This is a genomic window from Paenibacillus sp. B46(2026) (assembly GCF_056786355.1).
Map to the genome: position 1 here is coordinate 3,402,620 of NZ_CM165907.1, position 57,671 is coordinate 3,460,290.

Genomic DNA, 57,671 nt, shown 5'->3' on the forward strand with positions numbered 1-57,671 from the left:
AAGGAGCGGGATGTGCCTTTATTTCAATCCGGCGAATACCAGAAGGGCGCTCTTATGCAAGAGGAAGTCGCCGACTATTACGGCATTCCTTCGATTCATCTGGGCGTAGCGGTCAGTCAATTGGTTTCGGATGGAAAGCTTATTTTTACTTCAAGGGCAGACGTGTCCATCCCCGGAGCCGTTATTTTCACGCATGATTCGATCCATCCGACGATTCCCGAAGGACATCAGATCTACACAGATACCATCATTCGGTCGTTTGAGAAAATGAGCAAACTTCGAGATCACGTGGGAAAAGTCGAACATCACTTGCCGCAGGACCCCTTGGTCCCGTCCAATCCTTGGGAGTATGCAACCATGCTGCCACTGGATCGTCTTAGTCATTTTTCGGCAGGATGGTCTTACATGACTCCCGATGATTTTGCCTTAGTAAGCCAGTATGATTGGTTGTTCCCCGGTTTATGGCGAGCAGTTGATCCCGGAGAGGCGATCACAGTGGAGTTTGAGGGAACCCACATCGGCTTATTTGATATCGGGGGGCCGGATTCTGGCCGATTGAAGGTGTCGGTGGATGGAGAGGAACCCTTCCTTATTGATCGATTCACACCCTATAACGATCATAATCGAAATCAATATGTTTTCTTGCCGGAGCTACCCAATGGGAAGCATACAGTTCGCTTCGAGATCGATCACGAGAAAACTGACAAAGCGGCCGTGTTTGAGGCAAGTGGCAATGAACGAAGTATGGAACATGTTCGGCAGCATCCTGCTTGGTATGATCAAACGGTCATTCAGCTTGGAAAGTTGTTATTGGTGCAGCCGCCATTATAATTGATTGGATCACTCGGAACACCTATATTCTATCTGACTGCAACTGAGCAATCAATTAGGATGTGGGTTTCTTTTTTTACTTAAAATCGTATAAGAAATTCTTAAAATGAAAGAAATTTTACGGTGATGTGACTGCTAAGATAAAAACAACAGAGCGGGATTAGGCAGATGGCTAAGGCTAAGGGTAATTGCTTTTTTACGATCATTCGAGCAAAAGGCAATGCATTTTTGGAAGCGTTATTATTTTAAGGAGAGGCTGTGAATTGTATGGTCAAAAGGAAGCTGTTTTTCTTCATCGTTTTCATGTTGACGATCGTAGTTCCTTTCAGCCTGATCGGAATAAGGGCCGCTTACGCGGAGACCTTACCTTATCAGACGATTATCATCGATGACGGGAGTATCAAGATCAATGATGTTGTGACACCTGATGCGGATAACGAGAACAATGGGTATTCGGCTCCAAATTGGGCCACAAGCACAGGGGTGAAGGGGTATGATCTTTCCAGCACCAAATATACGAGTACAGCAGGCAGAACGATAACATGGAATCCACGCTTGGAAGCAGGAACGGCGAAAATTTCGTTCTATAAGCTGGATTGGGCGGATAAGGCAGATAGTAATGTAAAAATCGAAATTGTTCATAATGGAACGACGGATGTAGTCTTTATGGATCTAAGACCTTCATCTGGTGATCCAGCGGGATGGGTTGATTTAGGAGAGTACTATTTTTCCGGAGTTGGTGAAGAATTCGTTCGATTGACTCGGTCTACCAGCACGACGAACACGATCCTTACGCGCGCGGATGCGGTCAAGTTCGAAGGGAATATTCAACAGAAAGAGCCGCATAAGACGATCATCATTGATGATGGAAGCCTCACAATTGATAATGTCGTCACTGTTGATGCAGGTAATGCCAATAACGGATTCTCTGCTCCTTATTGGACCACAAGCGCAGGAGTAAAGGGATACAATAATTCGAGTTCCAAATATACAGACGCTGTAGGTAGAAGCATCACATGGAATCCGCGCTTGGAAGCAGGGACGGCGAGAATATCGTTCTATAAGCTGGATTGGGCGGATAAAGCAGATAGTAATGTGAAAATTGAGATTGTTCATAACGGGATTACGGATGTTAAGTTTATGGATCTTAGACCTTCGTCAGGTCCATCGGTTGGATGGGTGGACCTGGGGGAGTATGAGTTTAGTGGTGATGATAGCGAATTTGTCAGGCTGACTCGAACGCAACCTTCTACGGGTACAATTATTACGCGAGCTGATGCAGTCAAGTTCGAGGGGGATATCCGTCAACAAGCACCGCCGCTCCCCCCGCTAAGAAGCCGTACCTTAGCGAATCTCAGTTACACGGAAAAAGGCAGCATCAAAAATGCTAACTATAAGGCAACCTTCTATGAGGCAGCATGGGATGAAGGCAAATCCATCGTTCGTGACATGTTCTACAAAAACACAGAGACGGGGAACTGGGTTCCAATCAATAATGAATCGGAAAGACTTGAGGAGCAATGGGTTTTATTAGATGGGAATGCGGGCAGCCGAACCAATTACTACGATACGATGAACAAACGCTGGATTACATTCGACGGAATTCATTTTCCAGACAGCCAGACGGCGGTATTGACCGATTCCACGCATGGCAGTGATTACGATTTTGAAGTGAACTGGTCCATGGCAGGGGATAAACCAGATGTTTCCTTCGCCTTTACGCCTCGCCGCGACGGCAATTATGTGATTGGATATCAGTCCTTCACAACAGAGGCAGTCTCGGGCATTAATGAAGTGTTAAATGGATTCAGGTCACACGCCAAAATGGTAGGTACAGCAGAATCAACAAGCTTAAGAGAGCTGAGCGCTCCGATGAGCCTGGTTGAGAAGAATGATGGTGCGGGAAATCCATTGACGTATGGCATATTTGTACCTTCGGCAGAGCTTCCGGTTGAATTTGAACCGACGGGAGGCGTTACAAAACAACGGCTTGGCATGAGCCTTGTCAACAACGAAGGTAGCGTGCAGCCAATCCTGTATGCGCCTCAATTAGGGACTTATTCGCAAATGACCGCAGAAAGCACGTATCAATTTCATATGGGGCTAACCGCTCAAAAAAGCAATCTGTATGAGTCTTACGCGGATATTCTTCGCAATGAGTACGGTTATTCAGCATACCGGGAAAATGTTTCAGATCAGTCGCTCACTGACGCGATGTTTAATATGATCGATTTGCTTAAAATTGAGCCGCAAGGGGACGACTCTGTGAATTATGTCCCATCACCCAGCGGGTGGTGGAGCCGTGCCAAGGGCTTTATCGATATCGAAAACGAGGATAGTGTCCGAACAAGCTCGAATGCGGTTCTTTTGGGGGCTTATTATTTGACTGGGGATGACCAGCTATACGATACGAGAGCACTGCCGTCCGTCCAGTATGGCGTATCGCGAAACGGTATCGGTTGGTCGCCAACGCAAAAGAAAGTATATGGTGTGCCTTCCTTATGGAAAATGGCTACTCTGCCGTTTGATGTTTCAAGCGTAGCCGCTGTCAATCAGATGATGGGTACTTCGGCAGGAATTGGGGCACTGGCACAGGAAGAATACCTCGTGCGTGACCCGGATCAGAAAGACCGGGGGCCTGTCATTCAGCCCCTGATGATGTATCGTATGACGGGAGATGCGCAGTATTTGCAGGCTGCGAAGGATGCAGCCGACAGCTATATCACGCAACATATCGATACGCCTGTATCCGTCGATGTGAGTAAAAATGAGTTCATTTATTATTACAGCAAGCTGTGGATGGAGATCTTGGAGCTATATGAGGAAACGCAGGATCCCAAATACTTGAATGCCGCTTATAAGGAAGCCAAACGGTATGCAACCATGTTTGTTGCTCGCCCGGTTCCTGAAGGTAACGTTACGATTCCGCAGCCGGAGACATATAATTACGCGGAGTCGTTCCATTGGCCGGAAAGTGGTAAATTTCAATATCCTAGGCTCAAGCTTCCAGAAGATATAGCCGGAGGTGTTCAAGCGGATCGCTGGCTTGTTTCACCGAGCGGATTGACGTTTGAAGCAGGAAGTACAACCGGCTATTATCGGATGAATGCTCAGGAAGCGCCATTCATGCTGCGATTGTCGCTCTATACAGGGGATACACTGCTGCAGGATATTGCTCATAATGCGGTTATCGGTCGATATTCCAGTTATCCAGGTTATTACTATAAAGGCTTCGCCGTGAGCCAACTTGAACCGGATTTTCCTCTGGAAGGCCCAAGCGGGGCTACATCCATCTATTATCACCATATCCCGGGGCAGCTTGGGCAAACGATGGATTATTTGATCAGTGAACAATCATTGAAATCGAACGGGAGTATTACGTTTCCTTCCGTATTTGAAACGAATTTTTTATGGTTTAAATATCACCTCTATGGGAATAAACCAGGGCAATTTTATGGTAATTCGGACGTCTGGCTTTGGATGCCCAAGGGGATTATTAAGACCAACCATCCTCAATTGAATTGGATAACGGGTGAGAGCGGCGATAAATTCTACATCGGGTTAAGCAACGCATCTTCAGAAGAAGTTCAGACTCCAATTGAATTAAATGAACATATCATTGGATTCAACCCGGCACAAGATTACACCGTAACGATCATCCGCGACAATGGCACACCAGAGCAAACGGTTATGAGTGGTGGAATCATTCAAGCCACGGTTTCAGGCAAGGGAATCACCGCGATCATTGTAGAGGGACTCGATATTGATGTACCGCTGCATCAGGTCAGAACGGCTGATACATCGGATGCAAGCTATTTCTTTGATACCCACAGTCCAATTGATGCGGTTAAAGGCATGCTGCTGGTTAAGCCCGACGAAACGGTTTATGATGCTTATGTGCAGGCAAAAACGACAAAACCAGCGACAATCCATTATTCCCTGGATGGCGGGGCTACGTATACGACCGTCCCAGATACGATCTATCCGATGGAATGGTCGATACGGGTGAATGATTTATCCCAAACCTTTACGTATTACGTGGAATCGGAGGGGAAACAGACCCGTAAGCGGACACTCTATCTGCCGGATCAGGTATCGGAAACGCCAGTCCAACCCGATGGGCAGGATAGTTCATCCATCATTGTGGATAATACGGAGGCGGAGACAGAAGGCGATTGGATAAGGGATACGACGGCTGACAACTATTATTATGATAACTATGTGTATGCCAAATCTACGACCGGCACAGCGACAAGCAAAATGAGATGGCGGCCTGAGCTGCCGGAAAGTGTCACTTACAGTGTGTATTACAAGATTCCGCAAATCACTGCTGCGAGTGAAAATTGGGCAACAAATGCCTCATTTACCGTTTATCATAGCGGAGGCTCCGAGACCGTTACTGTTGATGAGACAACGGCGAATGGTACTTGGGTGCACCTGGGGGATTATCCTTTTGCTGCAGGCGATAGCGGGTACGTGGAACTAACCAATAAGGCCAACAAATCGAGAGTCGTAGCCGATGCGATTATGTGGGTGGACCCAAACAGGGTACCGCAATTGGAGTCTGCTGTGGTCATGTCCGATCGGAATGAACTGCAGATGACTCAACCCGCACAACTGAGTGTAACCGGATATTTGGATAACGGTTTGATCGGTGATTTAACACAGGCCAATGTGCAGTATTTTGTTGATCGCACGGATCTGGCTGAAGTGGATAGCAGTGGGTTGTTGACCCTTCTCAATCTCAATGAGGACACGGATCACATTGAGGTATGGGCCACTGTCACGATTGACGGTATCACCTTAACCACACCGCCTTTGACCATCACGATCAAGGACCTAACGGTTATCGTGGACAGTACAGATACAACTGGGTTATACACGACAGAAGGGTCTTGGAGCCAAAGCAATTTAGCCGGATACAAAATTGGGGTTAAGTCCCGTTACTCTACAGTTCAAGGATCATCAGCAACGTGGAAAGGCCAGTTTCCAGAGGGGAAATATACGGTCTCGATCTACAAGCTCGTTCATACGACGGCCAACGATAATCATGTCAAAGTGGAAGTGAAGCATAAGACGGGTACCGAGCTCACCTATATCGATGCAACTGTCGGCTCATCGGGTTGGGTTAATCTGGGAACGTTCGACTTTACGGGTGACGGTAGCGAGTATGTCAGGTTAACCAGAGTTACGCCTACAACGGTAGACCCGCCAACTCTTCCTGCGGATATGATCTATACGAGGGTTGACGCAGTTATGTTCGAACGGCATTCCGATGATTCGGAGCTGCTTGCAAATGAGGTGCAAGGTGAACCGACACTTTCTGAATAGCGGTGAGTATATGTATGAAAGTGGAACAACGGTAAGTGATGATATACTACTTATTGTAAAATAACCGTAAGAGCTGAGTGGATGAGAATGATCCATTCGGCTTTTTTTGGCGAGGGACAAGAACTTATACTGAGCTGGATTGATTTTATACAATTGATTTCATGGATACAATTGACAATAATAGATTCCATATGTAGCATTTGATTGGTAACCAGGAAACAAAACATAACTAAACGGAGGGATTTTCCATGGCTAATGTAAACGTAGGCGAAGAGAAAGCACAACCCATTCAACTGTATTACGAAGATCATGGTGAGGGACAACCTATCATCCTTATACATGGCTGGCCTTTGAGTGGACGATCCTGGGAGAAGCAAGTACCTGATCTAATCGAAGCTGGTTACCGGGTTATTACGTATGATCGTCGTGGTTTTGGTCAGTCTTCCCAGCCTTGGGATGGTTACGACTATGATACATTTGCTGCAGATTTACATAAATTGATTTTACATCTCGATTTGCGTGATGCTACACTGGTCGGTTTCTCCATGGGAGGCGGCGAAGTGGCCCGCTATATCGGAACATATGGAACGGAACGGGTCTCCAAAGCCGTATTTGCCGGAGCTGTGCCTCCATACCTTTATAAATCCGAAGATAATCCACAGGGAGGATTGGACGATGCAACAATTGAAGAATTCCAAAATGGGGTTAAGGGGGATCGTCTAGCCTTCTTGGATGCATTTACGAATAACTTTTTCGCTGCAGGAGATCGTACAGATCTGGTGAGCGAACCGTTCCGTCTATATAACCGCGATATTGCTGCTCTGGCATCCCCTAAGGGTACACTGGATTGCATTGCTGCCTTTGCTCTTACCGATTTCCGTCAGGATCTGGAGAAATTCAATATTCCAACACTGGTTATTCATGGCGATTCCGATGCCATTGTGCCGCTTGAAGTCAGTGGGCAACGTACACATGAATCCATCCCTGGCAGCCAACTTGTGGTCGTAGAAGGCGGCCCACATGGCTTTAATGCGACACACCCCGAAGTATTTAATGCAGCGTTAATTGAATTTTTGCAATACTAAGCCTGGAATTAAGACGAGCACTGAAAAGGTCGCTATCCAATCAAGGATAAGCGACCTTTTCATTATTTATTCAGATTTTGAGGAATCAAATAGACTTCAACACAGAAAGTGTCGGATACCATCTGTATTCTTGGAGGATCCTGACCATTTGGATTACTGATGCTTTGTAAGAATATCAAATATGATCTTTGCATTATCTGTATTGTCGATCAACCCGGAGAATCGGTGACTTGCCGGGCCGTAGGCATAGACCGGAACATCTTCACCTGTATGTCCACCTGTTGTCCAGCCCGTAAATGAACGGTTATTAATAATCGCTTCAATAGCATTATCAATCTTTGTTACATCCGCACTTTTGGCTGCTGCTTTTACCGATTGAATCTCTTCAGGTTTCAACTCCAGTTTCAGATAACTTTTCAGTGTTTCTTCAACCGAAGCACCTTTTGCAATTTGTGCTGCCATGAAGTCTGGCGTGCGCAGAGCAGCTTTGATCGGGTCCACGAAGAAGTTGTATTCTCCGTCTTTTCCAAGGGTAAGTCCGCCCGTGGAGTGGTCGGCAGTAGCTACGACAAGTGTTTCACCGTCTTTTTTGGCAAAATCAATAGCTGCCTGAAATGCTGCTGCGAAATCTTCCATTTCACTCATCGCGCCAACGATATCATTATCATGTCCTGCCCAGTCGATCTGGCTGCCTTCCACCATTAGAAAGAATCCTTTGTCGTTAGAACTGAGGCGATCAATCGCTGTATTGGTCATCTCAGCCAATGATGGAGTTGCAGCAGTACGATCAATCAACTTGTCCAGACCTCCGTCGGCAAACAGTCCAAGCACTTGTTGATTCTTATCAGCAAGGAGAGAGGAACGATCCGTCACATAGCTGAATCCGGCCTTCTGGAACTCCTTCGTCAGGTCACGACCCTCGCGTACAAAATTGGATTTCCCTCCACCAAGAAGTACATCTACCTTATGCTTGCCATTAATCAACTCATCATAATAATCGTCCGCAATAGCATCCATATTTTTTCGACTGATATCATGGGCACCAAATGCAGCTGGTGTGGCATGAGTGATCTCCGACGTAGCTACGAGTCCGGTGGACTTGCCGTTGTCTTTGGCCTGCTCAAGTACGGTTTTGACTTCCTTCTGCTCAGGGTCAACCGCAATGGCCGCATTGTAGGTTTTTACGCCTGCCGACATGGCTGTTGCTGCGGAAGCGGAATCCGTCACATTTTGCTTATCATCATCCGGATAGGTCATTTGTGCCCCCACAAGATAAGGGTCAAATACAGTTTTGTCCATGCCCTTCGTCGAAGGATCATCCTTCATATGACGGTAGGCGGAAGTATAAGAGGTTCCCATACCGTCCCCAATGAGGAAGATGATGTTCTTGATTTGTTTCTTCTCCACACTTACGGCTTGAACGGCACTTGCTTGTCCGGCTGACAAGAGAGTAGAAGCCGATACAGCCAGAGTCAGCGCTACCACTGGTAGTACTCTTTTAGATAATTTCACAATGATTCCTCCTCGTTATATCTCAAACATGAATGCATGAAGCTATATTCATTTGTCCAACATTAAGAAGATTATCATTTATTTGTAAATGAAAACCAAGAGTTTTGTATTCCTGAGGTAAAACAAAGAAAATAAGGCAATGACTTCAGTTCTTTTAGATGGAACAATGAAATGCAGAGAGATATGAAAATGACACGTGAAGCAAATTCAATAGAATCAACACTAAGCCGCGGTACTTGGTGCCGCAGCTTCATTGTTTGTACAAAAATATACTCATTCCGCAGTTTTTGAAGTATGATACAACATAAGTAGAACGCTTTCATTTTGATATCATGGTTACAAAGTCAATTTCATTTTCAGGAGGCTCTTAAAATTGTTCACAACAAATACAAAATATGATGGGTATCTCTTTGTACATTTTATTGGCGAACAGCCAGACGGTGAGCAAGTTTACTTCTCCTATAGTGAGGATGGCCTTCACTGGAAGGACCTCAATGACGGCATGCCTGTACTGATTTCGAACCTTGGGGAAAAGGGAGTAAGGGACCCATTTCTGATACGTTCCGCCAAGGAAGATAAATTTTATCTGATCGCTACGGATCTCCGCATTGCAAGCGGTAAAGGATGGACTCATGCCGTTCAAGGAGGGAGCCGTGATGTAATGGTGTGGGAATCCAGTAATCTTGTAAACTGGTCTTCTCCTTGGAACGTTACACTCGGTGTTGAGGATGCAGGTTGTGTCTGGGCCCCCGAAGCGGTGTATGACGAAGCAACAGACGAGTTCCTCGTATTCTGGGCTTCTGCGACTCAGGAGCCTCAAGAACCTGAACGAAAGCAAAAAATATATAGCGCTCGTACAAAAGACTTTCGTACGTTTTCCGCATCTGAAAAGTACATTGAGCGGGATAACCATATTATCGACACAACGATTCTCTCATCTGCCAGCAGTTACTATCGATACTCCAAGGATGAAACGACCAAAAACATCCGGGTCGAAAAGGGAGCTTCACTCGACAAAGATGCGTTCGTTCCACTTCACGCTCCAGGGCTCGAAGTTGTGGCAGGTGTTGAGGGACCTCAAATATTTAAATTCAATGATCGCGAGGAATGGTGCCTGATTGTCGATCGTTTTGCAGAGGGTAAAGGTTACCTTCCTCTGGTGACTACAGATCTGGACAGCGGGGAATTCCGTATTGTACCTGATGGGGAATTTGATATGGGAACGACCCAAAAGCGGCATGGGAGCGTCCTGCCAATCACGGCCGAGGAGTGCAACCGGTTGCTGGCGGCTTTCGGAGACAGTCATCAAGTGCTTCCTGGACAATATGCCGATCCTGATATCGCAAAGTTTGAAGATCGTTACTACATGTATCCGACAACAGATGGATTCGAGGGGTGGTCAGGAACACAGTTCAAGGTGTTTTCTTCTGTGGATCTGAAGCATTGGCAAGACGAAGGCGTCATACTCGATCTGGGAACAGACAATGTAGCCTGGTCCAGTGGTAATGCCTGGGCACCGGCGATTGCCAGCCGAAATGGGAAGTTCTATTTTTATTTCTGCGGCAAAATGCTGAACGGCGAGAGCGCAATCGGCGTTGCTGTAGCGAATACACCGATCGGTCCATTCCTTGCCGAACCGCAACCTTTAATCACGATGGAGCAATTAAAACGTCTGGGCATTACGATGGGACAGGCTATTGATCCTTCCATCTATGTCGAAGATGACGGGAGAACGTACCTGTTATTTGGAAACGGACATGCAGCAATTGTTGAACTTGAAGATAATATGACAAGTGTAATAGAGGAAACGATGAGCAATCTGGCAGGCTTGCATGATTTTCGCGAGGCCGTAACTGTTCTAAAGCATGGTGGACGATATCACTTTACGTGGTCCTGTGATGATACGGGCAGTGAGGACTATCATGTAAATTACGGTACGTCAGAGCAGCTATACGGTCCAATCACCTATCAATATCCGATCCTGAGTAAAAATGTCGAGAAGTGTATGCTGGGCACAGGTCATCACTGTATTTTTCTTGAACATGAAACCGGTCAATACCGGATTGCCTATCACCGTTTTGTAACGCCATTGTCCAGATTTTCCTCTGGAAAGGGCTGTCACCGCGAAATATGTATAGATCCGCTATATTTCGGAACGGATGGGCTGTTGCAGCCGGTAATTCTCTGAATTCAGGCCTTCATGTTCATCGATTCTGGAGAAGAAGTAATGGCGAACAAAAGTCGCTAGGAAGGAGGAAGTGATATGGACTCTATTCAGGAAGCAGCAGACAAGCTGGGAGCCAAATGGCCGAAGGCTGGGCCAAGCAGATGAAGAAAAATGGGCCGTATTCCAACGGGTACGTGACCAGATTGGGGAGCGTATTAAAACGTTTGCTGAAACCGGAAAATGATACAAATCCGCCGGAGCAGGACAATTTAATGAATACCGAAAGGATGCCACGATAAGTGGCATTTTTTTGTTCAAAAAAAATGAACGTTTCATTCAAAAACGGTTCTTTGACTTACTCATAACACCAACATAGAGTGATGACAAGAAAGGTAATTGATTTTACCTATGAAAATGAGAAGCATGCACACTCTTGACCTTCCCCTGCACGGGAAACTGTATACTCGCATTATGTTAAAAGATTGGAGATGTATGTTGTTCAAAATCAGTGCGTTTTCCAGGCTAAGTAGGATCTCTTTAAAAACACTGCGTTATTATGACCAGATCGGCATACTTAAGCCGAAAATGGTGGATCGCGATACGGGTTACCGTTACTATTCCGCAGATCAGCTTCTGGAGCTCAACCGAATTTTCATGTATAAAGAATTGGGGTTTACATTGCCACAGATTATGCAGTTGCTACATGAAGATATTACATTGGAGAATATTCAAGGTATGTTTAAGCTGAAAAGAAGCGAAATCCAGCAGATTATCGATACGGAACAAGCCAAACTCGTCCGGATTGAGAAGCGCATGCAGCTTATAGAGGAAGAGGGGCAAGTCGAAACTGGACAAGAGATCCGAATCAAAGCGGAAGGTGCTCAGCAGTTTCTTTTTCAGGTAGGGTGCGGGAGGGAAGAGGATATCCCGAATTTATTTCGTCAGTTTGATCAGTCATTAACAAAAGAAATGCGCCAACTGATCCACGGACCGCAGGTTGTTCTGTGGAAAGAAATCGCCGGACAAGAGGATGAGTTCGAGTTTGAAATTGGTTATTTCTTAACCTGTGAGCTGCGATCACCTCCCGACCCCTTTCAACTGCGGACTCTTCCTGCTGAGCCCATGATGGCCACCATCGCTTACCGTTCCAATGCCACCTTTGCCTGTAAAGCCTGTGTTCATCTAGCTACATGGATTGAGAAAAATAACTATCAGATCAAGGAAAACGAGTCTGGTAGGGAACTATACTTACCTTTATCTCAAGAACAAGATGCACAATTGATAGAAATACAAATCCCAATACTAATTAGATAACTGAAGAAGACGGAGTGGAGTAAATTGAAAAATAAATGGATCATCTATGTCCTCGCACTGGCTGTTTTTCTGATTGGAACCATTGAATACATTATTACAGGAGTCATTGAAATGATCGCCGCAGACTTGAGCGTATCTACTTCCGAAGTGGGTTTACTGGTGACTGTATTTGCTCTGGCAGCGGCCATTATCGCCCCGATTCTCATTGCATTTACAATAAATATGGATCGGAAGAAATTACTGTTGTCCACCCTCAGTGTGTTTATAGCCAGCAACGGACTTATGCTTGTAAACCTTTCTTACGAAACATTACTGTGGGTGCGAATTATGCAAGGGGCAAGCGGAGGAATCGCTACCGTTATAGCTATGGCCGTATCGACACGACTTGTTGAAAAAGAGAAAAGGGGCAATGCCATCGGTATCATTTTGATGGGGCTCAGCAGTTCGCTAGTACTCGGTGTTCCCATGGGCACATTTTTTAGCGAAATGTTTGGATGGAGAGTTCTATTTGTATTCATCGGTTTGTTGAGTGTTCTTCCATTACTTATCATCAACAATAAGGTTCCAGCAATCAAAGAGGAAGAAAAGGTCACGCTGAGAATGCAACTCTCCATTTTAAAAAATCCAACCATTCTCATTGCCTTGCTTATTACTTTATTGTATATTGGCGGTTATTCTACACTGTTCACTTATATTACGCCTTTCTTGCAAGCTACATCCTCTCTTTCCATGACCGAAATTAGCGGTGTTTTATTCCTCGCGGGAATTTGCAGCTTTGTCGGATCAAGAGTAGGTGGGCAATTGGCCGATGCAAAGGGAGCAAAATTCACAATTTGTCTCGGTCTCCTGTTACAAGGGGCGACTCTTCTTTTGTTTGCTCTAGCCGGTGTGAATCTCTTGGTTTTAATCTTGGTTTTAATGATTTTTATGTTAGCAACGTGGAGTATTTCCCCGGCCCAGCAATTATACCTGGTTACTTTGGCGCCTCGCAATCCGGACATTGCCCTAAGCGTAAATACGTCGTTCATCCAATTTGGCTTTGCACTGGGATCTGGATTAGGCGGGTTTGTCATCAGTCGTACATCTGTCCTGTATTTAAATTGGTTGGGTTTTGGAGCTGTAAGCATTGCTTTACTTCTTGCCCTACTACTATTCAGAAAGATGAGCAGTAGGACTGGAAACCCTATGGTTACTGGTGAATAGAATCGAATGAAACTTAGGGGTTCACTCGGTGCAATACTGGGAGGGACACAGGTCTTATATGGCGTTCAAGTCCTAATTTGAAACAGGGAATGTACGAGTCGTACATTCCCTGAAAAATAAAGCATTATTATCACTCTAGAGTGATGTTGCTTAAGAACCAAACAGTGTATTTATATGCGGTTGTTGCAACCAATCTTTCAGAGAAGTCAATTGGAGATCTGGAACAATTACGCGATCTTTCACGTCATAATAGTTCAGGGAATCAATATTGGCTCCGATCCAACGATAGAAATTCGCAATACCAGCTGCTTGGTCTGCCCCCATTACTGGCGTAAGCGCTGCTTCAAAATCATCATAGTTCAGGGAATGGAAAGTTACATTTTGACCCAAGGCTTGTGTAAAACGATCACCCAGTTCTGCACCCGTGAGAGCTTCTGGCCCTGGAGCCAGTAACACTTGTCCTGCCAGCTCAGGATGGCTTAACGCATAAACATGATATTGCGCTGCGTCTTCGGAGCTGATCCATGGGATTGGTTTATCCGCTGGCACAGGGTAGAAAAGCATCCCATTATTGATGAGACCCGGAATCAAAAAGTTCTCCATATAGAGTGTAGGTTTTACCAAAATCGTTGGAATACCGCTATGTCGTACATACTCGATCATTTCGCGTTTAACATCCAACGTTTGGGTATCGGTTGGCTGTTCTGGTAAAAAGCCATTCGAATTCACAACGATCAATTTCACGTCTGCTTGTCTAGCAGCTTCAACGGCATTCGTAATTTGTTGCTTCATTAATGCTGTGTCATACTCGATTGGCATATTCAAGAAGACTTTATCCACACCGCTGTTAACTTCATTCAGCGTTTCTAGTACAGACAGATCGCCAACAAATGCATTTATGCCTTGTTCTTTCAAGGCCGTTACGTTCTTCTCATGACGTGTAATGGTGCGAACCGCTACTCCTTTGGAAGTTAACAATCTTGCAACCGCTCCACCTTGCACCCCTGACGCTCCATAAACTAATATCGTTTCCATATATACAACAGCTCCTTATAGTTACATTCATTTGTTCAGTAATGAACTAAATGTTATATTTATATTAACTAACTCACAAACTTTATGTAAGTACGCACATTCGAGATACCAGGTATCTCGAATGATACTTTTGGAGGTAAACTTATGAAGCTCGCAGAAGCAGATAACAATTAAAGTCACGTTAATAGCGACTCGTGAACAGGTTAGCCAGTAATGACTGGCGGCCTTTTTTGTCGTTTCACGATACTGGTATATCATATGGGAAAAACAGGTTCTTGATTTTCTTTCCCGATATGCAACCGAATCCAAGATTGTGATAGGCTGTAACTGCAAGAATTAAACGATTATATGGAAGGGGATGATCTACCTGGATCAGGAACTCGCGGCTACGATTGCTATCGAATTCAAGAACAATCAGAAGGTGTTAAACGCGATTGGTGACGAGACCCGGCAAGCCATCCTCATCGCCTTAATTCAAGGACCGCAAAAAACCGGCATGCGCGTAGGTGAGATCAGGATGAAAACACACCTCTCCCGACCGACCGTATCACATCATCTGAAAATATTAAAAGAATCGCAGATTATAAGCGTGCGTAAAGAAGGAACTCTCAACTATTACAGTCTGGACTCGGGAAGCAAACTGAAATTGTTGAAAAATCTGGTGAATGAAATAGAGAAAGTGTTTGCACAATGTGAAGAACTAGCATCGGAATAGCGATTAGGAGAACAGGGAGGGGGCGTTGCGATTGAATCGGACAGTTGAAGCGGCAAACGGAGTCGACATTCCTCAACTTGGGTTCGGCCTTTATAAGATCAGCGACGGGGAAGCTTTCGAGAGAACTGTCGAAGAGGCAATTCGAATTGGTTATCGCCATTTCGATACGGCCAAAATTTACGGAAATGAAGCGGCACTAGGCCGAGTCATTCAGAAAAGTGGCATTCCCCGGGAGGAATTCTTCATTACCTCCAAAGTGTGGACGACAGATCTCGGGTACCATGCGACGAAAAAGGCGTTCGAACAGACTTGCCAGAAACTGAACGTAACGTATCTCGATATGTATATGATTCATTTCGCCGGTCCTCATTACGTGAACTCCTGGAAGGCGATGGAAGAGTTATACGACGAAGGTAGAATTAAAGTTATAGGTGTAGCCAATTTCGAGATCCGGCATCTGGAGCATCTCAAGAAGAATTCCCGAATTTCGCCGATGGTTAATCAGATCGAGACCCATCCGGAATTCCCACAACACGAATTACATGATTATATGCTTCGACATCGGATTCTGCATGAAGCTTGGGGCCCGTTGGGACAGGGAAACAAGGGGCTGCTGGAACATCCGGAGCTGGCCGCAATTGCCCTTCGCCATCAGAAATCGGTTGCGCAAGTCATTTTGCGCTGGCATCTGCAACGCGGAATTATGGTCATCCCCAAATCGACGAACCCTCAACGGATAAAAGAGAATAACGAAATATTCGACTTTGAACTGAATGAGAATGACATGGAGAAAATACGGCGCTTGGACACAGGCAAAAGATATTCCTTAAACCCGAATGGTTACATGATCAACCCGATTTATATAAATTTGATGAAACTGTTTATTCGCTGATAACCCCGACCTTGTAATTGAACAGATATATAGGGGGGAAGCGAAATGAAGACGATCAAGCGCATGATGGACCACCTGTACTGGGCCGACGAACGCATCTTAGAAGCACTCGAGGAATCCAATTTGGATGCGATTATTGACTATGCGAACCAGAGCGGGGTTCCGTTCCGAACGTCTATCCGGGATATTCTCTCGCAAGTCATCTTACATGGGCAATATCACCGGGGACAGATTAACCGGGCACTTCGAATCGAATCGGCGGAGCCTGTCCAAGTCCGATTACATCACCTTCGCACGACTCTAAATGGGTGGGGCGAATCTTCAACATTGCTGTGCCAGTAATATGGAGCAGAATTTCCCATATGTAATTCATATATTAATCCATATGAAATGTGAGTAATCGGGGCATATACATGCCAATAACGACAGCGGCCATTGTTACCCGTGATGATGACCGCTTTGTCGGCGGGGTAACTCTTGACGGTAATATGCTAGGTGCCATGGACCAGCGTAACATTATTACCTTTTATACAAAGAAAAGCTCATCGGTATGAATCATCAGAATGATGGGATGCCGCAGCCTGCAGGGAATGGCTGCGAAATTCGCTCGGCGCGATGCCTGTCCACCGCTTGAACTGACGGCTAAAATGGGCATTGGTCTTATACCCCAGCATCATGGCAATATGGTCAATGTTCAGGTCAGTTTGCTTTAACAGCCGCTGGGCTTCGTTCAGAAGGGTTTCGGATAAAAACTTGCGTGGCGCTATGCCGTATACCTGCCGAAAAATCCGATTGACCTGTGACGGGCTAATGTTCAGCGACTTGGCGATATCCTGGATCCAGGTTCGCTCGCTTTCCTGTATTTCCCCATGAAGATGGATATATCTTACCGAATCCTCAATGTGCTCGGCAATTTGATGGGCGATGGCTTCTTTTCTAGATAAGGTAATGGATGCATTCTGAGATAACTGGCCGACTAGGGACCCGAGCAGTTCAAATACGGCGGCATGAACCTTCATTTGTTTGGAAGAAGACAGTGAGACGGACAAGTGCTCTGTGGCAAGGGCATACAGTGTAGACAGTGAAGAGGAAAGCCCCTGAGCTAAATCCGAATCAGCCGGATAATAAATGTCCTTGCAGCGGTTGAGTTCTCTGCAAAAGGAGGTATCGTGTATGCTGAAATGAACGGAAAAGTAAGTGAAGCCCTGCGGTCCGGCACCGGTACAGGAATGGGTTACTCCGGGGCGGATGAACAAAAGATCTCCAACGGACTGACTGTACACTTGTCCGTTAACCACCATGTTCATCTGACCTTCCATCATCCAGTGGATTTCATACATCGAATGCTCATGGGACGGATAAGTCCAGTTCGAATCTACTTTTCTTGCGTGTAACCCCAATAATTGAAAAGACATGCGAACATCGGGCAGACGGCCTAAATACTTAGCTTCCGAAAGTTTGGTCACAGGAACCTCCTCATCATGTTCTGTATTCCAAATACTGATAGATTCATCTTAACAGAAAAACAATGCGTGAAAAGGGTAATTCGTCGGATGGATTAGCACATCGTCATGAACCATCGCTGATGATATGGTAGAATTATCAACCCGATGGGGAAGAATGGGGGCAAGATTGAATGAGAATTATTCGATTTCTGGACGGACAACAGAAGTGGCTGGCAGCAATTACAGATGATGACAGAGTCTATCGTTTGCCACAGGCAGATTTTATGACGTTGATCTATCAAGCGAGGGAACAGGGGATTTCTCCAGTTCAACTTGTTGAAAGCGCTTTTAAACCATTGAACGAGCTGACCGATCATTGGACTTCCCTGCACCTGATCACGCCGGTGGAAGCTCCGGAAGTATGGGCGGCGGGTGTTACTTATCAGCGGAGCCGGGAAGCTCGGAATTATGAAGCTACAGATGGAAAGCTGGATGCGGAGACCTTTTACGATAAGGTCTATGATGCAGAGAGACCGGAGATCTTTTTTAAATCCACAGCAGCCCGGACTGTCGGACCGAATGAGGCTGTCACACTTCGCAGCGACTCCACTTGGCAGATCCCGGAGCCTGAGCTGGGATTGGTGCTTGCAGCTGATGGCAGCATTGTGGGGTACATCGTTGGCAATGATATGAGCTGCCGCGATATCGAGGGGGAAAACCCGCTGTATCTTCCACAAGCAAAAATATGGCGTAATTCTTGCTCCATAGGTCCTGCTATTCGACTCGCGGATACTGTACAGAATCCCTATGAATTCAGTATTGTCTGTCAGATCTATCGCGAAGGAGAAATGGTCGTTAGAAGTGAAGCGAGTACGAGTGAATTGAACCGAAAGCTGGATGAGCTGGTCTCCTTCCTGGCAAGGGACAACGATTTGTTCGACGGGACGGTACTTTTGACGGGAACAAGCATCGTGCCACCCAATGATTTTACACTTGAACCCGGGGACCGTATTGAAATATCCATTAGCGATATCGGGACACTCATCAACCCTGTCATATCAAACTAGTTTATAAGGAGGATAAATGCTATGACCGCATTTCAGGTAGAGCAGACATACAGGAATTATATTAACGGAGAATGGGCGCAGGCTGCGTCAGGAGAAACCGAACCCAGCATAAATCCAGCGAATCGGAATGAGGTAGTGGGGTATGTACCTTACTCCGGCTTAGAGGATCTGAACCGTGCTGTCGCAGCGGCCAAGACAGCAGCTAAAGATTGGCGGAGGTTAACCGGCGCAGAGCGCGGTAACTATCTATTTCAAGCAGCGAACGTGCTGGAACGTCGGGCAGACGAGGTTGCGGAGGCGATGACAAGAGAAATGGGCAAAACACTTCCTGAAGCCAAAGGAGAGACGATGCGTGGAGTCGCCATCTTAAGGTATTACGCGGGTGAAGGTATGCGAAAAACCGGGGATGTCATTCCCTCAACGGACAGCGAGGCGATAATGTTTACGACGCGAGTACCGCTTGGTGTTGTGGGTGTTATTGCACCATGGAACTTCCCTGTTGCGATTCCAATCTGGAAGACGGCCCCGGCCTTGATTTACGGCAATGCGGTTGTATTGAAGCCAGCTCAGGAAACCGCAGTCACCGCGGCTAAAATAATGGAATGCTTCGAGGAGGCAGGTATTCCGGCAGGCGTTCTCAATCTGGTATGCGGCAGAGGCTCTGTGATCGGATCCGCACTTGCTGAGCATCCGGATGTGGGCGGGATTACTTTCACAGGTTCCAATGAAGTTGGAAAGCGGGTCGGCGCCGCAGCACTGGAACGAGGGGCCAAGTATCAACTTGAAATGGGCGGGAAAAACCCGATCATCATCGCCGCAGACGCTAATTTGGATTTGGCTGTCGAGGCAACCATCAGCGGGGGCTTAAAATCTACGGGCCAAAAATGCACGGCTACCAGCAAGGTCATTATTGAACGAAAAGTATACGATGCCTTCAAAGAAAAGCTGCTCTCGCAAATCCAGGAAATTCAGTTGGGCGACGGCATGTCTTCCGGAAGCTGGATGGGTCCATGTGCGAACGAAGGGCAGCTCAAGACCGTGCTGAGCTATATTCAAAAAGGACAGGATGAAGGTGCTGTTCTGCTAGCTGGTGGAAAAAGAGCAGACGGTCCAGGGCTTGAAGAGGGATTTTATGTCCAACCGACCGTATTTGAAGGTGTCGAATCCAACATGTCCATAGCCCGGGAAGAAATCTTCGGCCCAGTGCTTGCCTTGATCCCGGTGGATTCTCTGGAAGAAGCAATAGAGGCGGCTAATGATAGCGATTATGGCTTGAGTGCTTCCATCTATACACAAAATGTCGGAGCTATGCTGTCTTTCATCCGGGATATGGATGCGGGACTCGTCAGAATTAATGCGGAAACAGCCGGCGTAGAGCTGCAAGCTCCGTTCGGTGGAATGAAGATGTCAAGCTCGCATTCCAGGGAACAGGGGCAAGCGGCCATCGAGTTTTTCACGGACATCAAAACGGTCTTCGTGAAGTCATAAACCAAACCGTAGGAGGGTATCATGTACGAACAGATTATGTCGATTATGGGGGAGCAAGAGTCTAATTGCTTCGATATCATAGCACATGCTCCAGGGGCAGCAGGACGTCTGCCTTTAACGGATGATTTGTTGCGGAATGCTCCAAGCGGCGACTTGTTCGGCATGTCCCAGAATGTCGGAATGGGCTGGAAGCCAGGGAATTTGAATGGCAAACAGTATCTGATCTTAAGTACACAGGGCGGTATCCGCAATGAGGATGGCAGTCCGGCAGCTCTCGGTTACCATACGGGTCACTGGGAAGTCGGTCTATTGATGAAAGCTGCCGCAGAAGAACTATCCAGCTGCGGTGGGATCCCGTTTGCCGGATATGTAAGTGACCCGTGTGACGGTAGATCACAGGGAACGACTGGCATGTTCGACTCGCTCCCGTACCGGAATGATGCCGCTCTGGTGTTTCGCAGACTGATTCGCTCGCTGCCAACGCGTAAAGGCGTGATTGGTGTCGCAACGTGTGACAAAGGTCTGCCTGCGATGATGCTCGCACTCGCAGGCATGCCGCAACTGCCCGGCGTGATCGTACCCGGTGGTGTTACGCTTCCGCCTATCGATGGAGAGGACGCTGGTAAAATTCAGACCATCGGCGCAAGGTACGTCAGCGGAGAACTCTCTCTGGAAATGGCATCAGATTTAGGATGCCGGGCTTGTGCTACACCGGGGGGAGGCTGTCAGTTTCTAGGTACCGCGGCAACAGCCCAAGTCGTTGCAGAGGCAATGGGTATGACCGTACCGCATGCCGCGCTTGCACCTTCCGGGCAGCCCATCTGGATTGAAATGGCGCGCCAATCCTCTCGCGCACTGATCAAGATGGAGTCTCAGGGGATGAGGATGGCTGACATTGTCACAGATGCAGCCATTCGTAATGCCATGACCGTTCATGCCGCATTTGGCGGATCTACCAATCTGCTTCTTCACATCCCGGCTATTGCTCATGCAGCCGGTTTAACCGTGCCCACGGTACAGGACTGGATACAGGTCAACAAAAATGTTCCGAGGCTGGTTAGTGCCCTGCCAAACGGACCGATCTTTTATCCGACCATACGTGTCTTTCAGGCCGGAGGCGTACCGGAGGTCATGCTCCACCTCAGACAGCTTGGTCTGTTGGATGAGTCTGTACCAACGGTTACAGGTACTTCATTGGGTCAGGTACTGGATTGGTGGGAATCGTCGGAACGGCGTCATCTCATGCGGAAGCAGTTAAAAGAGCAGGACGGCATTGATCCGGACAGTGTCATCATGAGTGTAGAACACGCTCAGCGGCTTGGAATCTCATCGACCGTAACATTTCCAACCGGGAATATCGCTCCAGAAGGTTCTGTCATCAAATCCACCTCTATTGATCCTGCTGTGCTGGATGAGCATGGCGTATACCGTCATCGCGGCAGAGCAAAGGTGTTTACCACTGAACGTGAGGCGATCCATGCGATTAAAACCGGAGGTATTCTGGCTGGCGACGTTGTTGTGCTTCTTGGGCGAGGTCCATCGGGAACCGGAATGGAGGAGACGTACCAGCTTACATCTGCGCTTAAGCATTTGCCTTTTGGCAAATACGTGTCACTGATTACGGATGCCCGGTTCTCCGGTGTTTCCACCGGAGCGTGTATTGGTCATGTTGGCCCCGAAGCGCTGGCAGGCGGACCGATTGGCAAGCTTCGGAACGGAGACCTGATTGACATCGCGGTTGATCGTAACACGCTGGAGGGCAGCATTAACTTTGTCGGAGAAGGAGAGATGGAGTTTTCGCCGGAAGAAGGTGCTCTCATCCTGGCACAAAGGTCCTTCCATCCGGATATGAGGCCTGATGAAGCTTTGCCAGATGATACAAAGCTCTGGGCTGCATTGCAATCGGTCAGCGGTGGGACTTGGAGAGGGAATGTATATGATGTAGAGCGGATCGTAACCGCCCTGGAAGCCGGCAAAAAAGCGCTGGGCTGGTACTGATATCCACCTTTTGTGTATCTGTTGTTGTACAGATCATTACTTTCATACCGGAGGTTTCTTCCATGAATAAGATCAAGAAAATGATCACCAATCCCATCCTTCCCGGTTTCCATCCCGATCCGTCCATATGCCGAGCAGGGGAGGATTATTATATCGCTACTTCCACCTTTGAATGGTTCCCTGGTGTACGGATTCACCATTCCCGGGATCTGGTTCATTGGCGGCCAATCGCTTCTCCACTGACTCGTGTAACGCAGTTGAACATGGAGGGCAACATTAATTCCGGAGGCGTATGGGCACCCTGTCTTAGTTACGACAACGGTGTGTTTTACCTGATCTACACCGATGTCAAAAGCCGGGTAGGTGCTTTTAAAGATACTCACAATTACCTTGTGACAGCAACGGATATCGAGGGCCCTTGGTCCGATCCGGTGTATCTGAACAGCAGCGGTTTTGATCCTTCCCTGTTTCATGCTGAAGACGGACGCAAATGGCTGGTCAATATGATATGGGATCACCGTAAGGGCAAAAATCGGTTTGCAGGCATCGTTCTTCAGGAATATTCCATCCAGGAACATAAGCTGATCGGACCGGCCATGAACATATTTAAGGGAACAGAATTAGGCCTGACCGAAGCACCCCACCTGTATAAACACAACGACTATTATTATCTCATTACGGCTGAAGGTGGAACCGGTTATGAGCATGCGGTTACCGCAGCACGTTCCCGTACGTTACAAGGTCCTTATGAGGTCGATCCTGCCAATCCGATCCTCACTTCATACGGCAGACCGGATTTAGCTCTACAAAAGGCAGGCCACGGTAGTCTAGTCGAAACGCATACCGGCGAATGGTACATGGCTCATCTGGTCGGACGACCCGTTCATCACAAATATTGCATTCTTGGACGTGAGACCGCACTTCAGCCATGTACGTGGAGCGAGGACGGCTGGCTGAGACTTGCGAGCGGTGACCGATATCCGGAGGTTCAGGTGCCTGCACCGATGATCCAGTCCCATCCGTTTGAGCCGATTGCTGAAATGGATCATTTCGATCACTTTGAGCTTCGGCATGATTGGAATACACTTCGCATTCCACCCGACTCGACTTGGGTCAGCTTGACAGAACGTCCCGGTTACTTGCGCTTGCACGGCACTGAGTCGATGAGTTCAACGCACAGGCAAAGCATGATCGCACGGAGACTTCAGGCCTTGGAATGTGAAGCCGAGACGTGTCTGGAATTTGCGCCGGACCATCCACAGCAAATGGCCGGATTGATTTTGTACTACGATACCCAGGACTATCTCTACTTACGTGTAACTTATCATGAAGAGAAACGGCTCTGCCTGGGAATTATTCAGTCCAAATACGGGGTTTACGACGAACTGCTGGAGGATATTCCGCTAGAGTCGGTGAGCACGCTTCGTTTAAAGGCTGTGGTGGATCAAGATCGCGCCCGCTTTTACTATGCGTTAAATAGTGATTCATCCTGGAATACGACAGGCGGGTGGGTTGATATCACACATCTGTCCGATGAATCTCCGGAGTATATCCGGTTTACAGGAACCTATATCGGTCTTTGTGTGCAAGATCTTGGCGGAACCCGAAAACATGCCGATTTTGATTACTTTATGTATAAAGAAACAAAGCATGCGGCTGGTGTATTGGAAAACATGTGACGGTCTTCTTGGAAGAAACAGGGACAATCCAAAGAGGACCAAATCACATATTTATCCATGTGAAATCAGAAATTATCAACGGGTTTTAATTTTGAAAAGGCACATTATTCCATATAAATCAGTTGATATCGTTGGGTCAATAATGGAAACCAGCATGAAATGAACATGGAAAGTAAAGCAGCAAGAATAGAGGAATATATGCTCGCAGAAGTAAAGGAACAGGGCATAGTGTGGAGCAGGAAGGCTGAGTGTGATTAGCACGATTCTGCTGGGGCTGGACTTCGAGACACTTCGTACATTAACATAGATGGAGTGAGTCAATGATCGGTACAGTCATGTACCGTTTTTTTGTGTTTAGGAAGATTGTTTTGAGATAGTACCTGATAGAGGTGATCAAGCATGAGTGATTATTCGATAAACAAACCGTATACAAGCTCCCGATCTGATATTCAAAATGTTCTGCGTGATTCTCGTCTGCCTGCTTTGATCTGGGGTATTCTGATTTATTTTTCTGCATTGTACTCCCAGCTACCGATGTTGCCCACATGGTTTGAATTTATTATGTTTACAGCTCTCATTCTGGTTCACATTCTGCTGCATTGGTATGCCGGATACGTTGTCGATCGAAGACCCTGGATTTATTTTATGACACAAGGATGTATTGTCTGGGGGTGTGCGTTATTCATGCCTAATGCTCATTCTCTCATTTTTGTAAGTCTATTGACGGCTTTGGCAGGTCAGAGTATTGGCGTATACGCTCAACGGATGAAGGTGCTTCTGGTATGTACCATTTACTGCACCTTGTGTTCTGTCTCCCTGGTTTGGCTCGGGACTACCGAGGATTTGCCATCTACAGTACCATCGCTCTTCTTCATCATGTTTTTCGTAATCGGCTATGCTGCTTTGTTCTATAAACAAGTTCGTGCCAAATTGCGGACCCAGTCGTTTTTACGTGAATTGGAACGAGCGCACAGGAAAGTGGAGGAGCTAACGATTGCCAATGAACGTCAAAGGATGGCCCGTGATTTACATGATACCTTGGCACAAGGACTGGCAGGTCTCATTATGCAGCTTGATGCCGTAGATGCGCATTTAGAAAATGATAATAACCACCGTGCCCACGAGATTGTTCAGTTGTCAAAAGCCCAAGCAAAGCGCACGCTTTCAGAAGCGAGAAGCGCAATTGACGACTTGCGTTCGTATTCTGCAGATGTCATAGATATTTCTAAAGCAGTGAAGGAAGAAGCTGAACATTTCTCACATATAACAGGGATTCGTATTGTCACTCGGTTATCGATGCCCCATCTGGTGGTGCCGAAGTTGATCTTCGAACATAGCTTACATATCATCCGAGAATGCTTGGCCAATACAGCTAAATATGCTAATGCTACGAATGTAGAAATTGTGATTTCAGCACGCGAAAACGTAATCGAACTAAAAATTTCAGATGACGGCACAGGGTTCGATACCAAGCTGATCGGTAGACAATCCGGCAGTTATGGTTTAATGGGCCTCTATGAACGAGCCAGAATTATGGGCGGGGATATCGAAATTGAAAGCGGAAAGCAAGGAACCCAAGTTTCTGTTCGCATCCCATTACAACAGGAGGACACCAACGTATGACAATCAAGATTCTTATCGTGGACGACCATTTCGTCGTTCGGGAGGGACTTAAGCTGATCCTGGAAACCAATCAAAGATACGAGGTAATTGCAGAAGCATCTAACGGTATGGAAGCGATTCGACGGGTAGATACTTACAAGCCGGACATTATTCTATTGGATTTAAACATGCCTGAAATGGGCGGCCTTGATACCATGACAGCGCTTAGAGCTAAAGGAATGGATATACCAATCATCATTTTGACTACATATAACGAGGATGAAATGATGATCCGCGGGCTGGCTTTAGGTGCTAAAGGGTATTTACTAAAGGACACGGGAAGAGAGATGATATTTCGCTCGATTGATGCAGCGATGCGGGGAGAAACGTTGCTACTTCCGGAGATCAGCGAGAAAGTATTTGCTCACAAGACATCAGAAAAGGCGAAAGAATCATCCTCGACGAGGATATCTCTCACAGACAAAGAGCTAATCGTGCTTCAAGCGATTGCCCGTGGCTCTCGAAGTAAAGAGATCGGCTTTGATATGGGAATATCCGAACGGACTGTAAAGACTCATTTAACGAGTATCTACAATAAATTGGGTGTGGATTCGAGACCGCAGGCCGTCGCCGTCGCGGTGGAGCGTGGAATATTGCATTTATAATCAAACATTTCATAGATTTGCCCGATCGTACACTTGGGTCTTGCCCTTTTGTACGATTTTTTATTTTTCTCCTCCGTTTATGATAGATGCATGAATATAAATTGGAGGAAAAATGATGAAAATAAGACTGACAACGATTCTGGCAACTGTTCTCTCACTGACCATGCTATCCGCCTGCAGCAGCACTAATAGCGGGACTTCCACACAGGAGGAAATTCCGAAACCTGAAAATAACGTTGCTTCCGCACAGAATGAGTTTCCGAAACCGATGGGAAGTTATACGGTCGGACGTACACAGATGGACTTCAAACACACAGCATCAGACCATTCAGAAAGAGAACTGACAGCATTATTTTTCTATCCGTCTGACAGCAATGAGGGCAAGCCGACGGCAGAGTATGCATTTCCGGAGTTTCATTCACTGAGGGATGAGCTTTTGGTTAGATTAGGGGGCACGGCGGGTGGTGAGCAGCTTTTTGATTCCAATTTCAAGACATGGTCTTACGAAGATCTGGCCTTGTCTGAAAAGGAAAAACAATATCCGGTTTTATTCTTTGTTCATGGCGCAGGCGCTTACCCGCAGCAAGGCACTTTGTTCGCTCAAGACCTGGCAAGCGCCGGCTATATTGTGGTATCCATCGGCCATGCCGAAAGTGGTGTGTACAAACTTAAAGATGGACGAACGGTTGGGTTGTCAGAGAAATTTATGGACGAAGTAACGAAATACGGAATGGAAGCGGCCACCCTAACTCCACCTGAAATTGTGACTGAGAAGCTTGAGGAAGAAGAAGCTATTGAGATTGCTCGCAAATTAACTTCCGCGCCTGAAGCAGTCAAGTTTGCAAAATATGCCGTTTTACAGAGCGAGGATATTCGATATGTTGCAGATAACTTGTACAAAATGAATACAGGTGACATGGAATCTATGTTTAAAGGCAGATTGCAGCTTGATCTCGGAATGGGTGTGTTCGGACATTCATTTGGAGGAACGACAGCGGCAATTGTTAGCCGTGACGATGACCGATTTGTCGGCGCTGTAAACCTTGACGGTAATATGTTAGGTGCCTTGGATAGCGATTTTAAGAAACCTTTCATGCAGCTTAGCACCGTGCTTGCCTATAATACGAATGCATTTCTTCTTGAATCCAACAGCAAGGACACCTACTTCGCCATTATTGATAATGTAGTCCATGGTGACTTCTCCGATTCCTTGTTTACAACTACGGATATAGCATCCAGAGGAACCCGAGACGCGATGGAACAGCGCAACATTATTAGCTCTTATACAAAGGCATTCTTTGATAAATATATGTTGAAAAAGGAAACAGATATTGACAGCCTTACCTTTGACGGCGTAGAGATGATTAAGAAACCTCAAAATCCTTAGCATTTATTTGAAATGAATTTCGGGAGGGTAATGAGAGAAGAGGGTGGACGGATTTAACCGCACGAGATTTAACTCCGAACTCTTGAAACCAAAATGATAAAAAGACCTTACGTTCGTGGAAACGTTAAGGTCTTTTTATCATTTGGCAATAGAAAAATCATAGCCTATATATTCTAACTAGGAATGTTTTTAATTGATTTGTTCAATACTCACAACCGTTCTAATGGGTGGCGAGGGTTCTAGTTGGTCTAAGCCAGCAGTGATTCTTACTCTTTGCCCTACTTCAATTGTTTCATATTTCTCTCTATCGACCAAATAATACGAAGCTTCCTGGTCTTGTGCTAGTTCTATAAAATCCTCAAGATTTCCATTCTCCAATTCTTCCTTACTTATATTTTGTAGTACAAGAAATTTGTAGTTGTCATTTTCATCTGTTTTAAATACTACAGTGCCCTCGAAAACTGGATAAGGTTCTTTTTCTACCTTGTTAGAACGGCCAGGAAGTATCACCATACTAATGAAGATAAACAGCATTATTTTTTTCATAACAACCTCCCATGATTTGAATTAAAGTTTTTCCCTTGCTATTGAGTATACCCTACATTAAAAAAGTAAATTATTACTAATAAGGTAATTCATCCAAAAAAATATGACACATGGCATGAGGATTCCTTTAAATAATAAGTTCCTAGAGTAGAAAAAAACAAAAAAGAGGTCACGACGATGGATACCCTCAACTGGATTCAAAGCTGGTATTATGAAAATTGTGACGGTGATTGGGAGCATTCATACGGTGTGCGAATTGATACTGTGGATAATCCTGGTTGGTCTGTCGAAATCGACTTGACGGATACATATTTAGAAGATGTGCCATTTGATTCGATTGAAGAAGAGAGAAATGAACAAGATTGGTTCTACTGTATCGTGAGAGATGGAGTGTTTCACAGTGCAGGGGGAACAAAAAATTTGGAAGAGATGCTTAATTGCTTTAAAAATTGGGCTTCAAGTTTGGATAGAAGTTAATAATGTACTAACCATCGGGAGTAATCTAAGGAGAGAATCAGATGTATCTAAAAGAATTCGATTTAGATTTACCGTATATTGTAGATGATGAAACTATTGAATCTATAATGAAAAAACAAAAATGTGAGTACAACGAAGCAACAAAATTAGATTATGCATTGAATTGGAAATGGAAAAGAGAGTGAATATGCGTTTTGGTGAGTTCAATCACGTTTTTGATAAATGCCTCACGTGATTCACGATATCCGCTTAATATCCAATTGTTCAATAGTCCAAAAAAACCGTAGGCGGTATAGTACTTGAAATAGTCCATGTTAACTGGGGGGTTGTTGATCGTCTCAAAGACAAATTGCTCCTGATAGATTTTGAGTATGGTTTGCGGAAAGCCTGTATGTAAACCGGGTAACGTATCATCGTATTGAATCAGTTCGAAGAAGTCACGGTGCTCGTAGATATAATCCACGATTTGAAAAGATTCGGCATCAAGCTTGTTTGTTGAAACCTTTTGACCGTGCCAATAGGGTTTACCTACTGCGCCCCTCAATCCTTCGAGTCTCATACTCAACATTTCTTCGGCGAGAATGTATTTATCCTGGTAGTGTAAATAAAACGTGCTGCGATTATAACCCGCCTGATCAACGATGTCTTTGACAGAAACACCATGGAATCCTTTTTTCTTAATGAGCTGAATCAGAGCGGTTTTTAGGTGCTCCTTGGTTCGATTACGATGTTGAGATGTCACAATAAATTCATTATTCATTCAAAAAAACTCCTATAAATATAGACATAGTTTTATTAAGTGTCTACGAGGTAGACACTTGGTCACATCTTAATGATTGGATTGTTACAATTTTAAGCATAGAATTAGTTTTGTAAACGTCACATAGCACATATTCAATTGAAGTGCTATTCAAAATATTATACTGGGGGATTTATTCATGGGCAAACTTCAAGATAAAGTTGCAGTCATCACAGGAGGAGCATCCGGGATTGGTGCAGCGACAGCTCGCTTATTCGTTTCCGAAGGAGCTAAAGTGGTCTTGGTGGATCTGAATGAAGAAAAAGGCAAGGCGTTTGAGCAGGAACTGAAAGCGCTTAAAGCAGAGGCTCTCTTTATCAAAGCAAACATAACGAGTGAAGAAGAGGTTTCTGAGATTTTTAAACAAACTGTAGAGGCATTTGGTCAAGTGGATATCGTATTCAACAATGCCGGCATCGGACGTGTTCATCCGACGCATGAGCTTGATTATGCAGAATGGCGCAATACGGTCAATGTTGATCTGGACGGCGTATTCTTGGTCGCTCGTGAATCGATCCGCGAAATGCTGAAAATTGGCGGAGGCACAATCGTCAACACGGCGTCCATGTACGGATGGGTTGGTTCGCCTGGTTCAGCAGCCTACAATGCAGCTAAAGGCGGCGTTGTGAATCTGACTCGTTCTCTGGCATTGGAGTATGCTGAGCAGAATATTCGGGTGAACTCCCTTTGCCCAGGCTTCATCGATACACCAATTATCCCGGAAGAGAGCAAACAAGCACTTTCTGTGGCAACACCAATGAAACGTCTCGGTCAAGCAGAAGAGATGGCCAAAGCCGTTCTGTTCCTAGCTAGTGACGACTCTTCATACATGACAGGAAATAGCCTCATCATAGATGGAGGATACACCGCTCAATAAGTCCAGCAGTTGTCGAAGCACAAGAAAGAACACAGTCCCCTTAAAAGTCGCTATTCTAGCGGCTTTTTTTATTGGTACAAGAGCATTTTCCGAGCCGAGGACAACTAGCAAACAGTGAGTTTAGCTATTCATAATAGATGGCCTCATAAGGAAACTCCAACTTATTCAAGCGATATTCTTTGGGAGACATGGACATATATTGCCGAAAAACTTTGCCGAAATAGCTGGGACTCTCAAAGCCGCATTGTTGACCAATTTGAGAAATCGGAAGTTCCGTCGTGCGGAGTAGTCGGATTGCAACTTCAATCCGTCTGTCTTTGAGATAGGCTAGCGGTGATGTTTTCTCTGATTTCTGAAATAACCTGCACAAGTAGTGTTTATTGATATCGCAATGGCTGGCCAGCAGATCCAGCGTCAACGGGGAGGCATAATTCTCTCGGATGAACTTTTTACATTTCTCGATCGTTGTTATTGAAAGGGCACCGATATCCCTCTCCGCATCTCGACTTGTCTGCACCAGGATAAGCAACCACCGATAGACTTGCATGGACAAGCGATACTTGTCCGTAACTTTCTCTTGATGTATCAAATGGATGATTTGCCATAACTCTTGAATTAAGGGAGAGTCCGCGTTTCGTAGAATGACATGCCCCTCATGATCATGGATCATATCCCAAATTCGGTTGGCTTCATCCCCGCGTATGTTGATCCAAATAAATTCCCAAGGTTCGTTATTGTCTTGTTTATAGTAATAGCAATGTTCTCCTGAGATTTTAACGAGTAGTGCATGTCCCTTTGGTAAAGGAATCGTTTGATTTTCAATATCCAGATAACCCCGACCATTAAGCGTGTATTGAAAAACAACGTGTCCTGGATCAGGTCTATTATCACTTGGACAACGATAATCCTCGCTTGAGACGATCTGCCATCCAATAGAGTCTAGTGTCATGATTGATGTATCGTCATTACGAAAAGCATAAGAGACCGTATGAACCATCTTTCATCTCCTTCCTAAAAAAGTCAATTATATTATATAATACGTCACATTTTTTAGATTGTCTGTCTTTTTTTAGACCTGTAAGATAAATGTAAGCGGTAACATTAAAAGGAGGTGACTGTATTTTGTGTTCATTTGACAACAAGCAGGGCAGGATCGAACTGATGATTCTAAAAATGAATTTTTAGATAAGGAGGAGTTAATCCAATGGTCCGAAGAAATGGTTCCATCCAGAAATCGATGTTTATTTCTTTCTTAGCGTTCCTTATGGTTATTTCACTAGCCATCCCCCCGGCGCCGATGCGTGCAGAGTCATCAGCAAGTCTGCCGGGTCGCCAAGCAGAATATCTTAACCGGGGTCTGGTTGCGGTCCTCGTAGACAACGGCGTTTTTTTAAGCTGGAGGTATTTAAACAACGATCCAGATGATATCGCTTTCAATATATATAAAAACGGAACTAAAGTGAACGCATCGCCCATAAGCGACGTGACGAACTATGTGGACACCACTGGTTTCGACAGCTCGCAGTACCAAATATCCACCATCGTTGCGGGCAAGGAGCAAATGCTGCCGGAGGTTGTATCGGTCTGGCATAACGAGTATCTTCCTATTCCGCTCGATAAACCGGCCGACGGCCGGACCAAGGACGGTGGAACCTACTCCTATTATGCAGGAGACGCTTCCGTAGCGGACTTGGACGGTGATGGCGAATATGAAATTGTCTTTCTGTGGAGTCCGAGCAATTCCAAAGACAATTCGCAGGCCGGTTATACTGGCAATGTGTATATCGATGCCATCAAACTGGACGGCACGAAACTGTGGAGGATTGACCTGGGCGTGAACATCCGTGCCGGAGCGCATTATACACAGTTAATGGTGTATGACCTGGATGGCAACGGAAAGGCCGAAGTTGTTGTCAAAACGGCAGACGGCACGAAGGACGGCCAAGGCACGATCATTGGTGACGGTACGAAGGATTATCGCAACGAAGGCGGATACATACTGTCTGGGCCGGAATATCTCACGCTGTTTGACGGTGAGACTGGCGCGGCCGTATCCACCGTGAATTATGATCCGCCAAGAGGCAACGTCAGTGATTGGGGCGACGGCTATGGCAACCGTGTAGACCGGTTCCTTGGCGCGATTGCTTATCTGGACGGCACGAAGCCAAGTGTGGTGATGAGCCGGGGTTATTATACCCGCACTGTGCTTGTTGCTTATGATTATGTTGGTGGGGAACTCGTCAAGCGCTGGACGTTCGACACAAACGAAGCAGGATCTCAATATGAATCACAAGGTAACCATAATTTAAGTGTGCTGGATGCCGACAAGGACGGCAAGGACGAAATCATGTTTGGCGCCCTAGCCATAGACGATGACGGAAGCGTGCTGTACAGCACCGGACTAGGTCACGGCGACGCCATGCACGCCGGCCAGCTCGATCCAAATCGGGAGGGCTACCAGGTCGTAAGCGTGCATGAGCATTCGAATGCTGCATACGGACTGGAGATGCGCGATGCGGCAACAGGTGAAATTATCTGGGGGGAGGAAACAGGTTTCGACACCGGTCGCGGGATGTCGGCGGACATTGATCCGAACTATCCGGGCTACGAATCATGGGCCACGACCGTTACCAACGGGCAAAGTGTACCTGTAACCAATACCTATTCGGCTGCCGGAGAGGCTATCTACACTGTGGACGAAGGGCCCAAAACTGCCAACTTTGCCATCTGGTGGGATGGAGATCTTCAGCGGGAGCTGTTTGACCATGAGTGGGATAATAGCACAGCCAGAGGAATTCCGCTCATCTATAAGTGGGATTACGAAAACAAAAAGCTGAATGAAATCTTCCGGGGGACCGGTACATTAACGAACAACCATACCAAAGGGAATCCGGCGCTTCAGGCGGATATTCTGGGCGACTGGCGGGAGGAAATTCTGCTGCGAAGCGAAGATAGCTCGGAGTATCGTCTTTACACGACGACCATTTCTTCAGATTATCGCATCCCTACGCTGATGCAGGACCCTGTGTATCGACTTGGTGTAGCCTGGCAAAATGTATCCTACAACCAGCCGCCTCATACAGGCTTTTATCTTGGAGCGGAAGCTACAGCATTCCCTAAAGCCGAACTGGCGCTGACCCGCGAAGTTGAAATGCCGGATCCGGTCTACCGCTTTAATTTTGGTACAGAGACTGCGTCGGGAAGTACGAACATACAGGATACGCTCTACGCGCAAGATCCGGGATACGGGTTCACAGATACGAACGGTATTACGGTAGGGGAAAACCAGGTTTCGGTCACGACAGGCACGACATTTGCTGTTGACCTGCCAAATGCCAACTATAAGGTGACGCTGCGATTGGGCAATGATGCGAATGAGTCGAACGTTGGGGTCAAATCCGAATTCGTCCAGAAGCTCGCCGTAACCAATGTGACAGCAGGAACACCACTGGAGTATTCCTATGATATTGCTGCGGTGGATGGACAGCTTGATCTGCTCTTCACGGGTACAGCCATAGACATCCAAGACATCATCATCGAGAAATATCCGGAGAAAGCGGCCGGTGTGGCAACAACGATCTATATGGCTGGTGATTCAACCATGCAATCGTACAGTGAAATGCAGGCTCCTCAAGAAGGATGGGGCCAGCAGTTCGGACGTTATTTCTCCAATGGGGCAGTCATCGTGAACGATGCGATCGGCGGCCGAAGCAGCAAATCCTTTATGGTGGACGGTCGTCTGGATACGATCCTGCAACGAATTAAGCCAGGGGACTTCTTCTTCATTTCCTTTGGTCATAACGACGCCAGTGCAGGAATACCGGACCGTTACGCATCACCGGAGGACTATAAGACTTACTTAACTCGTTATGTAAACGGTGCCAAACAGCGCGGCGCTACACCGGTTTTGCTCACTCCGGTTGGACGGAGAGATTTCAATACAGTGACTCAGGAATTTAACGTCAGTTTCCCTGCCTATGTGCAGGCCGCCAAAGAAGTGGCGGAAGAGCAGGACGTGCAGCTGATTGATCTGAGCAAGTTAAGTATTGCGTACTACGACAAAATTGGTAATACAGCTACGGAGAAAGTGTTCCTTTATGCTAATCCGGGTGAATATCCAAAATACCCGAATGGAATCAACGATAATACCCATTTCAGCAGCTATGGTGCGCAGAAGATTGCCGGACTCGTTGCTGGTGCGGTCAAAGACATGGAGCTGAGCATATCATCCCTGGTCATCGACCCGGATATTTCCGAACCCGAGCCAGAGCCGGAAGTCCAGCTATATGAGGAGGATTTTGAAGGCAACGCTGCTGATTACCAGTATGCGATGGTTAATGCCACTGGTATTGGAGGAACCATGACTGGAACGGTGGTTGAGCAGTCCGGAAATAAGGTACTGTCCGTCGCGGGGTCAGGATCGGGCAATCGGGCCAAAGTATTCCGTCTGTTTGATGCCGTAAACGGCGATCAGGTGAACGTGAACTTTGACTGGCAATCCGGTAATGTGAGTGCCTATCCGTCAGAAGGCCATCTCACGGTCCAGGATTCCAACGAAAACGCCCTTTTCACACTGTATACCAAAACCGGAAGCACGAAAATTCATTATTATATTGGTGCATATAATCCGGATTACGGCACAGGAGATACGGCCATACCCGAAGGAGGAACGGCTACAGAGATTTCCAAGAACCAGTGGGTCAATGTGGATGCAACCGTTAACTTTGCCAAGAAAACATTGGATCTGACATTAACGAATCTGGCGGATCCGACAGTTACACAAACGATTGCAGATATCTCACTGAGTTCCGGCGTATATGCGGACAACGTCAGAGCCATGCGGTTTCTGGGGACGAGAAAAGGCGGTGGAGGCACGCTGAACTGGACTACCCAGATCGACAACGTTCGGATTGAAGGCACTCAGCTTCCTTCGGAGGGCGGAGATCAGACTGCCTTAATCGCTCTGTACGATGAGATCAAAGCACTTGATCTGTCCGAATATACAGAAGCTTCGAAAGCAGTGGTGAATCGGGCTTTGTCAGCAACCGAAGCCATATTCAATACGGAAGCCACTCAGGCTCAAGTTGACCATGCGTTTAACATGTTAACGGTTGCGAAGGATTCATTGACAAGTGAACCGAGCGAAGAGATAAACGAATACAAATTTGACTTTGGTTCCGGCAGTGCTGCTGAAGGATACATCAAAGTAGATGCCAAAAGAGCGTACATCGAAGGCAACGGGTACGGCTTTGCCGATACTGCGCTGACCAGAGATGAGAACCGTGCAACCGGAGATTCACTCAAAGAGGATTTCATACGGGTAAACGGAACCTCCTTCCTGGTGGAGATGGAGCCGGCTAATTATCGGGTAACGATGACCATCGGGGATACTGAAGAATCCACCAGCGCAAATGTTGTTGTAGAGCAGATGACCAAGCTGCCGCTCACAACCATTGCCAAGGGTGAATTCAAAGAAATTACGTACGACATTGCCCTGATCGATGGAGTGTTTAACTTCAACTTCACTGGAAATGCACCGAAGATCAATGCGCTGAAGCTGGAGCGCCTGCCAGATCACAGCGCAAGCGATAAACCGGTTATTTATTTGGCCAGCGATTCCACTGTGGCCAACTACGCGGAGAACTATCGCCCACAAGCGGGCTGGGGCGAAACGTTGGATGGATATTTTGATCCAAATGAAGTCAGTATTGATAACCGGGCAGTCGGCGGGCTCAGCAGCAAGACCTTCCTGATTGGTGGATATCTCAACGATATTTTACTCGACATTCATGAAGGCGATTATCTGTTCATGCAGTGGTCTCATAACGATTCCACGCCGTCCCGTCCGGAGCGTTATCTTACGCCCGAGCAGTTTAAGGTATATTTGAAAGAATATATTAATGGTGCTCTGCAGAGAGGGGCGATTCCAGTTCTGGTCACGCCAGTGAACCGCCGTGACTTTACCGGAGAGGTGCTGAACAAGAGCTTCCCGGAATACGTACAGGCGATGAAAGAAACAGCGCAGGAAACGGAAACGCTCATCATCGATCTGAACCAAGCCAGTTGGGAGCATTTCCAGGAGCTTGGCACAGAAGGGACCAAATCGATCTTCATGTGGGTAGGCACAACGGAAGACAATACACATTTGCAGATGAATGGTGCAATCAAGGTGTCTGAACTCGTGGCACGCCTTGTGAAGGAATTGAATATACCGCTATCTGATTTTGTTACGTTGGAAGGGGAATCTCCGGAGGAGGAAGCCCCGCATACTACGGCAACTGTGGAAGGAGAATCGCAGAACGACTGGTACACTTCTCCAGTACAAGTAACCTTTACAGCAAACGATGAAGATTCCGAAATTGAAGGGACCTATTATCAAATCAATGGTGGCGAAACGGTGAGTGGCACACAGTTGACCCTAACTGAAGAAGGTACACATACCATCATCTACTGGAGTGTCGATGTCGACGGTAACAAAGAGAGCGAACAGTCTTTGTCCATATCCATTGATCTCGTACCTCCAACCATTGAAATTCATGGTCAAACCGAATACACCATTGATCAACATGTTGAAATTGGCTATACAGCCGCCGATACGGTATCCGGTGTGGAAGAACCGGAGGGTGTGCTCCTGGACACTCCGGCATATACACTGGAACCCGGCCTAAACAAGGTTACGGCAACCGTCTCCGACTTGGCTGGCTGGGAACAGACGGTAGACTATAGCTTTGGGGTTATTGCTACATTCGACAGCCTGATCAATCTGACCAACTCTTTTGCTAATGAATCGATCGATCCTAATGCTGGTGTTCTAGCTGATCAGCTGGCGAACACGTTACAGCAGGCCAAACAGGCAGCAAATAATCTTGAAGGAGCAAAGGCGCGTCAACTGCTCGCATCCTTCGGTAATGACGTTCAAGCAGCTAGAGGAACTGTATTCACGGATGAACAGACAGATGTGCTGCTTAAGTGGGAGGAATGGCTTAACAAAGCAACTCCGCTAGCGAATGGGGCGCCTGGGACTCCAGTGCTTTCTGACAATAACGGTTATGACACAGGGCTCAAAGACGGCGACTACACGGTCACGATGAATCTGTGGTGGGGCAATAACGGCAATCAGTTCAAGCTGTATGAGAATGGTGAATTGATTAAGGATATTTCTCTGGTCGATCAATCCCCATCCGCACAGTCTGTTAAAGTTGATATTACTGGAAAGCAAAATGGAACCTATATCTATACTGGAGAATTGATCAATGCACTGGGTGCAACCATGAGTGTTCCGTTGACAGTCATCGTCACGGATGCTTCCCCGGGGCAAGCTGTTCTGTCGAACGACAACTGGGACGGTGACGGCAATTATAATGTCACCATGAATCTGTGGTGGGGAACAAACGCAACCGAATACGAACTTTACGAAAATGGTGTTTTGATCGATACGCAATCGCTGCAATCTCACTCTCCTGGTGCACAGTCTGCGGTTACCGCAGTCTCTGGAAGGGCACCTGGAATCTACGAGTATGAAGCTGTCCTTCGCAATTCATCAGGGGAAACCAGATCGTACAAATTAAATGTGACGGTACGCAAGTAGACTGAGATGTTTGAGACATCCCATTAACAAGAAGTGATTACAACTGAATTAAGGTACGCATATAAAAAGTGCTATTCCTCATCATTTTGAGGAGTAGCATTTTTTATATGCGCTCCGTATGAAAGCGTTTGACTTATTTGAATATCAATCTATAATGATGAAAGGAAATTGGACTTGGCCGAGGCCTATGGAGAAAACGATATTTGGCATAGCTGTATATTTATCCACAGCAAGCTTCCATACGCAGGAGGCTTGTTGTTTCATTTTCAGAAGGAGAATAGGTCCACATGACACTTAAAAAAAGAATCTTTTTACTGTTCTTTCTCAGTGCGTTTATCCCCTTTATCAGCATATTTGCGATCTCTTATTATACCATTGACTCCATTTTCGCAAATAAGATCGATGATGGCATTCGTAGCAATTTACAGCAGGTGACATCTTCATTGGAAAATTCCATCACCAATCTGAATCATGTTACGCAGCAATTGTCTTACAGAGGTACTTTAGGCAAAAGGATGGATGAATTCTTGAACCCGTCTTCCGATATCTTCGAACTGATTGAAGCCAGGGACGAATTAAAAAACGAGTTAAGCGTTGTCACGTTTACCAATCCCAATATCGGACTGACCTTATATTACTTTCAAAAAGAAGGTACTACGCAGTTCGGGAACTTTCCAATCAAGGATCGTTTATCTCCTGAGTCTTTGCCTGTACTCTTCCAAACCTATGGCATTAAATACTATGGTCCGCATATCAGTATGAACCGATTTGATGATCAGCTTGTTCTATCTGCTATGCGAAAAGTACAACTTTCCGAAAGGAACGACGTGTACATTTACGTAGAATCGGGCTTTCGCCTTACTCAGGATATCCTGGGCTACAATCAATACAACGGCGCGTTATCTCATCTCATCCTGGATGGTAAAGGAAACATTGTGTACAGCGAAATACCGGGAGCCATGAAGGTCGGAGAGAGTTTTACCAGCTTAACGGTAGATCCTGCCAAGGACGGAATATCCCGCGGGTATCACTGGTTCAAAGAGGACTCCTCACAGAAATGGAGTGTCGTATCGGTCATTTCGCAGTCCCAATATCAACAGGAGAAAAACCAGTGGTTGCTTCAAATATTGCTGGTCGCTTTATTTTTCCTCGGCTTTACCGTGTTTCTTGCTTGGCTCCTGTGGAAGATGGTCTACAAACCTCTCGGTCTGTTTCATTCGGAGATCAATGGGTTGTCCAAAAATCCACAAACGAAAGGAAGCCGAGCTCGCACTCAGATTCCTGAATTTGATTTTCTGTTGGGTGAATTTTCGAATATGCAACATCAAATCGGTGACCTCTTCAAGGAAGTTCAGCAGAAAGAGAAGATTCGTGCAGACCTGGAAGTGGAAAAGCTGCTCTATCAGATCAACCCGCACTTTCTAATGAATACACTGGATACGGTGCACTGGCTGGCGGTCATGAACGGACAAGGAGAGATCGACAAGCTGGTGCAGTCATTGAACAAGCTACTCTATTACAATCTAGGCAAATTAGGGCAAGTATCCACCATGGAAGAGGAGATTGATGCGTTAAGACAGTATCTGATTTTGCAGCAAATTCGCTATGACTTTGAATTTGACGTCCGCATTACTGCAGATGAACAAGTGCTTCAAATTCCTGTGCCCCGCTTTATTCTGCAACCGCTGGTTGAAAATTCGTTATATCATGGATTGAGTGACGAAGGTTTTATTCAGATTGAAGTGACATGCACTTCAACGTTGAACATTATGATACAAGATAATGGTGCAGGTATGACTGAGGAAACCATTCATAATCTGCTAAACAATCGTGAAGCTGAACAACAAAAAGTAGGGATGGGCATCGGACTCAATTACGTTCACCGCATGTTGAAGGCACAGTACGGGGACCAAGCACAACTGGTGATTGAGAGTGAATTGGGAACAGGGACAAGTATACTGCTCGTATTGCCTATTAAAGGAGAAGATATCTCGGCATGATTAAGGTATTGATTGTAGATGATGATAAGTTGGTACGCAAAGGCATTAGCTCTGCGATGCCATGGAACGAGTTCAACATGGAGGTTGTAGGAGAGGCCAGCAACGGGGCGAAAGCGCTGGATTTCCTAAAAAACCAACCGGTCGATCTGATGCTAACGGATCTGGCGATGCCCGTCATGTCAGGGATCGAACTGATGCGAGCTGCGAGGCAGCTCTATCCTGAACTTCATATCGTTGTGTTAACACTGCATCAGGATTTCGATTATATCCAGGAAGCGCTAAGACTCGGAGCCATCGATTATATAGCCAAAGTGCAGCTGGAGAAAGAGCAATTCGAACATGTTCTGCAACGGATTCATACCCGAATTAACGGGTTGACAAGCACAATAAGAAAGATGCCTTCACAGGATGAAATCAATGTCCATTATCGAAATGTGTATGCACTTGTTTCACAGGAGCGGAAATCAGAGCATAAGTGGCCAACGGAGCTAACTGCGCATGAAGATGAGATAAGATGGGAGGTTGAGCGTAATAGCTGCATGTGGGTTGCACCCCCGTCCGAAGAGGATCAACTATTTCATCAATTGAAGGAATGCCTGCATCAAGTTCCCCAGTGTACGTTGTTGGTTTTGTCTGATGTACAAGAGCGAACATGGTCACAAATCAAAAACTGGATTATGAATTATACAGAGACGTCTTTATTCTATGCGTACAACCCCAATAACCAAGTCATTGCTGTTTCGATGAATGAGGAAGATACATTTTCAAAAGAACCGCACGATGAAGACCTTGACCGGATTAAACAAAGTTTGTTCCAAACCCCATGGACCCACCATGACAGTTACTACAACCAACTCATTGACCAATTTATATCCTTACGATTACATAAAGGTCAGTTGATGGGATTGCTGTACTCGATCGTGATGGAGTGGAACCACCTTTTTGCCCAAACTACGCTTGGAAAAATCTCCATGATCCATTCTTTCGAGTCCTGGTACGAGGTTGAAGAATGGGTTAAGCAGACTGCCGCAAGCATTCGAAAGGCTGATGAACAGACTTCGTATTCACAGGAAATCATTGATGCCGTGAAAAAAGCGGTGATGATCATGCAGCATGATTTGGAGCAGGCCTATACAGCTTCAGGTCTCTCCCAACAACTCAATATCAGCCGAAGTTATTTCAGTCAATGTTTCAAAGATCTGATGGGGAAAACCTTTAATGAGTACTCCCGGTTCATCCGGGTAGAGAAGTCCAAAGAGTATTTGCTCAATACAAACAACACGATTTTCTGGATTGCGGAGCGAGTGGGTTATACGGATGAAAAATATTTCAGTCGGATTTTCCGCGAACTGACAGGTCTTCTGCCAAGCGAGTATCGGCAGCAAGGCAGAGGAAATAAATAGCGGACATCTTCCTGAGGTCTCTTCCATCCGAGAAGTCGCCGTATTCCAAAATGATCCGTTGTAGGCCGCCAGCTTCCTGTTTTAGAAGCTGCCGGCTTTTGTTTTTGATCAAGAGTAAGGGTAGTTAGACGAATGTAGGTCAGTAGGTAGGATAAATGCTCACAAGCTAACCATACTTCATAATACCGATTGAAAACTGTGCACATTTCTCTATCTAAACGACCGTACAATCCCTATCTCGTTGAGTCTTCACTTCGTTTTATAATGAAAGCGTAAACAAATATTGAACATCAGAATAAAGGGGAATCGAATTAGATGAGAACAAATTGGTCCATGAAAAGCAAACGGTTGACGAAGCGTCTGGCCGTGCTGTCCATGTCTGCCTTGATGGTTGCAACCCTCGCGGCATGTGGAGACTCTTCCAATCCTCCTACTGCAGAGGAAGCAGGCAAATATGAGGTAACACCGGGAGATCCGTTCAGTGCTTATAAAGACGAAATTACAGTAACCATGGGACGGGTAACCACAGCCAACCCAAAACTGCCGGCTGGTGATACCTATGAGAACAACGCATATACTCGGCTGGTCAAAGACACGTTTAACGCTCAGATTACAGATCAATTTGAAGCCAATGGCGAAGATTATAGCCGTCAAGTTTCGCTCGCTATCGCATCCGGGGAATTGCCTGATATGATGCGCGTTGATTCCAAAGATGAACTGAAAGAACTGGTGGATAATGACCTGATTGAGGATCTGACAGCCATTTACGATCAATATGCTACGGATAACATCAAGCAGATGTACGATTCCTATGATGGACGTGCCTTAGACAATGCGACGATCGATGGACGTTTGATGGGCCTTCCGGCAACTTCTCTGGATTCCGCACCAACGATGGTTTGGGTCCGTCAAGATTGGCTGGATCTGCTGGGGATTCAACTGGATGCAGATGGAGACGGCGCCATTTCACTGGATGAAGTGGAGAAGACCGCACTGGAATTCCTGAAAAGAGATCCTGGCCAATCCGGAAACCCGGTAGGTGTTCCATTTGTGAACACGATGAATACAACAGATTATAATGGCTCTGCGTATACCATGATGGGTGTTGCCTCAACCGAGGGAGCCTTCCCGCAATATTGGATGAATGGTGAAGACGGCAAAATTGTGTATGGTTCCACGACAGAAGAAACGAAGAAGATGCTGGGCATCATGGCGGATTGGTTCAAGAATGGTATCATTGACCCGCAATTTGGAACCCGCACGTTTGACGATATTACCGCACTCTACGCCAATGGCCAAAGCGGTATTGCCTTTGGACCGTGGCATATCCCTGACTGGGGACTGATTAGCGCGAAGCAGATGGATAAAAATGCGAAATTCTCGGCTTATACGCTGGAGGATGCAAACGGCAAGGTCAACGTGGCGCATGCCAATCCATCCAATCAGTTTATCGTGGTGAGAAAGGGATATGAACACCCTGAACTGGCCGTTAAGATTCTTAACCTGTTCTACGATAAACTGGCCAATGATAAAGATGCCGCAACAACCATGCCGGAAGCTGCCAAATATCAGGAGACCGGGGTAGACGGATCTACGAGACCTTTTAATATCGAAGTCAATTCGGCTACATCGCTGCTGGATGATTACTCTGACGTTGTTCGCGGAATCAAAGGAGAAATTTCCCTGGATGAGGTTCGCACTACCGAATCGAAGAACAATATCGGAAGCATCAAAACCTATTTGAGTGACATGGATACGGATGATGTAACTGCTTGGTCCAAATATCATTCGCGGATCAACGGAGTGGGACTGATCGACAAACTGACACAGGAAAACAAATTTGTATGGATGACACCTGTTTTCTCTGGCACTACGCCAAGCATGAAACAGACGTGGGCCAATCTGACGAAGTTGGAACAGGAATCGTTTATTAAAATTGTAACGGGTTCAGAACCGCTCGATTACTTCGATACATTCGTGAGTAACTGGAAGAAACAGGGTGGTGATCAAGTCATTCAGGAAATTGAAGACGAGATCGCATCCAAACAATAAACATCCATGAACAGGAGCAGGGCTGCGATACGCAGCCTTTCTTCAACGAAAGGGGTTCATCCATGAAACAGGGGAATTCGAGAGCAAGGGGTCGACTCGGCCCAGGTGCCATGTACCATATGATGATGCTGCCGGGTATTTTGTTTTTGCTTGTATTCAGCTATGTTCCAATGGTTGGCATTATTACGGCTTTTCAGGACTATATCCCAGCCAAGGGCATGTTCGGCTCCGAATTTGTAGGGCTGAAGCATTTTATTTATATGTTCAAGCTGCCGGATATCACGCAGGTCGTCAGCAATACGTTGGTGATTGCGATTGGCAAAATTCTGCTCGGAACGATGATGGCCATCATTTTTTCCGTTTTATTAAATGAAATTCGTATCAAATACGTGAAAAAATCCGTGCAGACGATTGTTTATCTGCCGCACTTTCTATCCTGGGTTGTACTGGCATCCGTTGTGGTCAACATGTTCAGTCTGGACGGAATTGTGAATCAAATGTTGGCGTTCTTTGGCTTGGAAAATATTAATTTCCTAGGCAGCAACACCTGGTTCCAGCCACTGATTATAGGAACAGACGTCTGGAAGGAGTTTGGTTACAGTTCCATCGTCTATTTGGCTGCGATTACGTCGATAGATCCAGGTCTGTATGAGGCGGCAGGAATGGATGGAGCCAGTTGGTGGAGAAAAGTGTGGCATATTACGTTGCCAGGCATGCTGCCTATTATTCTGCTCATGGGCGTAATGAGCCTGACCAACATTTTGAGCGCCGGTTTCGATCAAATCTATAATTTGTATAACCCGGTCGTCTATGAGTCGGGCGATATTCTAGATACTTATGTCTATCGGATCGGTCTCGTTGGGCGACAGTATAGCTTCGGTACAGCTGTTGGTTTGTTCAAGTCCGTAATCGGCATTGTTTTGCTCTTGTCTGCCAACCAGTTGGCCAAAAAATATACGGACAGAAAAATATTCTAAGGAGGCCAAACCTGTGTCCTATTCTGCAAACTTCAAAGATCGAATTGGCCGGTTTGTCATCTATGCCATCGTCATCATGCTGGCATTGGTCTGCCTTCTTCCGTTATGGAATATCGTCGCCATTTCATTCAGCAGTAGCGAGGCGGTATCAGCGAATGCAGTAGGTCTCGTTCCGGTCAATTTTACAACAGCAGCGTATACCAAAATTATTGATGATGCACAGTTCTGGCGTTCCTTTGGCATATCTGTTCTACGTGTCGCGCTTACCCTTGTGCTTAACATGATTCTGATTATTTTGATGGCTTATCCGTTATCCAAATCGAAAAGGGAATTTAAAGGCAGAAACATTTATATGAATGTGATGATTTTTGCCATGTTGTTTAGTGGAGGCATGATTCCGAGTTACCTGCTGATCAAAAACCTGGATATGCTGAATACGATATGGGCACTGGTACTGCCAGGCGCTGTCCCAATATTCAGTGTCATCCTTGTGATGAATTTCTTCTCCGCTGTACCTAAAGCGCTTGAAGAAGCCGCGTTCATCGATGGGGCCAATCCGCTTCAGGTCTTGTTCAAAGTATATGTTCCCGTGTCCATTCCTGCACTGGCGACAGTCGCCTTATTCAGTATCGTGGGTACATGGAATGACTTCTTCAGCGGTTTGATCTATATGACCAAAGTCAGCAATTATCCGCTCATGACCTATATTCAGTCCCTTAACGTGAATATTGCCGATTTGCTTCAAGCCGGCACGAATTCCAGTGAACTCAGCAACCTGACTGAAATTTCGAACAAAAACCTGAATGCGGCCAAAATCGTAGTCGCTGTCATCCCGCTATTGCTGATTTATCCGCTGCTGCAAAAATACTTTGTGACTGGCATTGTCGTAGGATCGGTCAAAGAATAACCTTAGGGAGGTAGAATGGAACATGGAAAATAAAAAATGGTGGAAAGAAACCGTTGTATATCAAATATATCCACGCAGCTTTCAAGATCGTAACGGAGATGGAATCGGCGATTTGAAAGGTATTGTGTCCCGATTGGATTATTTGCAGGAACTCGGCATTGGTGCGATCTGGTTATCACCTGTTTGCAAGTCCCCTCAAGATGATTACGGTTATGATATTTCAGATTATCAGGATATCGATCCGATGTTTGGGACTTTGGAAGATATGGAAACGTTAATTCATGAAGCCGGGATACGAAACATTCGGATCATTATGGATTTGGTGCTGAACCATACGTCGGATGAACACCCCTGGTTTCAAGAAGCCAAAAAAGGCAAAGACAATCCGTACCATGACTACTACGTCTGGAGAGATGGCGTTGAAGGAACGCCTCCGAACGACTTGGGGTCCACATTCGGTGGTTCAGCCTGGGAATGGGTGCCTGAGATCGGGCAATATTATTTACATCTATTTTCCGTAAAACAGCCAGATCTCAACTGGGAAAACCCCAAAGTCCGGCAGGAGATATACAACATGATCAATTGGTGGATTGACAAGGGTGTTGGTGGTTTTCGACTTGACGTGATCGACTTAATTGGTAAAGAACCGGATTTGAAGATTACGGGAAACGGACCTAATCTGCATAAATATATCAGGGAACTAAGCAAAGCAACGTTTCAAAAGGCGGAAGACCTGCTAACCGTTGGAGAAACATGGGGGGCCACTCCGGAGATCGCCAAACTGTACAGTAACCCTGACGGCAGTGAGTTTTCAATGGTATTTCAATTTGAACACATCGGCTTGGATGAACAGGAAGGCAAAGGAAAGTGGGATCTCAAGCCTTTAGATGTGATGACATTAAAAAAAGTGCTGTCCAAGTGGCAGACGGAGCTCAAGGGCGACGCCTGGAACAGTTTGTTCTGGAACAACCACGACTTGCCTCGAATCGTATCACGTTGGGGGAATGATGGAGAATTCAGGGTCGAATCGGCTAAAATGTTGGCTACCCTCCTTCATGGCATGCAAGGTACGCCTTACATTTATCAGGGTGAAGAATTGGGTATGACGAATATTCAATATGCGATCGAAGATTATCGGGACATAGAATTGCTTAATTTTTATAAGGAAAGAATGGAGAAAGGTTATCCTGAACAAAGCGTGATGGAGTCGATCTACGCCAAGGGACGTGATAATGCACGCACACCTATGCAATGGGATGCTTCCGATAACTCGGGTTTTACACGAGGGGAACCTTGGCTTAAGGTGAATCCGAATTATAAGCATATCCATGCGGAGCAATGTTTGAATGACCCTGAATCCATATTCCATTATTACCGGAAGTTAATTCAATTACGAAAAGAACATGAAGTCATTGTATATGGTGATTATGAGCTGATCTTTCCAGAGAACCCCGACGTGTTTGCTTATACCCGAACGCTGAATGATACTACAATTCTAGTCGTATGCAATTTCCAGGGATATACGACCGAACTCCTGCTTCAGGAACAATCGACAGAGACGAATAAGCTTTTGATATCCAATTATTCAGATGTTACATCGGAGCGTGAATTGCGTCCATACGAAGCAAGAATGTACCTTATCCATGATTAAAGCATAATACTTAAATATAGTTAAGTCCTTAAGAAAGAAGGATTGTATTCAATGAAAAGAGTATGGTGGAAAGAAGCAGTAGCTTATCAAATCTATCCAAGAAGTTTTATGGATTCCAACGGAGATGGGCTTGGTGACATTAAGGGAATCATTTCAAAACTCGATTATATTCAAGAGCTAGGCATTGATCTGATATGGATCTGCCCAATGTATAAGTCACCCAACGACGATAATGGTTATGACATCAGCGATTACTGTTCCATTATGGATGAATTCGGTACGATGGCGGACTTTGATCAATTACTGCATGAAGTTCATCACCGGGGCATGAAACTCATCATGGATTTGGTGATCAATCATACAAGTGACGAACACCCGTGGTTTATTGAATCCAGAGCTTCCCTGGATAACCCCAAACGAGATTGGTACATCTGGAGAGATGGGAAGAACGGAGAAGAACCGAATAACTGGGAGAGCATCTTTGGCGGTTCTGCTTGGGAATATGATGAAGTCTCCGGACAGTACTTTCTCCATTTGTTCTCCAAAAAACAACCGGACTTGAATTGGGCAAATGAAGAAGTTAGGAAATCCATTTATGAAATGATGAATTGGTGGCTGGATAAAGGGATTGACGGTTTCCGTGTCGATGCCATCAGCCATATTCACAAAGAAGAGGGCCTCTTGGACATGCCAATCAGAGAAGGCTTCAAATACATCTCTTCTTTTGAAAAACATATGAATGTCAAAGGAATCCAGCGTTATCTGCAAGAAATGAAAGAAAACACATTATCCAGATATGACGTCGTGACTGTTGGCGAAGCGAATGGAGTAAAGGTTGAGGACCAGGAAGATCTGCTGGATTGGATCTGTGAAGTCAGAGGAAAATTTAATATGGTCTTCCAATTCGAACACCTTGACCTTTGGAAAAATAGCACGGACAGGCAACTTGATGTTCCCAAATTGAAAAGCGTCTTGACCAAGTGGCAAAAATCACTGGAAGGTGTCGGCTGGAATGCTTTGTTTATTGAAAATCATGATCAACCCCGCAAAGTTTCGTCCTGGGGAAATGATACGGAGTATTGGTATGAAAGTGCCACAGCACTTGGAGCCATGTACTTTTTCATGCAAGGCACCCCTTTCATATATCAGGGGCAAGAGATAGGCATGACAAACGTGGCTTACCCTTCCATAGAAGATTATAACGACATAGCCGATCGGAATTTATATCAGATCAAACGAGAAGAGGGGATGTCGCATGAGGAAATCATGAACATTATCTGGGCTTCAAGTCGCGATAACTCCAGAACACCGATGCAGTGGTCTTCGGCCAAACAGGCCGGATTTACCACCGGTACGCCATGGCTAAAGGTGAATGACAATTACGTCAATATTAATGTTGAGAGTCAACTTCAGGAACCACGTTCCATCCTTCACTTTTACAAACAAATGATTCAGCTGCGAAAAGAGCACGATACGTTGACTTATGGTATTTATGAGCTTCTTATGCCGGATCATCCGAGTATATTTGCATATACACGTACACTGGCAGACCAACAGGTGCTGGTAGTAATCAATCTTACTGAACACATCGTGGAGCTTGAGGAAGATGAGCTTAGCCTCAACCTCTCAGAGATCTGGCTTACCAACTATGAGAATGGCATGCTGCCACTGGTGTTGCGACCATTTGAAACAATCGTTGGTTTAAGCGATAAAGTATAAGTAAGATACGTAAAAAGGCAAAAGGCGCCTATATCATTTTCTGAATGATATAGGCCCCTTTTATTGTTGTGTAACTACATGAAAATCATCTGCGAATATTCGTTTTATTGATGGAGAACGTCAGCGTATTCGGAGATACGTTCGAAACGTCCCTTGGCAAAAGGGCATAAAGGTAAAATCTTAATACCGTTTTCCCGCGCGTATTCCACCATCGCTTTGATAAGTTTATCGCCAAGCCCTTGTCCGCGGTATGCATTTTCGACCAATGTGTGATCAATAATGTATAGCTCCGGACTTGAGATTACATACGTCATCACCGCAGCAATGTCACCGTTATCTTGAATAAGAAATCTTTTATTCGCAGGTTCATGTTCTACGTTATTCATGTCCATCCACTTCCTTTGTTGAATATTCACCGTCCAGAAGCTTATACGTCAATGCTCCGCTTGGACATGTGTCAATATGCCGGGCAATGGCCTCCGAAGTGTCACCATCAGGATCAACCCAAGGACGTTTGCTTAAATCAAAAACACCAGGGAGGCCCTTTACGCAAATACCGGAATGAATGCAGACATCCGAATTAAACATTACCTCGATCTCTTTACCGTAGTAAAACTTCTGTTTAATCATAATTCCTTCACATCTTTCAATTTTGAGTTTGTTTAGAGATCAAGATCCATTCTTCGAAAGCTGTCAGAATTCTGCCCCAATAGTGAAGCGTGGATCGCCGTCTGATTCTCCAGTTAATTTCATTCATTATATCGTGAATGCTGACGATGAGAACTTTCGAATCCGACATCATAAGGCATATGGCAAGCAGTGTCTGCTTGGCTCTCGATGTCCGAATTATAATGAGGAATCGTTGATAAGTCAACGTGCCGAATCTCCTAATACTTTGGCGCAAGGTCGTTGGATGCATAATCGTCTCATGTAGTAAAGTGAAGCATAAACGGATCTTCACCTAATGTCTTTATTCGCTAATAGATAGCTATCTTGTCCTAGCGTTGATGAAGCACGAACGGTCTTTGAAATGCGCAGGGTCCTTCCCGCTGGAGGTTCTGATCCGGGAGGAGCACCAGGCTAGCCATGATGGCGATGTCGTTGGTGCTTTGGATGTCACGGTAGATATACAACTTAAGCTGGCAGAACTATTGGATAACTATTACTACTATCATTTTCTGGAGGAGTTGATCTCGCTCACCTCGGTAATCATTGTCCTGTACGGGACAAATCAGAGCTTCTGCCATGATCATGTAGACTTGCTAGCTGCTATTCTGCAGCAAGACGGGGAACTGGCGGCCCGCATTATGACAGAACACCTCTGGCAAATCGAACGTTCTCTGAATTTTACAGAAACGGTGCCCAATGTCCTAAATTTTAAAGAGATCTTTCAGAAGTGAATTTTTTGGGATAGGATTGTATCCAATTTTGGATTCTAAACGCCCTGAAAATGCGTCTAAAGGAGTGGAGAGATTTGAACAAACGGGTCGTTCATGCTGGGATTATTGGTGGTACCATCGTCTGTGCTAAGCGCTTTCGTAAGTGGAGATAACGAGGAGGCAACGGCTGAAAGTGGCAAAAACGTTACGATAGCGCTTCTGCGCCTGATGCTGTTAAATCTGCTCTTCCTGTTCCGCAGGTTGCTAGAAGCAAAGGAGGACAATAGCTGTCCCCGGGTTGGATCGTCTACAATGCCTGTTGTGACGACTTCACCCCGTAACAAGCGTTCCTGATTCTAGATTTATATTTACATATACGCAGTTTTTGAAATTGAAAGCATGTTGAGAAAAATAAACATGATGGAACATCATCAATAAAACTTTTCCCGGAATTTAATCAGGGGAGAGGTCGCCGGTACCGGAGCTGCGTATAGCCCCGTGTTGTCTGTGTTGTATCTGACCATTATATGTAGTGGATCAAACTTAAGATCATCCTTTACACCTGCTATTTATTCTTAGGATTAATGTCATATCATAAGTGAGAACCGCCCGCTGTTGGCTGTTGACCAGTGGGCTAAGTCGTCCATAGAGGTAGACCTATGGTCTACATTAATATGTTATGTAAGCATGAATATGTTATGTAAGCATGCATAATTTGTGCAGTATAAAATAAAAAAACTATCAGCATCAAGCCAATAGGTTACAAAACACAAAAGTGAAATTAGTCCGAAACAACAAGTCCATCAAAGTTCTCAGGGCCTACACGGATCGTACCCAGCGAGTTGGAGCTAACGAATGCGGTATAGGTCAATTGTGGTAAGAGTGGTGGATTAAAATCGTCGCCGGAGAATGTGATCACTTGTGGTGCTAGTACACTCAAACTGAATGTAGACGTTGCGGAATAAATGACCGGGTCAGTTGGCAAGGTTCCTCTTACAACGGTAATAGTAATCCCTACAAGAGCTAATGGCAGTTGTACAGAAACTGTTCCCTTAAATTGCACTCTGAGATTGGCGCCAGCACCTGCAGTTTGCAAACCGATTTGACCAAACAACTGCGGCGTATTAATAACCAAAATTGGTATTGCAATCGAGTTTGCTAAACTCGAATTTTGTGATGTTCTTGCATTAAGAAACGTTGTCATGGAATATACCTCCTATAGTTGGGGTAGGATAGTATATTCAAAGGCTGTTAGTATGCATGGACACCTTGCCATTAACGAAAAAAAGGCTCCACCAGCTTTATGCCAGTGGAGCGCTTAATTTTCTCTAAGACATTCTGTTCAGTATAGTGTTTAACAAACCCTTTATAATCGCTTTGGAGGGAATACTTAATCTTACGACTATTATCACCCTATATCATGGATGTTTATTGCAAAAACGGTCGATATAATCGGAACATCGCCCAGGTTCATCTTCCATTACAAAATGACCAGCTTTGGGAATGACATGTAGACAGGCATGGGGAATATCCTGGACAAGCCTCTTTGCGTAAGCGAGGGGCTGCCATTCATCTTCCTCCCCCCATAAAATTTGAACAGGAACTTTCAGCTTGGGTAAATCTGTTTGATAGGATTCAGTATATTTTGCATTATAGTGAGCTACCTGATGGGAGAAAAAAGAGGCTTTCCCCAATGAACCTGTATGGGGTGCCAGATATGCATCCAGTGTATCACCTGTCATAAGATCTTTATTATAAACTGCCATGGGTAATTGTTTCTTTAGCATGGTATCAAAATCAGCACGGGGCATTCGTTCAACCTGTTCGAGCTGTTCTTCAATAATTTTCTTCCAGGTTGGTGAGGGCCACGAATCATAGCTGGGCATGTTGAGTAACGTAAGCGATTGTACACGCTCAGGCTGTTCCAGGGCCAGTTGGACTCCAACAATTCCACCTAAATCGTGGGCTGCGACATGTAAACGATCCATCCCAAGTTCGTTTAAAAGCTGACTGAACAGCGTATATTGTGCTGCCACAGAAGTATCTGCTTCGAGTGGTCTTTCGGATGCTCCATATCCAAGAAGGTCATGAACGTAGACTTTATATCCTTTTTTAACCAAAGAGGGTATTACTTTTCTCCATTCATAGCTATAAGACGGTGTTCCATGAAGGAGCCATATGGGAGAGCCTTCTCCGTATTGTTCATAAGCGATTCGATATCCATTAATCAACATGGATGACGTTGCTGCTGTTTGCATGGTGATTACTCCCTTCTATAAACGATTGAGATTAAATTAGCTCTCATTGAGTTACATTGAATATAAACGTTTGCGTTATATTAGTAAAATTGATACTTTAAATGAAAATAATCAGTTTTAATGATGGTAAAAAGAAGGGAGCCAATGATGGAAATACGTCATTTGGTCACATTTATTGCGATTGTGGAACACGAGGGATTTACCAAAGCTGCTGAGCATCTTGGATACGCGCAATCTACAATTACATTGCATATCAAGGCGTTGGAAGAGGAAATTAATTACCCTTTATTTGATCGAATCGGTAAGCGGGTTATTTTAACGGAAACTGGGAGAAAATTGTTACCACATGCCCAAAAAATGCTTGAACTGTATCATATGATTAAGGAAGTGACTGCTGCGCAAGGGGAATTAACGGGTAATATCGTGATCAGTATTGGGGAAACGTTGTTGATCTATCGTTTTCCCCCTATTATTGAAGAGTTCAAAAAATTGCATCCTCATGTCAATATAGAATGGCACCAATTAGATTCCATATATTATAAAGAGAATTTGATGCAGGGTAAAAGTGATATTTCCTTCATGCTCGGGACAGAGGTGCATGACCCCAATCTGTACAGTGAGAAATTGGCTGAAGAGCCCATGATGCTGTTGTATCCCAATTCATTTGAGCTACAACAGGACATTGTGCGAAGCAATTTACTTTTTACCGAAAGAGGTTGTGGGTATCGCACATTGTTTGAACAGTGCATTGAGGAATATCAGATTGGGATTACTTCCAATATTGAATTCTGGAGTATCGAAGCTGTGAAACAGTCCATATTGAGTGGGATGGGCATATCCTTGTTACCTCGGATTACGGTTGAGAGGGAGCTGATGGAAGGAAAACTTTCAGGTCAGCAGTACAAACAGAATCTAGCTACGCAGTTGTTATATCCCAAAAACAAGTGGATCTCTCCCCAAGTAGAAGCTTTTATTGAAATCGTTAGAAAGCATGCTTCCCTCTGGTAAGAAATGAGGAAGCTTTATACAAAATAATTTAACTAGCATTCAAAGTGACAAAACAGCGCAGTGGGATAAATTTTGCGCTACGCTTCCTGTCTCAAGGGGGTTCTGACACCATTAAAAAGAACGTATTCAAATTTCGAAGTGAGGGTAAGGGCTAAAAATGGATTGTACTTGGAGGTAAACAGTGTTACTCTAAAAGTCTGTGTTCAACAAGACATTTAATAATAGTCACCATTTTAGTTATAAAGAAAGGTAACACTATGATAAAAGTTGATAACTTATCCTTCTCATTTCCGCAAAAAGAACTATATAAAAACATTTCATTTACGTTTGAAGAAGGCCAACATTGCGCTTTTATCGGAACAAGTGGCAGTGGGAAAAGTACACTGATCGATATCCTGATGGATCCGGAAAGATATTTGTTCGAGGGCAAGTTAGAGATAGACCCGAATTGCAGAATCGGGTATGTCAGTCAATTTTCGCAAGTCGACAAAACGAAAGAAATGACCGTCTTTGAATATATCGGAGAAGAATTTATCAAGATACAAGATGAAATCACAGCGATTTATGCTGAAATGGAAACCACATCGGATATGGATTCGCTGCTGGAAAAGGTTCAATTGGCTTTGGATGCCTTCGAGGCGATGGATGGGGATAATTACGAAAACACCATTAATAAGCAGCTAAACCTGGCCAACCTCATGAAGCTAAAAGACCTTGATATATCCGAATTAAGCGGCGGGGAATTCAAACTTATTCAAGTGATGAAGGAAATGCTGAATCGTCCAGACTTCATGATCATGGACGAACCCGATGTATTTTTAGACTTTGAAAACCTAAATGCACTTAAAAAATTGATTAATTCTCACAAGGGCATGCTGCTCGTTGTTACGCACAACCGATATCTATTGAATCATTGTTTCAACAAAATCATACACCTTGAAAACACGGAGATCCAAGAGTTTGACGGGCGATACATCGATTATAACTTCTCGCTGCTTCAGACTAAGATCGAGCTGCAAGAAATCGCGGTTGCTGAAGCTGAAGAAATTGAGAGATACGACCACATCATCGACAATCTTAGAGAGATCGCCACGTATAATTCGGAAGCCTCCAGAGGCAGAGCGTTAAAAGCCAGAGTCAGGTTTCAAGAGCGATTGGAAGCACGTCGGATAAAAGAACCATTTGTCGATATCAAGCAGCCGAATATCAGTTTTGGTATCGATAAGGAAATGGAAGACTCCGTTGTGGTTAACGTCAATAATTATAGCGTTTCCTTTGACGAGTTGCTTTTGGAAAATGTGAACTTTGAGATCAAATCGACAGATAAAGTAGCCCTGATCGGTCCAAACGGTACCGGGAAAACGACTTTGCTACGAGAGATTTTTAAAAATAACCATGCTTCAATTGAAATAAATGCAGATGTCAACGTGGCTTATTTATCTCAGGTTCAAGGCGAAATGCTAAAAGATTCGAATACCATATTAGATGAATTCATAGATGCCGGGTTTAAAACTTATGATGAGATTAGATCGTATCTTTCAAACTATGGCTTTGAAGGAGAAATCCTTGATCAAAAGATCGAATCTTTATCTGGCGGAGAAAAAAACATGCTTCAATTGGCTAAAGTTGCTGCCAGTCAAGCGAACGTATTACTTCTTGATGAACCGACAAGCCATTTGGATATCTATACACAAATCGCATTGGAGAAAGCTATTGAGGACTACAAAGGTGCGATTCTCATGATTTCTCATGATTTCTATTCTGTTGTAAATGGGATGGATTATGTTTTAATTATTGAGGACAAAACGATTAGTAAAATGAGTATAGAAGAATTTAGACAGATGATTTATTCGAGTCATTTTGATGAAGACTATCTAGAAACGGAACAAAAGAAAAAAGCAGTTGAAATGAAAATAGAATTGGCTCTGAAAGATACTAATTTTGAACTTGCAAAAGGTTTGGTTGATGAGCTAGAAGAGCTAATTAAGTTGCTTTGAAATTAAAGAACTAACGTGAATTAGTTCGAATTCAAGAAAATTTCCCCATTAAAGTCGCTATTTTTAGCGGCTTTTTTTGTTGCCGGGAGGGTTACCGACTTCATTATTTCGGAATGCAAAATGGTGATGAGTCCTCTTGGTAAAAAACACCTCGAATAACTCCATAATCTTAGATGCAAAATTTATAAAACGGGGTGAACTGTATGAGGAAAACAGGGAAACAGATGTTAGCTTCGATCTTATTAATGATCATGCTTATCGGATGCCAGAACTCGAAACCTAAAGAACAGGATTTGATGCGGATAAACTCCACAAATGGAGAAAATGCGAAGAAAGTCATCTTCCTGATGGTGGACTCTTTGATGTATCAGGCGATCGACCAAGGAATCAGTAAACAGGAACTTCCTGCATTCAAATTCCTGATCGAACACGGACAATATTATAAAAATTTGGTCAGTTCTTTTCCCACGATGTCCGTCACGATCGACAGCTCGTTGATTACTGGTGCATATTCAGACATTCACCGTGTGCCGGGCCTAACTTGGTATTCTGCGGACAACAAGAAAATGATCAATTACGGAACGGGACCCATGGAAGTACTAAAACTAGGAGTTAGTCCAGTTATGACTGATGCATTATTCCATTTGAATGAAAGTCATTTGAACAAGGATATTCCCACGATTTATGAGGACTTGGCTCGGCAAGGGTTAAAGTCTGGTTCGATCAACGGGCTGATATACAGAGGGGCGTCCGCTCATAAGTTGTCGATACCTGATTGGATTCAAGCTGCTGCTTCCTTACCAAAAGAAATCAATGTTAAAGGTCCGGATTTCCTGTCCCTGGGTGCATTGTCTAATCCGTTTCAAGGTATTAAAAACATGCCGGATGGCCTAACGAATCGGATGGGTATCAATAATCATTTCGCTATTGAAGCTGTGAAATATTTGGTTCAATCCAATAGATTGCCGGATTTTTTATTTGTCTATTTGCCGGATTTAGACCGGGAGTTACATAAAGAAGGCCCTACGGGCCTACATGGAGTCAAAGAGTTGGATCAACAACTTCAATCTGTTTTGGAGTCATTCGGGTCTCCGGAGAAAGCCTTACATCATGCCAACTTTATCATTGCAGGCGACAGCGGGATGACCCGTATTCTGCCTGCCGAACAGAATCCGGTGATTGATCTGCCTTCCTTGCTTGGAGATGCCAAAATTTTGCGTCCTGGTGAAGCTGTATCGAAGGAGACTGAGATCATTCTTGCCGTCAATGAAACGATAGCCTATGTATATTCATTAAATGTAGATCGTTCCCTGAGAGATACGGCGAACCTTTTAAGGAAAGACCCACGCATCGATTTAATCTCTTGGAAAGAAAAGGATTGGAATTATGCCTTTCAAGGATCAACAGCCAATCAGATCAAATTTAAAACAGGAGGCAACCTGACAGACCCATACGACCAATCATGGACGGTCGAACAGGACGAAGAGGTGTTAGATTTAAACTTAAATATGGCTACACACTCATTGAGTTTCGATCAGTATCCCGATGTTCTGAAACGATTGTCAAGCGCGCTCCGTTCACATCAAGGCGAATTTTTGGTTGTCACAGCAAAACCAGGGTATGAATTTACTGGTGGTAGCTCACCAACGCACAAGGGAGGAGGCGGTCACGGTTCGATTCGTAAAATGGAATCCCTTGTCCCCTTGATAATCAGTGGTACAGATCAAAAGCCTGAATATTTACGTATGGTCGATTTAAAAGCTTATCTTCTAAACCTTTTGACTAAAAAAAATCAAGGAATACAGTAGGCGAAAAGAGTAGGCATTTTCAAATTCCCTTTTGAATGACTGGTAACAGTGATGAAAAACCAATGTTTAAGGTTAAATATTATGTCACGATGGAGGTCATCGCTTCTTGAAATTTGAACTAGGACGTTGCTTATTGAATGAACGATTGAGTGAATACGGAAAGTCAGCAGAGTGGCTGGCAAAAGAGTTACTTTTTAAACCGGAACGAATTTTCGACTTTATTGAAAACAAAAGAGTGATGCCCCTCAAAATTGCCATATCGATTGCCGATTCCATCGGCTGCGATGTTCGTACCTTGTATGAACTAATTCCGGAAAAGACTAACAGGAAAATGTAATGACGTTGGGGATCCAGTTTAACCATCCATAGTTGTGTTATTGGAATTTTATCCTGCTTGGTTGGCGTTACCGAGGGAACAACGCAGAATACATGCAGCAGGACTATTCTTACCTCAGTTATTATTATGGTCATTTTCACTACGCTCGTTGCACCACCATTATTAAAGATTCTATTTGGAGTTCTGGAGAAAAAACTGAGTCATTAGATTATCTAAGGGAGCTGAATTTAAACAGGAGGGACGTACATGGTTGCGAAAACGTACCTTTTCTCTACTCACCTGAAAAAAGCGGGTGGACAGAGCGCTGTGCAGTTTCTTCTGTTTAACTTAGGCATATAGCGTGATACAGCAATATAAGCACAAAGCAGTAACTGCAAACAATATGATAGAGTTAATCCAGATATATAAAGCCGTATTCTTGACGAGTCATACTCGTCAAAAATACGGCTATTCATTTTGCAGATTAATCAGC

43 protein-coding genes and 1 pseudogene (1 of these 44 cut by a window edge) are annotated in these 57,671 nt (G+C 45.1%); 34 read left to right on the top strand and 10 right to left on the bottom strand.

Annotation, left to right across the window (positions count from 1 at the left end; all coding sequences use genetic code 11):
• From AC1S8V_RS15370 to AC1S8V_RS15380, 3 genes are all read left to right on the top strand, one after another.
• Window positions 1-831 carry the 3' portion of an SGNH/GDSL hydrolase family protein gene (locus tag AC1S8V_RS15370; protein ID WP_482074328.1) on the top strand. 378 nt of this gene lie to the left of the window's left edge, so the window shows 831 of its 1,209 coding nt (coding positions 379-1,209); its start codon lies off the left edge, out of view; its stop codon occupies window positions 829-831.
• Between the two features lie 303 nt (window positions 832-1,134).
• Window positions 1,135-6,162 carry a golvesin C-terminal-like domain-containing protein gene (locus AC1S8V_RS15375; protein ID WP_482074329.1) on the top strand — a complete coding sequence of 1,676 codons (5,028 nt, stop codon included), beginning with the start codon at window positions 1,135-1,137 and terminating at the stop codon, window positions 6,160-6,162.
• 248 nt (window positions 6,163-6,410) lie between these two features.
• Entirely contained in the window at window positions 6,411-7,247 is an 837-nt protein-coding gene (locus AC1S8V_RS15380; protein ID WP_482074330.1) for an alpha/beta fold hydrolase, read from the top strand.
• Window positions 7,248-7,400: 153 nt separating this feature from the next.
• On the opposite strand, the gene AC1S8V_RS15385 is transcribed toward AC1S8V_RS15380, so the two are convergent.
• Complete coding sequence (locus AC1S8V_RS15385) at window positions 7,401-8,762, bottom strand: alkaline phosphatase (protein ID WP_482074493.1); 1,362 nt, start codon at window positions 8,760-8,762, stop codon at window positions 7,401-7,403.
• Between the two features lie 370 nt (window positions 8,763-9,132).
• On the opposite strand from AC1S8V_RS15385, the gene AC1S8V_RS15390 reads away from it, so the two are divergent.
• The 4 genes and pseudogenes from AC1S8V_RS15390 to AC1S8V_RS15405 all read left to right on the top strand — a co-directional run bounded on the left by AC1S8V_RS15390 (window position 9,133) and on the right by AC1S8V_RS15405 (window position 13,443).
• On the top strand, window positions 9,133-10,947 hold the full coding sequence (locus AC1S8V_RS15390) for a glycoside hydrolase family 43 protein (protein ID WP_482074331.1): 1,815 nt from the start codon (window positions 9,133-9,135) through the stop codon (window positions 10,945-10,947).
• 139 nt (window positions 10,948-11,086) lie between these two features.
• A pseudogene (locus AC1S8V_RS15395) lies at window positions 11,087-11,170 on the top strand (arsenate reductase); the annotation flags it as partial.
• A 251-nt stretch (window positions 11,171-11,421) separates the two neighbouring features.
• A complete protein-coding gene (locus tag AC1S8V_RS15400) occupies window positions 11,422-12,240 on the top strand; it encodes a MerR family transcriptional regulator (RefSeq protein WP_482074494.1) in 819 nt (272 codons plus the stop codon).
• 24 nt (window positions 12,241-12,264) lie between these two features.
• Window positions 12,265-13,443 carry an MFS transporter gene (locus tag AC1S8V_RS15405; protein WP_482074332.1) on the top strand — a complete coding sequence of 393 codons (1,179 nt, stop codon included), beginning with the start codon at window positions 12,265-12,267 and terminating at the stop codon, window positions 13,441-13,443.
• 150 nt (window positions 13,444-13,593) lie between these two features.
• Here AC1S8V_RS15405 and AC1S8V_RS15410 read toward each other — a convergent pair whose 3' ends face one another.
• Entirely contained in the window at window positions 13,594-14,478 is an 885-nt protein-coding gene (locus AC1S8V_RS15410) for an SDR family oxidoreductase (RefSeq protein WP_482074333.1), read from the bottom strand.
• A 358-nt stretch (window positions 14,479-14,836) separates the two neighbouring features.
• On the opposite strand from AC1S8V_RS15410, the gene AC1S8V_RS15415 reads away from it, so the two are divergent.
• From AC1S8V_RS15415 to AC1S8V_RS15430, 4 genes are all read left to right on the top strand, one after another.
• On the top strand, window positions 14,837-15,193 hold the full coding sequence (locus tag AC1S8V_RS15415; protein WP_482074334.1) for an ArsR/SmtB family transcription factor: 357 nt from the start codon (window positions 14,837-14,839) through the stop codon (window positions 15,191-15,193).
• Window positions 15,194-15,224: 31 nt separating this feature from the next.
• The gene (locus tag AC1S8V_RS15420; RefSeq protein ID WP_482074335.1) at window positions 15,225-16,085 is read left to right on the top strand and encodes an aldo/keto reductase; all 861 of its coding nucleotides are present in this window, start codon (window positions 15,225-15,227) and stop codon (window positions 16,083-16,085) included.
• Window positions 16,086-16,130: 45 nt separating this feature from the next.
• Complete coding sequence (locus tag AC1S8V_RS15425; RefSeq protein WP_482074336.1) at window positions 16,131-16,427, top strand: hypothetical protein; 297 nt, start codon at window positions 16,131-16,133, stop codon at window positions 16,425-16,427.
• A gap of 71 nt (window positions 16,428-16,498) precedes the next feature.
• Window positions 16,499-16,639: a hypothetical protein gene (locus tag AC1S8V_RS15430; protein WP_482074337.1), complete on the top strand. Its 141-nt coding sequence runs from the start codon at window positions 16,499-16,501 to the stop codon at window positions 16,637-16,639.
• Here the strand turns inward: AC1S8V_RS15430 and AC1S8V_RS15435 are convergent.
• Complete coding sequence (locus AC1S8V_RS15435; RefSeq protein ID WP_482074338.1) at window positions 16,628-17,551, bottom strand: AraC family transcriptional regulator; 924 nt, start codon at window positions 17,549-17,551, stop codon at window positions 16,628-16,630. The two genes, AC1S8V_RS15430 and AC1S8V_RS15435, sit on opposite strands and share 12 nt — an antisense overlap.
• Window positions 17,552-17,721: 170 nt before the next feature.
• On the opposite strand from AC1S8V_RS15435, the gene AC1S8V_RS15440 reads away from it, so the two are divergent.
• The 7 genes from AC1S8V_RS15440 to AC1S8V_RS15470 all read left to right on the top strand — a co-directional run bounded on the left by AC1S8V_RS15440 (window position 17,722) and on the right by AC1S8V_RS15470 (window position 27,416).
• Complete coding sequence (locus AC1S8V_RS15440; protein ID WP_482074339.1) at window positions 17,722-18,597, top strand: fumarylacetoacetate hydrolase family protein; 876 nt, start codon at window positions 17,722-17,724, stop codon at window positions 18,595-18,597.
• Between the two features lie 21 nt (window positions 18,598-18,618).
• Window positions 18,619-20,085: an alpha-ketoglutaric semialdehyde dehydrogenase GucD gene (gene gucD, locus AC1S8V_RS15445; RefSeq protein WP_482074340.1), complete on the top strand. Its 1,467-nt coding sequence runs from the start codon at window positions 18,619-18,621 to the stop codon at window positions 20,083-20,085.
• Between the two features lie 21 nt (window positions 20,086-20,106).
• Window positions 20,107-22,083 (top strand): YjhG/YagF family D-xylonate dehydratase, encoded by a 1,977-nt coding sequence (locus AC1S8V_RS15450; RefSeq protein ID WP_482074341.1) that lies wholly within the window; start codon window positions 20,107-20,109, stop codon window positions 22,081-22,083.
• 62 nt (window positions 22,084-22,145) lie between these two features.
• The gene (locus AC1S8V_RS15455) at window positions 22,146-23,762 is read left to right on the top strand and encodes a glycoside hydrolase family 43 protein (protein WP_482074342.1); all 1,617 of its coding nucleotides are present in this window, start codon (window positions 22,146-22,148) and stop codon (window positions 23,760-23,762) included.
• Window positions 23,763-24,161: 399 nt separating this feature from the next.
• On the top strand, window positions 24,162-25,385 hold the full coding sequence (locus tag AC1S8V_RS15460) for a sensor histidine kinase (RefSeq protein ID WP_482074343.1): 1,224 nt from the start codon (window positions 24,162-24,164) through the stop codon (window positions 25,383-25,385).
• The gene (locus AC1S8V_RS15465; RefSeq protein ID WP_482074344.1) at window positions 25,382-26,029 is read left to right on the top strand and encodes a response regulator; all 648 of its coding nucleotides are present in this window, start codon (window positions 25,382-25,384) and stop codon (window positions 26,027-26,029) included. Before AC1S8V_RS15460 ends, AC1S8V_RS15465 begins: the two co-directional genes overlap by 4 nt.
• A 112-nt stretch (window positions 26,030-26,141) precedes the next feature.
• Window positions 26,142-27,416, top strand: a complete 1,275-nt coding sequence (locus AC1S8V_RS15470) for an alpha/beta hydrolase (protein ID WP_482074345.1) — start codon at window positions 26,142-26,144, stop codon at window positions 27,414-27,416.
• Between the two features lie 189 nt (window positions 27,417-27,605).
• Here AC1S8V_RS15470 and AC1S8V_RS15475 read toward each other — a convergent pair whose 3' ends face one another.
• The gene (locus tag AC1S8V_RS15475; protein WP_482074346.1) at window positions 27,606-27,962 is read right to left on the bottom strand and encodes a DUF3221 domain-containing protein; all 357 of its coding nucleotides are present in this window, start codon (window positions 27,960-27,962) and stop codon (window positions 27,606-27,608) included.
• A gap of 177 nt (window positions 27,963-28,139) precedes the next feature.
• Between AC1S8V_RS15475 and AC1S8V_RS15480 the strand changes: the two genes are divergently transcribed.
• Entirely contained in the window at window positions 28,140-28,439 is a 300-nt protein-coding gene (locus AC1S8V_RS15480; protein WP_482074347.1) for an immunity 53 family protein, read from the top strand.
• A gap of 151 nt (window positions 28,440-28,590) precedes the next feature.
• Here AC1S8V_RS15480 and AC1S8V_RS15485 read toward each other — a convergent pair whose 3' ends face one another.
• Window positions 28,591-29,199, bottom strand: a complete 609-nt coding sequence (locus tag AC1S8V_RS15485; protein ID WP_482074348.1) for a TetR/AcrR family transcriptional regulator — start codon at window positions 29,197-29,199, stop codon at window positions 28,591-28,593.
• Between the two features lie 178 nt (window positions 29,200-29,377).
• Here AC1S8V_RS15485 and AC1S8V_RS15490 point away from each other — a divergent pair, with 178 nt between their 5' ends.
• Window positions 29,378-30,115, top strand: a complete 738-nt coding sequence (locus tag AC1S8V_RS15490; RefSeq protein WP_482074349.1) for an SDR family NAD(P)-dependent oxidoreductase — start codon at window positions 29,378-29,380, stop codon at window positions 30,113-30,115.
• Window positions 30,116-30,239: 124 nt separating this feature from the next.
• Here the strand turns inward: AC1S8V_RS15490 and AC1S8V_RS15495 are convergent, their stop codons facing one another.
• Window positions 30,240-31,112, bottom strand: coding sequence for a helix-turn-helix transcriptional regulator (locus tag AC1S8V_RS15495; protein WP_482074350.1), 873 nt, complete (start codon window positions 31,110-31,112; stop codon window positions 30,240-30,242).
• A gap of 207 nt (window positions 31,113-31,319) precedes the next feature.
• Here AC1S8V_RS15495 and AC1S8V_RS15500 point away from each other — a divergent pair, with 207 nt between their 5' ends.
• The 8 genes from AC1S8V_RS15500 to AC1S8V_RS15535 all read left to right on the top strand — a co-directional run bounded on the left by AC1S8V_RS15500 (window position 31,320) and on the right by AC1S8V_RS15535 (window position 48,412).
• Window positions 31,320-37,703 carry a rhamnogalacturonan lyase family protein gene (locus AC1S8V_RS15500; protein WP_482074351.1) on the top strand — a complete coding sequence of 2,128 codons (6,384 nt, stop codon included), beginning with the start codon at window positions 31,320-31,322 and terminating at the stop codon, window positions 37,701-37,703.
• Window positions 37,704-37,990: 287 nt separating this feature from the next.
• Entirely contained in the window at window positions 37,991-39,703 is a 1,713-nt protein-coding gene (locus tag AC1S8V_RS15505) for a sensor histidine kinase (protein WP_482074352.1), read from the top strand.
• Window positions 39,700-41,106, top strand: coding sequence for a response regulator transcription factor (locus tag AC1S8V_RS15510; protein ID WP_482074353.1), 1,407 nt, complete (start codon window positions 39,700-39,702; stop codon window positions 41,104-41,106). Before AC1S8V_RS15505 ends, AC1S8V_RS15510 begins: the two co-directional genes overlap by 4 nt.
• Window positions 41,107-41,421: 315 nt before the next feature.
• Window positions 41,422-43,158 carry a type 2 periplasmic-binding domain-containing protein gene (locus AC1S8V_RS15515; protein WP_482069780.1) on the top strand — a complete coding sequence of 579 codons (1,737 nt, stop codon included), beginning with the start codon at window positions 41,422-41,424 and terminating at the stop codon, window positions 43,156-43,158.
• 62 nt (window positions 43,159-43,220) lie between these two features.
• Window positions 43,221-44,135, top strand: a complete 915-nt coding sequence (locus AC1S8V_RS15520) for an ABC transporter permease (protein WP_482069781.1) — start codon at window positions 43,221-43,223, stop codon at window positions 44,133-44,135.
• A 13-nt stretch (window positions 44,136-44,148) separates the two neighbouring features.
• Entirely contained in the window at window positions 44,149-45,042 is an 894-nt protein-coding gene (locus AC1S8V_RS15525; RefSeq protein ID WP_482069782.1) for a carbohydrate ABC transporter permease, read from the top strand.
• Window positions 45,043-45,064: 22 nt separating this feature from the next.
• Window positions 45,065-46,693, top strand: coding sequence for a glycoside hydrolase family 13 protein (locus AC1S8V_RS15530; RefSeq protein WP_482069783.1), 1,629 nt, complete (start codon window positions 45,065-45,067; stop codon window positions 46,691-46,693).
• Window positions 46,694-46,744: 51 nt separating this feature from the next.
• Window positions 46,745-48,412, top strand: a complete 1,668-nt coding sequence (locus AC1S8V_RS15535; protein WP_482069784.1) for a glycoside hydrolase family 13 protein — start codon at window positions 46,745-46,747, stop codon at window positions 48,410-48,412.
• Between the two features lie 104 nt (window positions 48,413-48,516).
• Here the strand turns inward: AC1S8V_RS15535 and AC1S8V_RS15540 are convergent, their stop codons facing one another.
• Together AC1S8V_RS15540 and AC1S8V_RS15545 are read right to left on the bottom strand one after the other, a co-directional pair.
• Entirely contained in the window at window positions 48,517-48,798 is a 282-nt protein-coding gene (locus tag AC1S8V_RS15540; RefSeq protein ID WP_482069785.1) for a GNAT family N-acetyltransferase, read from the bottom strand.
• Window positions 48,791-49,042 carry a (4Fe-4S)-binding protein gene (locus AC1S8V_RS15545; RefSeq protein ID WP_482069786.1) on the bottom strand — a complete coding sequence of 84 codons (252 nt, stop codon included), beginning with the start codon at window positions 49,040-49,042 and terminating at the stop codon, window positions 48,791-48,793. Before AC1S8V_RS15545 ends, AC1S8V_RS15540 begins: the two co-directional genes overlap by 8 nt.
• Window positions 49,043-49,419: 377 nt before the next feature.
• Between AC1S8V_RS15545 and AC1S8V_RS15550 the strand changes: the two genes are divergently transcribed.
• Both AC1S8V_RS15550 and AC1S8V_RS15555 read left to right on the top strand, forming a co-directional pair.
• On the top strand, window positions 49,420-49,812 hold the full coding sequence (locus AC1S8V_RS15550; protein WP_482069787.1) for an FCD domain-containing protein: 393 nt from the start codon (window positions 49,420-49,422) through the stop codon (window positions 49,810-49,812).
• Window positions 49,813-49,905: 93 nt separating this feature from the next.
• A complete protein-coding gene (locus AC1S8V_RS15555) occupies window positions 49,906-50,145 on the top strand; it encodes a hypothetical protein (protein ID WP_482069788.1) in 240 nt (79 codons plus the stop codon).
• 427 nt (window positions 50,146-50,572) lie between these two features.
• Here the strand turns inward: AC1S8V_RS15555 and AC1S8V_RS15560 are convergent, their stop codons facing one another.
• Together AC1S8V_RS15560 and AC1S8V_RS15565 are read right to left on the bottom strand one after the other, a co-directional pair.
• The gene (locus AC1S8V_RS15560; protein WP_482069789.1) at window positions 50,573-50,995 is read right to left on the bottom strand and encodes a hypothetical protein; all 423 of its coding nucleotides are present in this window, start codon (window positions 50,993-50,995) and stop codon (window positions 50,573-50,575) included.
• Between the two features lie 214 nt (window positions 50,996-51,209).
• Window positions 51,210-52,049 carry an alpha/beta fold hydrolase gene (locus AC1S8V_RS15565; RefSeq protein WP_482069790.1) on the bottom strand — a complete coding sequence of 280 codons (840 nt, stop codon included), beginning with the start codon at window positions 52,047-52,049 and terminating at the stop codon, window positions 51,210-51,212.
• A gap of 144 nt (window positions 52,050-52,193) precedes the next feature.
• On the opposite strand from AC1S8V_RS15565, the gene AC1S8V_RS15570 reads away from it, so the two are divergent.
• The 4 genes from AC1S8V_RS15570 to AC1S8V_RS15585 all read left to right on the top strand — a co-directional run bounded on the left by AC1S8V_RS15570 (window position 52,194) and on the right by AC1S8V_RS15585 (window position 57,199).
• Entirely contained in the window at window positions 52,194-53,057 is an 864-nt protein-coding gene (locus AC1S8V_RS15570) for a LysR family transcriptional regulator (RefSeq protein ID WP_482069791.1), read from the top strand.
• Window positions 53,058-53,314: 257 nt separating this feature from the next.
• Window positions 53,315-55,054 carry an ABC-F family ATP-binding cassette domain-containing protein gene (locus tag AC1S8V_RS15575; RefSeq protein WP_482069792.1) on the top strand — a complete coding sequence of 580 codons (1,740 nt, stop codon included), beginning with the start codon at window positions 53,315-53,317 and terminating at the stop codon, window positions 55,052-55,054.
• A 245-nt stretch (window positions 55,055-55,299) separates the two neighbouring features.
• Window positions 55,300-56,862 carry an alkaline phosphatase family protein gene (locus AC1S8V_RS15580; RefSeq protein ID WP_482069793.1) on the top strand — a complete coding sequence of 521 codons (1,563 nt, stop codon included), beginning with the start codon at window positions 55,300-55,302 and terminating at the stop codon, window positions 56,860-56,862.
• Between the two features lie 106 nt (window positions 56,863-56,968).
• Entirely contained in the window at window positions 56,969-57,199 is a 231-nt protein-coding gene (locus tag AC1S8V_RS15585) for an XRE family transcriptional regulator (RefSeq protein ID WP_482069794.1), read from the top strand.
• Window positions 57,200-57,671 lie beyond the last annotated feature (472 nt).

Bases quoted from the DNA above. Each gene is read 5' to 3' on its own strand.
- AC1S8V_RS15540 (WP_482069785.1), bottom strand. From the start codon at position 48,798: ATGAATAACGTAGAACATGAACCTGCGAATAAAAGATTTCTTATTCAA.
- gucD (WP_482074340.1), top strand. From the start codon at position 18,619: ATGACCGCATTTCAGGTAGAGCAGACATACAGGAATTATATTAACGGA.
- AC1S8V_RS15375 (WP_482074329.1), top strand. From the start codon at position 1,135: ATGTTGACGATCGTAGTTCCTTTCAGCCTGATCGGAATAAGGGCCGCT.
- AC1S8V_RS15520 (WP_482069781.1), top strand. From the start codon at position 43,221: ATGAAACAGGGGAATTCGAGAGCAAGGGGTCGACTCGGCCCAGGTGCC.
- AC1S8V_RS15515 (WP_482069780.1), top strand. From the start codon at position 41,422: ATGAGAACAAATTGGTCCATGAAAAGCAAACGGTTGACGAAGCGTCTG.
- AC1S8V_RS15450 (WP_482074341.1), top strand. From the start codon at position 20,107: ATGTACGAACAGATTATGTCGATTATGGGGGAGCAAGAGTCTAATTGC.
- AC1S8V_RS15380 (WP_482074330.1), top strand. From the start codon at position 6,411: ATGGCTAATGTAAACGTAGGCGAAGAGAAAGCACAACCCATTCAACTG.
- AC1S8V_RS15490 (WP_482074349.1), top strand. From the start codon at position 29,378: ATGGGCAAACTTCAAGATAAAGTTGCAGTCATCACAGGAGGAGCATCC.
- AC1S8V_RS15550 (WP_482069787.1), top strand. From the start codon at position 49,420: ATGAAGCACGAACGGTCTTTGAAATGCGCAGGGTCCTTCCCGCTGGAG.
- AC1S8V_RS15425 (WP_482074336.1), top strand. From the start codon at position 16,131: ATGAAGACGATCAAGCGCATGATGGACCACCTGTACTGGGCCGACGAA.
- AC1S8V_RS15580 (WP_482069793.1), top strand. From the start codon at position 55,300: ATGATCATGCTTATCGGATGCCAGAACTCGAAACCTAAAGAACAGGAT.
- AC1S8V_RS15440 (WP_482074339.1), top strand. From the start codon at position 17,722: ATGAGAATTATTCGATTTCTGGACGGACAACAGAAGTGGCTGGCAGCA.
- AC1S8V_RS15465 (WP_482074344.1), top strand. From the start codon at position 25,382: ATGACAATCAAGATTCTTATCGTGGACGACCATTTCGTCGTTCGGGAG.
- AC1S8V_RS15430 (WP_482074337.1), top strand. From the start codon at position 16,499: ATGCCAATAACGACAGCGGCCATTGTTACCCGTGATGATGACCGCTTT.
- AC1S8V_RS15530 (WP_482069783.1), top strand. From the start codon at position 45,065: ATGGAAAATAAAAAATGGTGGAAAGAAACCGTTGTATATCAAATATAT.
- AC1S8V_RS15510 (WP_482074353.1), top strand. From the start codon at position 39,700: ATGATTAAGGTATTGATTGTAGATGATGATAAGTTGGTACGCAAAGGC.
- AC1S8V_RS15505 (WP_482074352.1), top strand. From the start codon at position 37,991: ATGACACTTAAAAAAAGAATCTTTTTACTGTTCTTTCTCAGTGCGTTT.
- AC1S8V_RS15500 (WP_482074351.1), top strand. From the start codon at position 31,320: ATGGTCCGAAGAAATGGTTCCATCCAGAAATCGATGTTTATTTCTTTC.
- AC1S8V_RS15545 (WP_482069786.1), bottom strand. From the start codon at position 49,042: ATGATTAAACAGAAGTTTTACTACGGTAAAGAGATCGAGGTAATGTTT.
- AC1S8V_RS15460 (WP_482074343.1), top strand. From the start codon at position 24,162: ATGAGTGATTATTCGATAAACAAACCGTATACAAGCTCCCGATCTGAT.
- AC1S8V_RS15485 (WP_482074348.1), bottom strand. From the start codon at position 29,199: ATGAATAATGAATTTATTGTGACATCTCAACATCGTAATCGAACCAAG.
- AC1S8V_RS15475 (WP_482074346.1), bottom strand. From the start codon at position 27,962: ATGAAAAAAATAATGCTGTTTATCTTCATTAGTATGGTGATACTTCCT.
- AC1S8V_RS15495 (WP_482074350.1), bottom strand. From the start codon at position 31,112: ATGGTTCATACGGTCTCTTATGCTTTTCGTAATGACGATACATCAATC.
- AC1S8V_RS15575 (WP_482069792.1), top strand. From the start codon at position 53,315: ATGATAAAAGTTGATAACTTATCCTTCTCATTTCCGCAAAAAGAACTA.
- AC1S8V_RS15565 (WP_482069790.1), bottom strand. From the start codon at position 52,049: ATGCAAACAGCAGCAACGTCATCCATGTTGATTAATGGATATCGAATC.
- AC1S8V_RS15480 (WP_482074347.1), top strand. From the start codon at position 28,140: ATGGATACCCTCAACTGGATTCAAAGCTGGTATTATGAAAATTGTGAC.
- AC1S8V_RS15470 (WP_482074345.1), top strand. From the start codon at position 26,142: ATGATGAAAATAAGACTGACAACGATTCTGGCAACTGTTCTCTCACTG.
- AC1S8V_RS15415 (WP_482074334.1), top strand. From the start codon at position 14,837: ATGATCTACCTGGATCAGGAACTCGCGGCTACGATTGCTATCGAATTC.
- AC1S8V_RS15560 (WP_482069789.1), bottom strand. From the start codon at position 50,995: ATGACAACGTTTCTTAATGCAAGAACATCACAAAATTCGAGTTTAGCA.
- AC1S8V_RS15535 (WP_482069784.1), top strand. From the start codon at position 46,745: ATGAAAAGAGTATGGTGGAAAGAAGCAGTAGCTTATCAAATCTATCCA.
- AC1S8V_RS15410 (WP_482074333.1), bottom strand. From the start codon at position 14,478: ATGGAAACGATATTAGTTTATGGAGCGTCAGGGGTGCAAGGTGGAGCG.
- AC1S8V_RS15555 (WP_482069788.1), top strand. From the start codon at position 49,906: ATGCTGGGATTATTGGTGGTACCATCGTCTGTGCTAAGCGCTTTCGTA.
- AC1S8V_RS15570 (WP_482069791.1), top strand. From the start codon at position 52,194: ATGATGGAAATACGTCATTTGGTCACATTTATTGCGATTGTGGAACAC.
- AC1S8V_RS15455 (WP_482074342.1), top strand. From the start codon at position 22,146: ATGAATAAGATCAAGAAAATGATCACCAATCCCATCCTTCCCGGTTTC.